This is a genomic window from Microbacterium sp. Gd 4-13 (assembly GCF_003095395.1).
Classification (GTDB): Bacteria; Actinomycetota; Actinomycetes; order Actinomycetales; family Microbacteriaceae; genus Microbacterium.
The window spans coordinates 1-56,846 of the sequence record NZ_QEIJ01000012.1 but is presented as its reverse complement, the minus strand read 5'-3'; the positions used below and the strand labels follow the sequence as shown (position 1 = coordinate 56,846).

At 69.3% G+C, this 56,846-nt stretch carries 54 protein-coding genes, 1 tRNA gene and 2 pseudogenes; 42 read left to right on the top strand and 15 right to left on the bottom strand.

Annotated elements, in window-relative coordinates:
• Positions 1–917: 917 nt before the first annotated feature.
• On the top strand, positions 918–1,538 hold the full coding sequence (locus DEA06_RS15815; protein WP_165818054.1) for a phosphatase PAP2 family protein: 621 nt from the start codon (positions 918–920) through the stop codon (positions 1,536–1,538).
• An 89-nt stretch (positions 1,539–1,627) separates the two neighbouring features.
• On the opposite strand, the gene DEA06_RS15810 is transcribed toward DEA06_RS15815, so the two are convergent.
• Positions 1,628–3,514, bottom strand: a complete 1,887-nt coding sequence (locus DEA06_RS15810) for a heavy metal translocating P-type ATPase (RefSeq protein ID WP_116648971.1) — start codon at positions 3,512–3,514, stop codon at positions 1,628–1,630.
• A 267-nt stretch (positions 3,515–3,781) separates the two neighbouring features.
• Here DEA06_RS15810 and DEA06_RS15805 point away from each other — a divergent pair, with 267 nt between their 5' ends.
• The 3 genes from DEA06_RS15805 to DEA06_RS15795 are packed head-to-tail and all read left to right on the top strand — an operon-like array spanning position 3,782 to position 6,586.
• On the top strand, positions 3,782–5,200 hold the full coding sequence (locus DEA06_RS15805) for a ferredoxin reductase family protein (protein WP_240606993.1): 1,419 nt from the start codon (positions 3,782–3,784) through the stop codon (positions 5,198–5,200).
• 10 nt (positions 5,201–5,210) lie between these two features.
• The gene (locus DEA06_RS15800) at positions 5,211–5,735 is read left to right on the top strand and encodes an FMN-binding protein (RefSeq protein ID WP_116648969.1); all 525 of its coding nucleotides are present in this window, start codon (positions 5,211–5,213) and stop codon (positions 5,733–5,735) included.
• A gap of 5 nt (positions 5,736–5,740) precedes the next feature.
• Complete coding sequence (locus DEA06_RS15795) at positions 5,741–6,586, top strand: FAD:protein FMN transferase (protein WP_240606992.1); 846 nt, start codon at positions 5,741–5,743, stop codon at positions 6,584–6,586.
• A 7-nt stretch (positions 6,587–6,593) separates the two neighbouring features.
• On the opposite strand, the gene DEA06_RS15790 is transcribed toward DEA06_RS15795, so the two are convergent.
• The 5 genes from DEA06_RS15790 to DEA06_RS15770 form a co-directional block, all read right to left on the bottom strand.
• Positions 6,594–7,577 (bottom strand): HAMP domain-containing sensor histidine kinase, encoded by a 984-nt coding sequence (locus DEA06_RS15790; protein WP_116648968.1) that lies wholly within the window; start codon positions 7,575–7,577, stop codon positions 6,594–6,596.
• The gene (locus tag DEA06_RS15785; protein WP_240606991.1) at positions 7,574–8,248 is read right to left on the bottom strand and encodes a response regulator transcription factor; all 675 of its coding nucleotides are present in this window, start codon (positions 8,246–8,248) and stop codon (positions 7,574–7,576) included. Before DEA06_RS15785 ends, DEA06_RS15790 begins: the two co-directional genes overlap by 4 nt.
• Positions 8,249–8,334: 86 nt before the next feature.
• Positions 8,335–8,496, bottom strand: coding sequence for a hypothetical protein (locus tag DEA06_RS15780; protein WP_240606990.1), 162 nt, complete (start codon positions 8,494–8,496; stop codon positions 8,335–8,337).
• A gap of 45 nt (positions 8,497–8,541) precedes the next feature.
• Positions 8,542–9,807 carry an APC family permease gene (locus DEA06_RS15775; RefSeq protein WP_116648966.1) on the bottom strand — a complete coding sequence of 422 codons (1,266 nt, stop codon included), beginning with the start codon at positions 9,805–9,807 and terminating at the stop codon, positions 8,542–8,544.
• A complete protein-coding gene (locus DEA06_RS15770; RefSeq protein ID WP_240606989.1) occupies positions 9,797–10,249 on the bottom strand; it encodes a PadR family transcriptional regulator in 453 nt (150 codons plus the stop codon). Before DEA06_RS15770 ends, DEA06_RS15775 begins: the two co-directional genes overlap by 11 nt.
• 104 nt (positions 10,250–10,353) lie before the next feature.
• Between DEA06_RS15770 and DEA06_RS15765 the strand changes: the two genes are divergently transcribed.
• From DEA06_RS15765 to DEA06_RS15685, 18 genes and pseudogenes are all read left to right on the top strand, one after another.
• Positions 10,354–11,205 (top strand): undecaprenyl-diphosphate phosphatase, encoded by an 852-nt coding sequence (locus DEA06_RS15765; RefSeq protein ID WP_116648964.1) that lies wholly within the window; start codon positions 10,354–10,356, stop codon positions 11,203–11,205.
• Positions 11,206–11,281: 76 nt separating this feature from the next.
• Positions 11,282–11,767 (top strand): DUF2231 domain-containing protein, encoded by a 486-nt coding sequence (locus DEA06_RS15760; RefSeq protein WP_133241803.1) that lies wholly within the window; start codon positions 11,282–11,284, stop codon positions 11,765–11,767.
• Between the two features lie 194 nt (positions 11,768–11,961).
• Entirely contained in the window at positions 11,962–12,129 is a 168-nt protein-coding gene (locus tag DEA06_RS16660; RefSeq protein WP_165818053.1) for a hypothetical protein, read from the top strand.
• 85 nt (positions 12,130–12,214) lie between these two features.
• The gene (locus DEA06_RS15755; protein ID WP_165818052.1) at positions 12,215–13,240 is read left to right on the top strand and encodes an AraC family transcriptional regulator; all 1,026 of its coding nucleotides are present in this window, start codon (positions 12,215–12,217) and stop codon (positions 13,238–13,240) included.
• A 172-nt stretch (positions 13,241–13,412) separates the two neighbouring features.
• Positions 13,413–14,480 (top strand): ArdC-like ssDNA-binding domain-containing protein, encoded by a 1,068-nt coding sequence (locus DEA06_RS15750; RefSeq protein WP_116648961.1) that lies wholly within the window; start codon positions 13,413–13,415, stop codon positions 14,478–14,480.
• Positions 14,480–15,385, top strand: coding sequence for a bifunctional DNA primase/polymerase (locus DEA06_RS15745; RefSeq protein WP_116648960.1), 906 nt, complete (start codon positions 14,480–14,482; stop codon positions 15,383–15,385). The genes DEA06_RS15750 and DEA06_RS15745 overlap by 1 nt, the downstream gene beginning before the upstream one ends.
• Positions 15,386–15,420: 35 nt before the next feature.
• Positions 15,421–16,032 carry a DUF2637 domain-containing protein gene (locus DEA06_RS15740; RefSeq protein WP_116648977.1) on the top strand — a complete coding sequence of 204 codons (612 nt, stop codon included), beginning with the start codon at positions 15,421–15,423 and terminating at the stop codon, positions 16,030–16,032.
• Positions 16,029–16,457 (top strand): hypothetical protein, encoded by a 429-nt coding sequence (locus tag DEA06_RS15735; RefSeq protein ID WP_116648959.1) that lies wholly within the window; start codon positions 16,029–16,031, stop codon positions 16,455–16,457. The genes DEA06_RS15740 and DEA06_RS15735 overlap by 4 nt, the downstream gene beginning before the upstream one ends.
• Positions 16,458–16,539: 82 nt before the next feature.
• Complete coding sequence (locus DEA06_RS15730; protein ID WP_116648958.1) at positions 16,540–17,385, top strand: hypothetical protein; 846 nt, start codon at positions 16,540–16,542, stop codon at positions 17,383–17,385.
• Positions 17,382–18,461, top strand: coding sequence for a ParB/RepB/Spo0J family partition protein (locus tag DEA06_RS15725; protein ID WP_116648957.1), 1,080 nt, complete (start codon positions 17,382–17,384; stop codon positions 18,459–18,461). The genes DEA06_RS15730 and DEA06_RS15725 overlap by 4 nt, the downstream gene beginning before the upstream one ends.
• Positions 18,462–18,527: 66 nt before the next feature.
• On the top strand, positions 18,528–19,217 hold the full coding sequence (locus DEA06_RS15720; protein WP_116648956.1) for a hypothetical protein: 690 nt from the start codon (positions 18,528–18,530) through the stop codon (positions 19,215–19,217).
• Positions 19,218–19,237: 20 nt separating this feature from the next.
• Positions 19,238–20,410, top strand: coding sequence for a M23 family metallopeptidase (locus DEA06_RS15715; protein WP_240606988.1), 1,173 nt, complete (start codon positions 19,238–19,240; stop codon positions 20,408–20,410).
• Positions 20,410–20,676, top strand: coding sequence for a DUF6112 family protein (locus DEA06_RS15710; RefSeq protein ID WP_116648954.1), 267 nt, complete (start codon positions 20,410–20,412; stop codon positions 20,674–20,676). Before DEA06_RS15715 ends, DEA06_RS15710 begins: the two co-directional genes overlap by 1 nt.
• Before the next feature lie 78 nt (positions 20,677–20,754).
• Entirely contained in the window at positions 20,755–21,024 is a 270-nt protein-coding gene (locus DEA06_RS15705) for a DUF6112 family protein (RefSeq protein WP_116648953.1), read from the top strand.
• Between the two features lie 40 nt (positions 21,025–21,064).
• Positions 21,065–22,471 carry a conjugal transfer protein TrbL gene (locus DEA06_RS15700; protein ID WP_116648952.1) on the top strand — a complete coding sequence of 469 codons (1,407 nt, stop codon included), beginning with the start codon at positions 21,065–21,067 and terminating at the stop codon, positions 22,469–22,471.
• Between the two features lie 3 nt (positions 22,472–22,474).
• The gene (locus tag DEA06_RS15695; RefSeq protein ID WP_116648951.1) at positions 22,475–23,935 is read left to right on the top strand and encodes an SCO6880 family protein; all 1,461 of its coding nucleotides are present in this window, start codon (positions 22,475–22,477) and stop codon (positions 23,933–23,935) included.
• A gap of 51 nt (positions 23,936–23,986) precedes the next feature.
• Positions 23,987–24,334 (top strand): annotated as a pseudogene (locus DEA06_RS15690) (hypothetical protein); the annotation flags it as partial.
• A gap of 830 nt (positions 24,335–25,164) precedes the next feature.
• On the top strand, positions 25,165–26,694 hold the full coding sequence (locus tag DEA06_RS15685) for an ATP-binding protein (protein WP_116648976.1): 1,530 nt from the start codon (positions 25,165–25,167) through the stop codon (positions 26,692–26,694).
• A gap of 21 nt (positions 26,695–26,715) precedes the next feature.
• On the opposite strand, the gene DEA06_RS16935 is transcribed toward DEA06_RS15685, so the two are convergent.
• The 3 genes from DEA06_RS16935 to DEA06_RS15675 all read right to left on the bottom strand — a co-directional run bounded on the left by DEA06_RS16935 (position 26,716) and on the right by DEA06_RS15675 (position 28,472).
• Positions 26,716–26,841 carry a hypothetical protein gene (locus tag DEA06_RS16935; protein ID WP_276308374.1) on the bottom strand — a complete coding sequence of 42 codons (126 nt, stop codon included), beginning with the start codon at positions 26,839–26,841 and terminating at the stop codon, positions 26,716–26,718.
• Positions 26,842–27,021: 180 nt separating this feature from the next.
• Positions 27,022–28,110: a cation diffusion facilitator family transporter gene (locus DEA06_RS15680; protein WP_116648950.1), complete on the bottom strand. Its 1,089-nt coding sequence runs from the start codon at positions 28,108–28,110 to the stop codon at positions 27,022–27,024.
• Positions 28,107–28,472 (bottom strand): metalloregulator ArsR/SmtB family transcription factor, encoded by a 366-nt coding sequence (locus tag DEA06_RS15675; RefSeq protein WP_205781310.1) that lies wholly within the window; start codon positions 28,470–28,472, stop codon positions 28,107–28,109. The genes DEA06_RS15680 and DEA06_RS15675 overlap by 4 nt, the downstream gene beginning before the upstream one ends.
• Positions 28,473–28,755: 283 nt before the next feature.
• Between DEA06_RS15675 and DEA06_RS15670 the strand changes: the two genes are divergently transcribed.
• From DEA06_RS15670 to DEA06_RS15650, 5 genes are all read left to right on the top strand, one after another.
• The gene (locus DEA06_RS15670) at positions 28,756–31,761 is read left to right on the top strand and encodes a hypothetical protein (RefSeq protein WP_116648948.1); all 3,006 of its coding nucleotides are present in this window, start codon (positions 28,756–28,758) and stop codon (positions 31,759–31,761) included.
• A gap of 181 nt (positions 31,762–31,942) precedes the next feature.
• Positions 31,943–32,491: a hypothetical protein gene (locus tag DEA06_RS15665; RefSeq protein WP_205781309.1), complete on the top strand. Its 549-nt coding sequence runs from the start codon at positions 31,943–31,945 to the stop codon at positions 32,489–32,491.
• Complete coding sequence (locus DEA06_RS15660) at positions 32,488–34,260, top strand: type IV secretory system conjugative DNA transfer family protein (RefSeq protein ID WP_116648947.1); 1,773 nt, start codon at positions 32,488–32,490, stop codon at positions 34,258–34,260. The genes DEA06_RS15665 and DEA06_RS15660 overlap by 4 nt, the downstream gene beginning before the upstream one ends.
• A 72-nt stretch (positions 34,261–34,332) precedes the next feature.
• On the top strand, positions 34,333–34,800 hold the full coding sequence (locus DEA06_RS15655) for a single-stranded DNA-binding protein (protein ID WP_116648946.1): 468 nt from the start codon (positions 34,333–34,335) through the stop codon (positions 34,798–34,800).
• 7 nt (positions 34,801–34,807) lie between these two features.
• Positions 34,808–35,377, top strand: a complete 570-nt coding sequence (locus DEA06_RS15650; RefSeq protein ID WP_116648945.1) for a hypothetical protein — start codon at positions 34,808–34,810, stop codon at positions 35,375–35,377.
• 256 nt (positions 35,378–35,633) lie between these two features.
• Here the strand turns inward: DEA06_RS15650 and DEA06_RS15645 are convergent, their stop codons facing one another.
• Entirely contained in the window at positions 35,634–37,142 is a 1,509-nt protein-coding gene (locus DEA06_RS15645; RefSeq protein ID WP_116648944.1) for a recombinase family protein, read from the bottom strand.
• Between the two features lie 236 nt (positions 37,143–37,378).
• Between DEA06_RS15645 and DEA06_RS15635 the strand changes: the two are divergent.
• From DEA06_RS15635 to DEA06_RS15580, 12 genes and pseudogenes are all read left to right on the top strand, one after another.
• Positions 37,379–37,882 (top strand): annotated as a pseudogene (locus DEA06_RS15635) (ATPase, T2SS/T4P/T4SS family); the annotation flags it as partial.
• Entirely contained in the window at positions 37,870–38,763 is an 894-nt protein-coding gene (locus DEA06_RS15630) for a type II secretion system F family protein (RefSeq protein WP_116648941.1), read from the top strand. The pseudogene DEA06_RS15635 and the gene DEA06_RS15630, both read left to right, overlap by 13 nt.
• 50 nt (positions 38,764–38,813) lie before the next feature.
• On the top strand, positions 38,814–39,062 hold the full coding sequence (locus DEA06_RS15625) for a DUF4244 domain-containing protein (protein WP_116648940.1): 249 nt from the start codon (positions 38,814–38,816) through the stop codon (positions 39,060–39,062).
• Positions 39,059–39,415 (top strand): TadE family type IV pilus minor pilin, encoded by a 357-nt coding sequence (locus tag DEA06_RS15620; RefSeq protein WP_205781308.1) that lies wholly within the window; start codon positions 39,059–39,061, stop codon positions 39,413–39,415. Before DEA06_RS15625 ends, DEA06_RS15620 begins: the two co-directional genes overlap by 4 nt.
• The gene (locus DEA06_RS15615; protein ID WP_116648939.1) at positions 39,415–39,744 is read left to right on the top strand and encodes an Rv3654c family TadE-like protein; all 330 of its coding nucleotides are present in this window, start codon (positions 39,415–39,417) and stop codon (positions 39,742–39,744) included. Before DEA06_RS15620 ends, DEA06_RS15615 begins: the two co-directional genes overlap by 1 nt.
• A gap of 62 nt (positions 39,745–39,806) precedes the next feature.
• Positions 39,807–42,557 (top strand): type I DNA topoisomerase, encoded by a 2,751-nt coding sequence (gene topA, locus DEA06_RS15610; protein WP_116648938.1) that lies wholly within the window; start codon positions 39,807–39,809, stop codon positions 42,555–42,557.
• Positions 42,554–43,201 carry a dTMP kinase gene (gene tmk / locus DEA06_RS15605; protein WP_116648937.1) on the top strand — a complete coding sequence of 216 codons (648 nt, stop codon included), beginning with the start codon at positions 42,554–42,556 and terminating at the stop codon, positions 43,199–43,201. Before topA ends, tmk begins: the two co-directional genes overlap by 4 nt.
• 60 nt (positions 43,202–43,261) lie before the next feature.
• Positions 43,262–44,428, top strand: a complete 1,167-nt coding sequence (locus DEA06_RS15600; protein WP_116648936.1) for a DNA polymerase III subunit delta' — start codon at positions 43,262–43,264, stop codon at positions 44,426–44,428.
• Between the two features lie 23 nt (positions 44,429–44,451).
• A complete protein-coding gene (locus DEA06_RS15595) occupies positions 44,452–45,966 on the top strand; it encodes an alpha/beta hydrolase (RefSeq protein ID WP_240606987.1) in 1,515 nt (504 codons plus the stop codon).
• Between the two features lie 68 nt (positions 45,967–46,034).
• Positions 46,035–46,107, top strand: a tRNA-Thr gene (locus tag DEA06_RS15590).
• 52 nt (positions 46,108–46,159) lie between these two features.
• Complete coding sequence (locus DEA06_RS15585) at positions 46,160–46,552, top strand: hypothetical protein (protein ID WP_240606986.1); 393 nt, start codon at positions 46,160–46,162, stop codon at positions 46,550–46,552.
• Positions 46,553–46,763: 211 nt separating this feature from the next.
• Entirely contained in the window at positions 46,764–47,345 is a 582-nt protein-coding gene (locus DEA06_RS15580; RefSeq protein ID WP_116648933.1) for an isochorismatase family protein, read from the top strand.
• Positions 47,346–47,349: 4 nt separating this feature from the next.
• On the opposite strand, the gene DEA06_RS15575 is transcribed toward DEA06_RS15580, so the two are convergent.
• Genes DEA06_RS15575 through DEA06_RS15565 form a run of 3 tightly spaced genes read right to left on the bottom strand, consistent with a single transcriptional unit; the run spans position 47,350 to position 50,098 of the window.
• Positions 47,350–47,550, bottom strand: coding sequence for a hypothetical protein (locus DEA06_RS15575; RefSeq protein WP_116648932.1), 201 nt, complete (start codon positions 47,548–47,550; stop codon positions 47,350–47,352).
• Between the two features lie 39 nt (positions 47,551–47,589).
• Positions 47,590–48,375, bottom strand: coding sequence for an MOSC domain-containing protein (locus DEA06_RS15570; RefSeq protein WP_116648931.1), 786 nt, complete (start codon positions 48,373–48,375; stop codon positions 47,590–47,592).
• Between the two features lie 19 nt (positions 48,376–48,394).
• Positions 48,395–50,098 carry a phosphate ABC transporter substrate-binding protein PstS gene (locus DEA06_RS15565; protein ID WP_116648930.1) on the bottom strand — a complete coding sequence of 568 codons (1,704 nt, stop codon included), beginning with the start codon at positions 50,096–50,098 and terminating at the stop codon, positions 48,395–48,397.
• Between the two features lie 274 nt (positions 50,099–50,372).
• On the opposite strand from DEA06_RS15565, the gene nhaA reads away from it, so the two are divergent.
• Both nhaA and DEA06_RS15555 read left to right on the top strand, forming a co-directional pair.
• Complete coding sequence (gene nhaA / locus DEA06_RS15560) at positions 50,373–51,719, top strand: Na+/H+ antiporter NhaA (RefSeq protein WP_116648929.1); 1,347 nt, start codon at positions 50,373–50,375, stop codon at positions 51,717–51,719.
• Between the two features lie 33 nt (positions 51,720–51,752).
• On the top strand, positions 51,753–53,021 hold the full coding sequence (locus DEA06_RS15555) for a DUF2254 domain-containing protein (RefSeq protein ID WP_116648928.1): 1,269 nt from the start codon (positions 51,753–51,755) through the stop codon (positions 53,019–53,021).
• On the opposite strand, the gene DEA06_RS15550 is transcribed toward DEA06_RS15555, so the two are convergent.
• Together DEA06_RS15550 and DEA06_RS15545 are read right to left on the bottom strand one after the other, a co-directional pair.
• Positions 53,018–53,551 (bottom strand): YetF domain-containing protein, encoded by a 534-nt coding sequence (locus DEA06_RS15550; protein WP_116648927.1) that lies wholly within the window; start codon positions 53,549–53,551, stop codon positions 53,018–53,020. The two genes, DEA06_RS15555 and DEA06_RS15550, sit on opposite strands and share 4 nt — an antisense overlap.
• 98 nt (positions 53,552–53,649) lie before the next feature.
• Positions 53,650–55,068 carry a potassium transporter TrkG gene (locus DEA06_RS15545; RefSeq protein WP_116648926.1) on the bottom strand — a complete coding sequence of 473 codons (1,419 nt, stop codon included), beginning with the start codon at positions 55,066–55,068 and terminating at the stop codon, positions 53,650–53,652.
• Between the two features lie 87 nt (positions 55,069–55,155).
• Between DEA06_RS15545 and DEA06_RS15540 the strand changes: the two genes are divergently transcribed.
• Complete coding sequence (locus DEA06_RS15540) at positions 55,156–56,262, top strand: YihY/virulence factor BrkB family protein (RefSeq protein ID WP_116648925.1); 1,107 nt, start codon at positions 55,156–55,158, stop codon at positions 56,260–56,262.
• The last annotated feature ends 584 nt before the right edge of the window (positions 56,263–56,846 follow it).

Sequence of the window (56,846 nt, the reverse complement as noted above, 5' to 3'; positions counted from 1 at the left end):
CTTCCATCCTGGAAGACCTCGACCCTATCCGGCCGACGGCGCGCTAACCCCGACTACACCCTCAACTGCGAAGAGCCTCTTTATCCTCGCCCATCGCACTGTTCCGCACTCCTCTCGCCTCAGATTCGGCGCGGGGCGGAGAGAGCCTGGATCACGTGAAAGCCAGGCGCGGCACGATCGCGCTGAGCCATCAAGTGATCGACCTCGTAACGAAGCACGGACGCCAGCCCTCCGGGGACGTGACGTTCGCGTTGATCGGGGACTTCTTCGACGCTGGGGACGCTACGCCCCAGCCATCGCCCGGTGGGAACGCATCAACGGTAGACCGGCTCCAGCCCCCGCAGTCCTAAACGAGGCCAAGGGGCCGAGACCGGCACCTGTCTTCGTGGAGTGGCTGATGGGGCTTCCGAAGGGTTGGGTCACCCTGCCAGAGATAGCCCTGTCCCATGCTCAGCAATTGACAGCCCTCGGCAATGGGGTGCTGCCCCTTCAGGCGCGTAGCGCGCTACTTGCGCTACTTCGCTACCAGTAAGTCAGCAATGTTGGTATTCGGTCCCGGCGGACATCAGCCGAATGGACACCGTCATAGATGGCTAAGGCACAGTCCACCCGACGGAGCAGCTGTGCACGAAACTCGTCGATAGCGGCAAGCGGCCGGTTCTTGTCACTGGAGGCTGCCTCTAGATCCCGAATGCCCTGGCCGCTCGACTCTGTCCCTGCTCGGCCGAGGGTGAGGGCGTTCGCCGAGGCAGCAGGGGGAACTGTCAGCCACTGACGGTGGTCTTAGAGGATCCTTTGGACGGTTGGGCGAAACTTCGGCGATGCACCCGGAGCCGATCGCCGCATCAAGCTCCCCAGCTCATGTGGTGGTGCGATCATCTCCGAGGAAGGAGATGACGGTCGGGGCGATTTGTCTCGTGGCTGTCGTCGTCGTGGGGGTTGCGGGCACGCTCATTCGGAACGGCACGGGCTTCACTCTTGCGGAGGAGGGTCTGCTCGTTTGGGTCAACGGCTTCCGCAATCCTGTTCTCGATGGTGTTGCTCTCTTCTTTCAGGTCGCCTTCGCTCCCTTGGGTGCGGTGATCATTACGGTGTTCGTTTCCATTGCGACTAAGATTGTCAAGGGCTCGGTGGTGGCAGGCATCAAGGCGAGCGTGCTGATCGGGGCACCCTGCCTTGTTGCATGGCTACTCAAGGTCCTGATTGCGCGACCACGCCCAGATCCCGGACTGCTGGCAGATCCGCTTTTCCACATTGGTGGCGCGACCAGCTTTCCGAGTGGTCACACCGTGTTCGTAGCGGCCCTCGCCCTGTTCGTGGTTGCAGAGGTCGCCCATAAACGACGTGCTGGTGTGGCTTGCATTCCGGCAGTTGCCTTGGCTGTGGTTGTCGGACTCTCAAGGGTCTATCTCGGTGTCCACTATCCGTCTGATGTGCTCGCCTCGCTGGTGGTCGCTCCTGCCGTGTTCGTTCTGAGCTGTGTTTTGTGGAATCTGGTCGGCTCCGCATGGCAGGGCCGGTTCCGTCCGAGTCGATGAGAAGTCCGCCGCTCACGGGCGGTTGCCGGTTCCGGGAGACACTCGGGCACCCTACGCTCAGCGACGGCCAAATCGGACGTGTCTCATCGTCAGGAGACGGTAACGGGCGGCGCCTCAACTTGCTTCACGACGGAAGGGTGGGCCTCTTTGCTGCCGGTTGAGGCACGCAGCGCCCAGAGTATCGAGATGACGTCGACGCCTTCCTGCAGCCAGGCTCCGATGAGCGCGGGCAGTACCCCGAACGCGGCGATGATCATCAGGCTCACGCTGAGGCCGATGCCGACCCAGATGCTCTGCAGGGCGACGTTCACCGTTTCGCGTCCCACGGTGAGGGCCCGTGCGACGCGGGAGATGTCGTCGCGGAGGATGACCACATCCGCGGACTCGCTGGCCGCGGTGGATCCGCGAGCGCCCATGGCGATGCCAACGTCGGCTGCGGCCAGGACGGGCGCGTCGTTGACCCCGTCGCCAACCATGACCACGGGACGTTCGGTGATGGCGGTGACGGCGTTGACTTTGTCGATGGGCAGGCAGTTCGCGCGCACGTCATCGATGTCGAGGCTCGCCGCGACATGCTCGGCGGTGGGGCGATCATCGCCGGTGAGCATCACGATCCGGCGGATTCCCTGGGTACGCAGGCTGTCGACGGTGGCGCGCGCGTTCGAGCGGACTTCATCCCGGAAGACCAGCGAGCCCGCCGAGGCGCCATCGACGGCGACGTAGACGGCCAGTTCGCCGCTGTCCAACGGTGCACCTGGGATCTCCTGTCCCACTGTCGCTGAGATGAACGAGCGCTTGCCGACCACGACGGTGTGCCCGTCGATGTTCGCCGTGACCCCGTTCGCGGTCGACTCTTCGGCGTCCGTCGAGCCTGCGAGTACGAGCCCTCGCCCGGTGGCGGCCTTGATGACGGCGGCGGCCAGGACGTGGGCGGAGAACTGTTCAGCGGATGCCGCGAGCCGCAGTAGCTCGTCGGGTTCGATGGCCCCGGTCGCTAGTACCTCGACCAGGCTCGGCTCGCCCTGGGTGAGGGTGCCGGTCTTGTCGAACGCGAAAGCCTGGGCGCGGTGGAACTTCTCCAGCGTGGCGCTGCTCTTGACGATCGCGCCTTCCCGTGCCGAGCGGCTCATCCCTGCCATGAACGCGACCGGGGCGGCGATGATCAGCGGGCACGGGGTCGCCACGACCAGGACCTCGGCGAAGCGCACCGCATCGCCCGACACCAGCCACGCCATCCCGGCGATCGCGAAGGCCACCGCGGTGAAGGGCAGGGCGATGCGGTCTGCCAGGCGCACCATCGGGGAGGTGCTGGCCGCCGCCGACTCGACCAGGCTGACGATCTGCTGGTACTGGCTGTCCTTGGCTGCTCGGGTGACGTGCAGCACGACAGCGGTCTGGCCGTTGACGCCGCCGGAGAGCACTTCCTGTCCGGCGGATCGCTCGACGGGCAGGCTCTCGCCGGTGAGGGAGGACTCGTCGAACACGCCGAGCTCGCTCACCAGGGTGCCGTCGACAGGAACGACCTCGTTGGCGCGGACCACGACCTGGTCCCCCGGGACGACGGCCTCGATCGGCACATCCTCCGTCGACCCGTCGGCCAGCAGCCGGTGCCCGAGCTGCGGGGCGCGGGAGAGCAGTGCCGTCAGGTCGCGTTTGGCGCGGTTGGCCGCGTAGTCCTCCAGCGCCTCTCCTCCGGTGAGCATCAGCACGATCACGATCGCGGCCCAATACTCACCGACCACCACCGATGCCACGATCGCCGTCACGGCCAGAATGTCGACCCCGAACGTTCCGTGGCGCAGCTCTTGCACCATCGCCCACGCCGACCTGGCGGCCATGAGCACGGCGAAGCCGGCCAGCAGCCACGGGCTGACGGTGCTCCACGGGGTTGCGGTGAGCACCCCGGCGACGGCGGCGACCAGAAGAGTGGCCACCACGAAGGGATAGCGGCGGGCAGCGGAGAACAATCGAAGCATTGTTCCGGTCTACTCGTGATATTCCGCCGTCGCCAGCGAGGGTAGGCACTCCTTATAGGGTTGAACTGTGAGCGCAGAATCCGCTCATGACCAGGGATTATCGTGCGCCCTGTTGACGGCGGCGATGCTATCGCTCTCGTCGGCCTTCCGCCTCTTCCGAGGCTCAAGCTGAACGCCATCTGAGCATTCAGTTGGTGGCATCTCTGAAAGAGCGCCCGCATCAAGTTTCTTGGTCGAGCCTTATAGCCCGCCGCGGAGCATGATGCCGTGTCCACATCTCGTCTCACCGGTTCGCGAGCGCGTTCGTCCGCGTCGCCGACCGGGGCCGCCCGGCGGCGCGCGGAGGTGTGGCACGTCATCGGGGTCTCGGCGATCTGGTTGACCAGCCTCGTGATCGTTGCGCTCTGGGTGTCGGGCGGCGGGATTCAGACCAGCCTGGCGGGCGGCCCGGGTGCACTGACCTCGTTGAGCCGGTTGACCGGGCTGGTGTCGTCCAACCTGCTGCTGTACCAAGTGTTGCTGATGGCCCGGGTGCCCCTGTTCGAGCACGCGTTCGGCCATGATGCCATCACCCGGATGCACCGGCTGACCGGGTTCTGGTCGTTCTGGCTATTCCTCGCCCACATCGTGCTCGTCGTTGTCGGGTACGCAGGAACGGCGGGTATCGATGTCATCCGGCAGGCCTGGGAGTTGATCTGGGACTACCCGGGGATGCTCCTGGCCACTGCCGGCACCCTGCTTCTTGTCGGGGTCGTCATCCTGTCGATTCGACGCGCCAGGCGGAAGATGCGCTATGAGTCCTGGCACCTGCTGCACCTGTACTCCTACCTGGGCGTGGGCCTGGCGCTGCCGCACCAGCTGTGGACCGGAGCCGACTTCCTCGCCTCACCCCTGGCCACCTTCTACTGGTGGACGGTGTGGGCCGTTGCGGCAGGATGCACCCTGATCTACCGGGTGGCACTCCCGCTGGCCCGTTCGGCCCGGTCGCGCATCCGGGTCACGCAGGTGGTCGCGGACGGATCCGACGGGGTGACGGTGGTGATGACCGGCGACCGGCTGAACCGGTTGCGCACCAAGGCCGGTCAGTTCTTCATCTGGCGTTTCCTGGACGGGCCGGGCTGGTCGCGCGGGCATCCCTTCTCGGTCTCCACCCGCCCCTATACCGACCGGCTCACCATCACCGCCAAGATCACCGGGGACGGCACCCAGAGGCTCAGCGAGCTGAAGGCGGGAACCCGGGTGCTCATTGAAGGGCCATACGGTCATCTCACCGGTGACCGGCGACGCGGCACGAAACTGCTCATGCTGGGCGCCGGTGCCGGCGTCGCTCCGCTGGTCTCGCTGCTGCAGGAGCAGCCCTACGCGCCCGGCGCGGCGACCCTGGTCACCCGGGACAGTACCCCCGACGCGGCGGTGATGTCCTGGGCGATCCGCCGCCTCGTCGAGAAACGTGGAGTGCGTCACGTGCCCCTCGACGGGCCACGCAGCCGGGTGAGCTCGCCGTGGATCCCTAAAACATACGAGCAGTGGGCCGGTGCACAGTTGATTCGCCACCTCGCCCCGGACCTGGCGAACTACGACATCTACCTGTGTGGCCCCACCCGGTGGATGGACAGCGTGCGAGCCGACCTCGACCGCCTCCGCGTCCCCGGATCGCGCATCCACTCGGAAGCATTCGACATCTAGGCAGGAACCCGTGAAGAAGATCGTGATCGCACTGTTGGCCACCATCAGCGGGGTGGTGCTCCTATTCAGCTACCGCACATCCACCGAAGCCATCCCGCCGACCTCACTCGCCGCCGGCACCGGCACCGAGCCGTCCACAAGCGCTGGACCCAGAAGCTCCGGGACCACACCCCCCGCCAGCTCCGCACCGGGGGCTGGTCAGAGCACGGCGCAACCGGCGCCGTCCGCCCCGCCACCGGTCGCATCGACGGGGCTCGCGGACGGCAGTTACCAAGGCCCGTCCACCTCGACCCGGTGGGGACCCGTGCAGGTGCAGATCACCGTGGGCGGAGGCAAGGTCACCGACGTTCAAGCCATCGATTACCCCACGGAGAGCGGCCGGGACCAGCAGATCAACAGTTACGCCATTCCCCGACTCGCCAAGGAGGCGCTGGCCGCGCAGAGCGCGAAGATCGACATGGTGTCTGGCGCCACGGTGACCAGCCGCGGATACATCACCTCGCTGCAGGGTGCTCTCGACCAGGCGAAAGGTTGACCCTCGTGGCCGCGCGTGCCACTGCGTTCCATCGGCTGGTGGACGTCGAGCAGATCATGGGTATGCCCATCAGCATCCATACCATCCTCGACGGCCCAGCCACCGCCGATTCTGCGGTTCAGGCCGCCGCACGGCGCTGCTTCGACGACCTTCGGCAGGTTGATCGTGTCTTCTCGCCCTTCGATCCCCGATCCGATGTCCGCCGGATCGCGCGCGGTGAACTACGAGACGCCGACGCGGCGCCGATGCTCGCGGAGGTCAGGGAACTGTGCGATCAAGCGCGGGACGCGACGGGCGGACTGTTCGACGCAGGCTGGAAGGGTTGGTTCGACCCCACCGGCCTGGTCAAGGGCTGGGCGGTCGAGGATGTCGCCCGCCGTCACCTGGAACCGCTCCTGACCGATCCACGAGTGGCGGCCGTCGGGATCAACGCCGGCGGCGACATGCAGCTGTTCACGCACCCGGATTCGTCCTGGATCTGGAACGTCGGCATCACCGACCCCCGCGCTTCAGGAGAAATCATCGCGACGCTTCCCGTGTCGACCGGCGCGATCGCGACGTCCGGTACGGCCGAACGCGGCCCCCACATCATCGACCCCCGCACCGGCCGACCCACCACCGGCATCCTCTCCGCCACGGTGGCGGCGGACAGCCTCACCCGTGCAGACCTGTGGGCGACGACCGCCATGATCGCCGGATTCGACGATCTGAGCTGGTTGGATGGCGCCGGCACATCCACGGGGCTTCTCGTGGCAGCAGATGGACGCACCAGGCGCTGGCTCGGACGCACCGAGATCACGGTCACCGCGCACGATCAAGACTTCCTCACTGGCGTCGTCGGCGGCGCGTGAGTCGCGGCTACCCGGTCGATCGGGCTATCGGGAATACGAGCAGCATCGTCGTGCCCGCTTCAGATGTGTCCTCCACCGACACGCTGCCGCGGTATCGCACTGCGACGTCGCGCACCAAGGCGAGCCCGAGCCCGAAGCTACGATGCGTGCCGTTCTCCCCCGCGTGGGAGAACCGCTCGAATATCCGCTCAGCGCCGATGCCCTGGATGCCCGGCCCGGCGTCGCTGATCCGGATCGTCGCCCGGTCGCCATCTACCCCCTCGGTGAGCACCACCACCGAGCCGGGTGGTGAATGGTGGATCGCGTTGTCCAGGAGCGCGACCACACACCGGATCAGCGTCACCCTCGGTACAGCCACCGCAGTGGAGGCAGCGTTTCGAACCTGGATGCGGACATCGGCCTCGTCTGCCAGAACCTCGAGGGTCGCAGCCGCCGCTCGCACCGCTTCCTCCACCGCCGCCGTCGTCGTGTCCATCGGCGGCTCGGCACCCTCGGCGCCCAGCAGTAGATCGTTCAGCACCTCCGTCATCGACACCGCATCTCGACGCAGCGCCGCAACCACATCATCGACCGGCTGTCCTCGTCCCAGCCGGCGCTCCAGCACCTGCACTCGGCTGCTCAGCACCGTCAGCGGGGTACGCAGCTCATGGCTGGCATCGGCCACGAAGTTGCGCTGCACCCGCAGCGCCTCAGCCAAAGGCGCCACCGCGCGCCGAGCTCCCAGCCAGCCGACCAGACCGATCAGCACGATCCCGATCAGCGCGAGCACGACGATCAGCAGGATGACCCGGCCACTGTCGATCACCCACGCATCGTCCCGTCCTGGCAGTGCCCCCGGATGCTCGGCCTGTTCATGGCGCGAGTTCAGGGTGATCGCCGTAATCAGCACGACAACACCGACAGTCATCAGCACGGCCGCGGTGACACCCACAAAGAGTCCGACCGAGACCGCCGCCCGGCGCACCCGCGCACGATCCGGCCCCATGCTCATGGCCGGTCCCCAAGCCGGTAGCCGTGCGCGCGCACCGTCTCGACCATGTCACGGCTGGTCTTCTTCCGCAGGTAATGCACATAGGTATCGACGGTCCCCGGCGAGTCACCCGCACCGAAGACAGCATGCAGGATCTCCTCCCGCGAGAACACCCGCTCAGGGCTGGTACTGATCAGATCGAGAAGCGCATTCTCCGCCACCGTCAGCAGGATGCGACCCCCGGTCGGCGAGTAGACGGTCTTGTTTTCTGGAGTGTAGATCCACTCGCCCAGATACCGTCGCTTGCCCTCCGCAGTGAACGCACGCCGCAACGCGCGCAGCCGCGCCAGCAGCTCATCGAACTCGAACGGCTTGACCAGATAGTCATTCGCGCCCCCGTCCAGGCCCGACACTTTGTCTTCGAGAGTGCCTAACGCCGTCAGCATCAACACCGGGGTCGTGATGTTAGCCCGACGTATCGCCCGGATCAGCGCAACACCGTCCATCCCCGGCAGCCGCCGATCGACCACGATCACATCGAAATGGCGACGCAGAGCCACCGCAAGACCCGCCTCCGCGCTGACGAAGTGATCGACCTCGTACAGATCGGCCAGCACTTCCGAGAGCATCCCCGCAATGTCCTGGTCGTCCTCAACCAGCAATATGGCTGGTCGGCGCGTCTCCGTCTCCACTTCGCACTCCTCCGACTCACGTTCCCTCATTGTCGCTCACGTCTCCAAGAAATCTCTAAGAAATGCTCCCGCGGCGGCCTCCGCGTCTACCGGGTGCCGGTGGGGGCGGGCGTCGGCTCGGGACTGCTCGCGATCCTCGGCTCGGCGGCCGGCGCGGGCAGATGGAGTCGCTTTAGGAGCAGGGCATTGGCGGCGACGATCACGCTGGAGCCGGACATCGAGATCGCGGCGATCTCGGGGCTGAGCATGATTCCCAGGGATGGGAAGAAAACGCCGGCGGCGGGAGCGGCGGACTATGCCTGGTCCGCGTTCCTTCGCACCCGCAGCCGGATCAACCGGTATCCGATACCGGCAGCGAGGACGATCAGCCCGATGACGATCGAGATGAGGGGCAGGGTGACGACTAGGACCAGGCAGCCGATCGCGCCGAGGATCTGGATGGTCTTGGGGTAGCGGCGTTGCTCCTTGGTCTGGGTGAACGCGGAGATGTTGGCGATGAAGTAGTAGAGCAGCACCCCGAAGGAGGAGAACCCGATCGCCCCGCGGAGGTCGGTCGTCAGGACCAGGATGCTGACGACGACCGCGAGGGCGATCTCCGCGTGGTGCGGGACCTTGTACTTCGGGTGCACCGCAGCCAGCCAGGCGGGCAGGTCACGGTTGCGGGCCATCGCCAGAGTGGTCCGCCCGACACCGGCGACAAGGGCCAGCAGCGCGCCGAGTGCTGCGGCGGCCGCACCCACTCGGACGATCGGGGCCGCCCACCCTGCGTTCGCGGTGGTGGCCACGTCGACCAGGGGCGCGGTCGAGGTGGCCAGCTTCTCTGGCCCGACGACCAGCAGCACGGTCACGGCGATGAGGGCGTAGACGACTAGAACGATGACCAGGGCGGTGATGATCGCTCGCGGGATGGTTCGCTGCGGGTTCTTGACCTCCTCGCCCATCGTCGCGATCCGGGCGTAGCCGGCAAACGCGAAGAACAACAGACCCGCCGACTGAAGAATCCCGTAGGGCCCATCGGCGAACAGGTCCTCGCCGAGGTCGTTTCCGGCCGGGTTGCCTGCCGAGAGGCCGACGACAACGACGAGGGCGAGCACCAGCAGCACGACGGCGACGATGATCCGGGTCAGTCCCGCGGTGCGGGTGACCCCGAAGTAGTTGACCGCTGCCAGGGCCAGGATCGCCGCGACGGCGACCGGTTTCTCCCATCCGGCCGGGGCGGCATAGGCGGCGAATGTGAGGGCCATGGCCGCGCAGCTCGCGGTCTTGCCGATCACGAAGCTCCACCCGGCCAGAAACCCCGGCCATTCGCCGAGCCGTTCCCGGCCGTAGACGTAGGTACCGCCCGAGGTCGGATATTGCGCCGCGAGTTGCGCGGACGCCGTCGCATTGCAATAGGCGACGATCGCAGCGACCGCCAGACCGACCAGCAATCCGGCACCCGCAGCAGCAGCGGCCGGCGCGAAAGAGGCGAAGATGCCCGCACCGATCATCGAACCCAAACCGATCACCACCGCGTCGGTGGTGCCGAGCTTGCGAGCCAGGGCGGGGCTAGCGGTCATGGTCGCCCTCCGTTCGGGTGTCGGGCTCGTTCGGAAGCACTTCGGCGGCGAGCTCACGCACCGCACGACGACCTTCGGCGAGAGCCTCGACGCCGGCCGGAGTCGCCCGGTAGACGCGCAGGACCCGGCCGTCGACCGTTTCCTTCGTGGAGACGAGCAGGCCGTCCGCTTCCATCCGATGCAGCGTCGGATACAGAGTCCCGGCGGAGATGTCGTAGCCGTGGTTGGACAGCTCCGCGCTCATCCACGCACCATGAATCGGCTCTTCGGCCGCGTGGTGCAGGATGTGCAGGAACACCGCCCCCCGAAACAACTCCCTCATCAGTCCTCCACCCCAAATCGTAGCCCGATATCGGATATCGATAACGGCGGCGGAAATGACGTGTGGGTGAACGGATCGGGCCAGCTCCGGCGTGCAGTCCCCAGCGTGCGACCAGCTCATCTAGGGATTCGTGGGGTGCGCACTTCTTCGTGCTTTCTTAGCCGGTTCTTGGCGGCTTCCTGTCACAGTGGGCGCGCACGCTCGCCGCCGGACTCAAGGACACCGTGGATTTTCTCAACGCAATTCTGCTGGGCTTCGTCCAGGGGCTCACCGAGTTTCTGCCTATCTCCAGCAGCGCGCACATCCGCATTGTTGGTGAGCTCATTGGCACGGGCGCTGACCCGGGCGCCGCGTTCACGGCGATCACCCAACTGGGTACCGAGACTGCCGTGATCCTGTATTTCTGGCGGGACATCGTCCGCATCGTCTCCGCATGGTTCAAGTCGCTCGTCGGCCGACTACCTCGCAGCGATGAGGATGCCAAGCTCGGGTGGTACATCATTCTCGGCAGCCTGCCGATCGTGGTGCTCGGCATCCTGTTCCAAACCCAGATCGAGACGACCCTGCGATCGTTGTGGATCGTGGCCGGCACCATGATCGTGTTCGGCCTCCTGCTCGGCATCGCCGACCGCGTCGGTGCGAAAAGGCGCCGACTCGGCCAGCTGACCACACCCCACGCTGTCGTCTACGGGCTCGCCCAAGCACTCGCGTTGGTGCCCGGCGTATCCCGCTCCGGAGGCACGATCACGGCCGGACTGTTCATGGGCTACGAGCGCGCTGCGGCCGCCCGATACGCGTTCCTGCTCGCGATTCCCGCGGTCTTCGGCAGTGGACTCTATGAGCTCTACAAGACCGTCACCCGCACATGCACCGAGGCAACGCCCTGCACTCCCGAGGTGTTCACCGGCCTCGAAACCGCCATCGCGACCGTAGTGGCCTTCGGCGTCGGCCTCGCAGTGATCGCGTTCTTCATGCGCTACATCGGGCACCGCAGCTTCCTGCCGTTCGTGATCTATCGCCTGGCCGTCGGCGTTGTACTGATCGTCCTGCTGTCGACCGGTGCGCTGGCGGCCTAGTTTCTCGCCACCGTTCGGATTGCGTCGCGCTCCGATTCATCCCCCAACCCCCTGAAACTGAAAGAAGGAGTGTCCCTTGTCTTGGATGTTCGATGGTCTTCCGCTACATCCTCTCTTCGTCCACGCTGTAGTTGTTGCGGTGCCGGTTGTCGCGGTTCTGGCCATCGCTGCCGCATGGATCCCCAAGGTGCGCGACTGGCTCGGCATCGTCTTCCCGATCCTCGCCACCGCCGCCTTCATCGCAGCGCTCCTCACCAAGCAGTCCGGTGAGGCTCTTGCAACCCAGGTCGGTCAGACAGCAGCAGTGACCGCGCACGCGGAGATTGCGGACATCGCGACTGCTGGCGCCTTCTTGCTGTTCGCTGGAGCCTGGGCGCAATGGGGATGGCTCCGCTTCTTCGTTCGTCCGCGCCCAGGTCACTCCGAAGCGCGAGTGACCCGTCCGCGCGTCGCGCGCGCGATTTCAATCGGCGTTTCGGTCCTGCTCTCGTTGGTCGGGGTGTTCGCAATCGTCGCGATCGTGATTGTTGGCGACAGCGGGGCTCGCGCCGTATGGGAGTGATCACGTCCCCCAGTGTCCGGCGGTGGCTGCAGGTCAGCGCCATCAAGCCCCGGAGGCACCGGTCATGGAACTCCCCGGTCTTGGAACGTCGCCGGGAATCGGATTGCATCGAGCCCTTGCTTCTACTCGCGTCCACATCCGTCAGCAGTTCCTCATCGAAGCTGTTTTCCTCGCCACCCTTAGAGGTATGGCCGGTGCGCTTTCTCGGCGTGGCCGTGACTGCGGTGTTCACGCTCGTCAACGGCTGGATTCTCTCGACTCCGTCGCTTGTCGTTGCCGCGGTCATCATCGACGGGGTCTCCGGCCTTTGCCCTTTGGTCCGCGCCGCCTGCACCCCGCCAACCGCGGCACTGAATGCGTGATCGCGGGAGTCGGCAGCGACCCGCGCGCAAGACGTCCTCGGGCGCGCAGCGCTGGGACGGGGGATACGCGACGACAAGCCGAACCTTGGAGTTGATCGCCATGCGATCGTGCGGCCTCCCCCTGTTCGCGGTCGAGAGCGCAAGGACGGCTCCGGTTCGTCGGGCGGTGTTTGCGCACGCGAAGATCGTGTACGTCTTGGAAGGGCGTGCTCGCGTGGATACGGCAACGGGATCGCACGAGCTGGTCGCCGGAACCGTGCTGGCGCTCGGCGCAGGCCAGTGGTGCTCGATGCGCCCGATGCCATCGGTCCGCGTGTGGACGCTCTACGTGGACGAAGCATTTTTGCGTGCGCAGATGAGCTGGGTTCTGCTCGACGCGAGACGAGTGGTTCGGGGCGCCCACCCGGATGAGTGGGATGGGAGCGCTCTAGTCCTGACGCCCGGGATCGAGGCCCTGCAATGCTGCGAACCACTGTGGCGGCAGATCAGCCTTATGGATCAGACCTCGACGCCAGAACTGACCGCGACGCGCATGATCCGGCTGTTCTCTCGTATGATCGAGTACACGCTGCCTGCCCTTCTCATCGAATCGGGCGGCGAGACGATGCCGGCGTATCCGCGAGGCTCCTTCCCCATCAAGGGCACGCTTGCTCAGCCGCCGCTCGCGCCGCAAGTGTGTCGATCCACCGACCTTCTACGCGTGAGAATGGCGGAGCCGTGGACAATGCATCGGCTCGCGACCGAGGTTGCGATATCGAGAACGCACTTGACTCGCCTGTTCAGCGTGCAGGTCGGCGTGGCTCCCATGCGCTTCCTCACGGAGGTGCGTCTCACCGAGTTCACTCGGTTGATCGAGGAGACCGGGATGTCGGTGTCCTCGGCGGCAGAGTCTGTCGGGTGGTCAGACTCACGGGTGGCTGCCGGGTGGTTCCGCCGCCGTTTCGGGATTGGGCCGTCTGAGTACCGGCGGAACCCCCATCCGACTTGCATTGGCGAGACGTCTTGCGACTGGTGTCGTGGCGACTGCCCGGAACCGGGACCAAAGGTGCGGCCAATGCGTCCTATGACACCGGTCTTGCGGCGCGACGCCCAGATACGCCCCAACTCCTAGACCGGGCCTGGCCGAGTCCCGTAGGCAAGTTCAGACACGTTGGGTTCATCGGAGAACCTGACGGTCGCAGCCTCATTTCGCCGTCCGTCCCGTCTCCTGATCCTCCCGGCGCACCTCATGGTCGCAAGGGCCACCGACACATGCTGTCGGTTCCGCCGGGAGGAGGTCAGCGATGGCGACAGGCGAAGAGGTACGAGCGGCGCGCGACGCGAAGCTTGACGAGTTGCACGAACGGCTGGCGAGCGCAGTCGAGCGATTGGTGTCCAGGGATGACTGGCATCGTGCGCTCGAGTTCGCGGCCCGGTTCAGGGCGCGTTCGTTCGGGAACACGCTGCTGATCTGGGTCCAGCACTTGGAGGCGTTCGAGCAGGGCCGGGTGCCGGACCCAGAGCCGTCGTATGTCGCCGGGTACAAGCAATGGCAGACGCTTGGCCGGCAGGTCGCGAAGGGGCAGCCGGGATACATGATCTTCGCCCCGGTTACGGGCAGGTTCGCGTCCTCGACCCCGCAGGATGTCGCGTCGTGGCGGCGGCTCGGCAGGTTCGAGAAGCCCAAAGCCGGCGAGGCGGTGCGCTCCCGGATGATCGCCGCCCGCCCGGCCTACGTCTGGGATGTCTCGCAGACCACGGGCGATCCGATCCCCGAGCGGCCCGCCCCGCGTCTGCTGGAAGGCGAGGCGCCAGCCGGGCTGTGGGAGGGCCTTGCCGCGCTGGTGGAGGCGGACGGCTATCGGGTGCTGAGTGTGGATCACGAGGGCGTGATCGGCGGCGCGAACGGCCTGACCGACTTCCAGGCGCGCACCGTCGCGGTCAGGACGAACATGGACCCGGCCGCCCAGGTGAAGACCCTCGCGCACGAGCTCGGTCACGTTCGCCTGCACGGCCCCGACAACCCTGATTGGGCCGGGCACCGCGGGATCGGTGAGGTCGAGGCCGAGTCGGTCGCGTTGATGATCGGTGCCGCGCACGGCATGGACACCAGCTCCTACTCCGTCTCCTACGTCTCCGGCTGGGCCGGCACCGTGAAGGACAAGGACCCCGCCGAGGTCGTGCAGGCCACCGGGGAACGGGTGCGGAAGACCGCCAGCGCGCTCCTCGACGCCCTCGACACAATGCAGCTCGGGGCGGGCGACCCGCCCGGCCTGATCCGCGACGCCACCCCGTCGCGCGCCGAGCGGACGCCACCGGCGACCATCGAGCAGGCCCGCCCGGCGGCAGATGCCGCAGTGAGGAGCCTGTGATGGACCCCGCGCACCTGTTCGCCGCCGTCGAGCGGATGCCGCTGCCTGACGCCGCGGCCTGGCTCGCCGCCGCCGGGGTGCCGATGTTCCCATGCGTGCCGGGCGGCAAGCGGCCTCTGGTGGAGCATGGCTTCCACGAGGCGAGCACCGACGCCCGGCAGGTCGCCTCCTGGTGGCGGCGCTGGCCGACCGCGAACATCGGTGTGCCAACCGGCGCCACGTCGGGCGTGGACGTGGTCGACGTGGACCGCAAGGCCACCGGGTCAGGGTTCGCGGCGTTCGACCGCGCCCGACAGGCCGGGCTCGTGACTGGGTGGGCGGCGCTGGTGCGCACGCCTTCGGGTGGGATGCACGCCTACTACCCAGCAGACCCGGAACGGCCTCAGCCGTCGTGGCAGGCAGCCCGCGCGCATGTGGACTTCCGCGGCACCGGCGGCTACGTGGTTGTGCCGCCCTCCGTGGTGGCGGTGCCAGGCGATCTGCGCGGCCGTTATGAGCTGATCGGCCGGGCGCAGTCCGATCCCGGGTCGGTGGATGCGCTGGCGCTGCGGGACTTCCTCGACCCCCGCCCCGTGGCGTCGTTCCGACCGGGCGGGGCGTTGCGGACGCCGGATGCGGAGCGGCTGGCGGGCTGGGTCGCCGCGCTTGGGGAGGGCGAGCGCAACCGCGGCCTCTTCTGGGCAGCCTGCCGGATGGCGGAGGCCGGTACGTCGCCGGCGTCGGCGCTGGATGCGCTGGGACCGGCGGCCGAGCATGCCGGCCTGCCGCCGCGCGAGGTGTTCACCACGATCCGCTCCGCCTACCGCGCGGCCGGCATGGCGGCGACCAGAAGCAGCAGCGACGCTCCCGTTCAGGACGACGCGCCGCGCCGGGTGGTTCCGTCCAGAAGCCGGGTTCTCTCGTGATCCCGGAGACCCGGACGCGGCGTGGGCGGCTGGCGGTGGTGACCGCGGTCGCGGGGACGGTGCTGATCGCGGCTGGCGCGTTCTGGCTCTCGTTCACCGCCTTGGCGGACCTGGCCCGCCGGTCGGGGGTAGATGTGGGGCAGGCGTGGGCGTGGCCGGTGATCGTGGACGGGTTGATCGTCGTCGCCACCGTCGCCGTCGTCGCATTGGCCGGTCAGCGTGCGGCCTGGTATCCGTGGGCGTTGCTGGCCGGGGGCGCGCTCATCTCCGTCACCGCGAATGCCCTGCACGCGGTGGTCGCCGCCGACGCGGACGTGCCCGGTGTTCTGGCGGCGTGCGTGGCCGCGGTGCCGCCGCTCGTGCTGCTCGCCTCGACGCATCTGACGGTCGTGCTCGTGCGCTCCCGACCCTCCGAGCCCATCGAGGAGGTCGTGCCCGAGCCCGCCGCGGACATCCCTCCGAGGTTCAGGGCTGAGCCGGAGTCGGCAGGGCGGCGGCTGGTCGCCGCCAGGTTGCGGGCGGAGGGGTGGTCGAACAAGGCGATCGCCCGACACTTCCAGGTTGCTCCGTCGACCGTGGGCCGCTGGTTCGCGGCGCGGGGCGACGCACCTGATGAGCAGGAGAGCCCGAAGGAGCTGACCGCATGAACGAGCCCACCATGTCACCGCGCTCCGTCGTCCACGACGACGACGCCCGCGAGATGCGCAACACGGCTACCGATGGCGGCGACGCCTCGGCCCTCGCCCGCCACAAGGACCCGTCCCTGACCGGCGCGACTGCCGCCGGGGAAGCGAAGACGAAGGTTCCGGGCGTGGAGTGGGTGCGCCCGACCGAACTGCTGGCCTCCCGGTCGGGTCGCATCGCAGGCCGCGGGATCGACTTCCAGGCCGAGCTTGCCCGCCGTGCCCGCCGCGTGCCGGGGCAGACCGTCCGGGCGACCCGCCGCGGAGCCACAAGCACGGCGGCGAAGGTCAGCGAGCGTGCCCGCCGGCTTCCGCCGGCCTCGGCGTTCGGGCGCGGCGGCGACGAGCGGTTCTCGTGGGTGTCGCGTTCCGGGATCGGGCTGGGCTGAGGCAGCCATGCACGCCCCCAGCGCAACGGTGAGCCCCGTGGCTGGAAGACGTGCGCGCACCTGCTGTTCAGGAGGTGCCGGAATGCCACAAGTGAACGCCCGCGAACGTCGGGCTCGTTTCGAGGACTCGGAGGCGCTGCGCGCCCTGCTCACCCGCCTGCACGACGCAGGCCGAGGCGCATGGCGGGATGACCCGGAGGCCGCCTTACTGATGCGGCACGCGGCCGACAAGTATGCGGCCCTGGCCCGCAAGCACGGGCTTGACCCGTGGGAGGCCGCATCGGCGGCGTTCGAGGCGATGCGGGGCGCCGCGACCCGCCGGGCGGAGGACCCGTGGGCGGTCGTGACCCGCGCGGTGCAGGTGACCTGCATCGGCGAGGAACGCGGCAACGGGCTGCTCTGCTCCGTGCACCAGGCTCGCCGGCCCCGCTACTCCGTGTTCCACGACGCGGAGCGGTTCAGCGACCGCGAGAACCCCTTGACCGACTACCACCCGGCGTTCCACGTCGACCCGTTCGCCGACGCCGAGAACGCCGAGGAGCCGCAGGCGGAGTTGGTGACGACCGTGGGCTCAGCGGTGGAGGACACGATCACGTTCTTCTGCCTACTCGGCTGGGAACCCGACACCGCCCGCGCCGCGGTCGAGTACGTCACCGCCCGGCTTGCCGAGGCGGCCTCCCGTTCCTCCGCGTTCGAGGGACTGCGCCGCGACCGTCAGGCCCGCGCGCTGCTCGACCTGCCCGGCGCGTCGTGGTCGGCGCTGCTGCGGATCGTCCTCGGCACCCCCGACCCCGCCCTCGCGCACACCAACGCGGGCCGCGGCGTGCTGCTGCGGCTGCTGATCGGCGAACCGCTGCGCGCCTTGCTGACGGACGACGACCTCGTGCTCGCCGCGGGCCTCGCGGCCCCAGGGATCGAGCGGCCATGAGCACGGCACCGGCGGGCCATATCGAGCTGGAGCGGACCGTGGACTCCATCACGGTCGGACGCCGGCACCGTCACGACCTCGGAGACCTCGCGCCGCTGGTCGAGTCGATCCGCCGGGGTGGCCTCTTGCAGCCCATCACCATCACCCTCGACGGGCATCTGATCTGCGGCGCCCGCCGCCTCGCGGCGATCAGGCAGCTTGGCTGGAAGAGCGTCAACGTCTGGGTGCGTGCCGGGGTCTCGGACCGGCTCGGGCAGCTCCTCGCCGAGCAGGACGACAACCTCCTGCACAAGCCCCTGACCCAGCTCGAAGCCGCCGCCCTCTACCGCGAGCTGAAGACCCTGCTGGCCGAGGACGCCGCGGGTCGCCAGGAGGCGACCCGGTTCCATGCGTCCGGCGAAGCCGGAGAAAGCGGTGCCGCCAACTTGGCGGCACCGTTCCTCACTCCGACCGGCGAGGCCCGCGCGCAGGCTGCCCGGATGGTCACCGGCCGCGCCTCGTATACGACCTTGGAGCGCATCGGCCGCCTCGAAGACCTCGCCGCCGACGAGAGCCAACCCGAGGCCGTGCGCCAGCGCGCAGCCGAGGAGGTCGAGCGGATCAAGGCGGGTGGCAAGGTCTACCCCTCGCACCTGCGGATCAACACGGAGCTTTCCCTTGCCGAGCTCGACGAGCTCGCCGCCGACGTCGCTCAGCCGGCGGAGCTGCGCGACCTGGCCCGCGTCGAGGCCGCCGCGGTGCGCGACGCCGAGCAGGAGGCGAAGACCGCCGAGATGGAGGCGCTAGCGCAGGCCGCGCTCGCCCGTGTCAAGGCGGCGAAGGCCGCCGGTCGCAAGGCCAAGCGGCCCGCGCTGACGGCGGTGGAGACGGGCGAGCCGGTGCCGTTCCCGCTGACCGTGTTCACCGCGACCTGGGACGACATGACCGATTGGTGGGCGCACTACGACCCCGCCGAAGTGGCGTCTGCGCTCACAGAGGAGCAATGGGCGAGGTTCGAGCACGCCGTCACGGGCACTGTCGCGTTCGCGGACGCCGCCCGTTCCGCGCGGCACTCCCGTACCGAGCACATCGCCTGATCCCGTCCGGGTGCGAAGCGGCGCACCTGCCTGGCGACATCACATATCGCCTGGGAGGACCCGCGCATGGACCCCGCCGCCGACCGCCGCCGTCGTCGCCTGCTGATCGCCGCCGCCGCGTTCGGCCTTGCCCTGCTGATCCTCGTCGGCGTCGGCATCTACGGGCTGTTGCGCGGCCCCGCGCGAGACGATCCCCGCCCCTCGGACGCGCCGACCCCTGCCGCGACCATCGCGCCCGCGCCGACCGCGGGTGCGAGCCCGGCGGCGGTGCCGAGGACTGGAGGCCCCGAGGCGTTCGCCCGCAACGTGGCGGAGGCGCTGTTCGCCTGGGACACCGCATCTGGGTTCGGCCCCTCCGACTACGCGCAGATGCTCGCGGACGTGGCTGCCGATCAGGAGGCGGATGCGTTGGTGGGTGATGTGCGCGCCTACCTGCCGACCTCGGAGGCATGGGCTCAGCTCCGGCAATACGCGACCAGCCAGTGGCTCACCGTCGAGGAGACGTTCGTGCCCGATGCCTGGGCCACCGCCGTCGAGCAGGCCGCACCTGGCCAGATACCGGACGGCGCTCTCGCATACACGATCACCGGCACCCGGCACCGTGACGGCATCTCGGGTACCGAGCCGGTGGCGGCATCCCGGCCTGTGTCTTTCACGGTGTTCATCGTCTGCACACCCCCGATTCCCGGCCGCGGAGCCGGTTGGGGACTGTGCGAGGTGCTGCGGCTGTCCGAGCTCGACAGCCCGCTGCGCTGACGGGCGGGTGATCTGCCGTGATGAGGAAGCTCGTTGTCATCGCCGTCGCGCTGCTGTTCTTCGCCCCCTCCACCGTCCTGCTCGGTGTCGCAACGCTGGTCAACCCTGCCGCGTCGGCGGCGTGCCTTCCCGGCTCGCTGGTCGTCGGCCCGATCCCGGACTCGCTCACCGCGGCGACCAAGAACGGCCAGACCGTCACGCTGAACCGAGCGCAGCTCACCCACGCGGCGACGATCATCACCGCGGGCTCGCAGACCGCAGGCGTCGGCGGGCCCGGCGTGGTCATCGCGCTGATGGCTGCGCTCACCGAGTCCTCGCTGCGGATGCTCGCCAACACGGATGCCTACCCCGAGTCGGCGGACTACCCTAACGACGGCAACGGCTCAGATCACGACAGCCTCGGGCTGTTCCAGATGCGACCGCAGTCGGGGTGGGGCACGGTCGCGGAGCTCATGGGCGCGGGCTACCAGGCCCGCGCGTTCTACGGCGGGCCGACCGGCCCGAACTACCCGTCGCCGCGCGGCCTGCTCGACATCCCCGGCTGGCAGAGCATGGACCCCGGCGAGGCGGCCCAGGCGGTGGAGGTCTCCGCGTACCCGGACAGGTATCAGAACTACCAGCCCGTCGCCGAGGCGATCCTGACCGCCCTCACCCGGCCCGCGGGCTCGGGCGGTGGCAGCGGCGCGGCGCCGGTCGTGCCGGAGACCACCCGCATCGTGTTCCCGCTCCCCGAAGGGACGTGGGTGGACACCGACAGTTTCGGGTGGCGCACCGACCCGTTCACCGGGGAGCGCGCCTTCCACGCAGGCTCCGACCTCGCCGCCGCGGACGGGACCCCGATCCTCGCCGTCGCGGACGGGGTGGTCGTGCACGCCGGGTTCAGCGGCGGCTTCGGCGGGCTCGTCATTATCGAGCACACCGTCGCCGGTGAGCGGGTCGCGTCGTACTACGCGCATATGTGGGAGACCGGCATCCACGTCACCGAAGGCCAGACCGTGACTGCCGGGCAGCACATCGGGGATGTGGGCTCGTCCGGCCGTTCCACCGGACCACACCTGCACCTGGAAATCCACCCCGGCGGGCAAGGACAACCCGCCGTCGACGGCACCGCCTGGCTCGCCGAGCACGGCGCCGAAGGCGTCAACGGCGGGGACATGACCCTCGCGACCTGCACCTCTGGGAGGGGGGCCTGATGGACGTGTTCCCCGACTTCGGGGGCGTCGGCGGTGCCGCCGAGCTGCGCTCCATCGTGGGCGCCCTGCTGACCTTCGTGCTCATCATCGCCGTCCTCATGCTCATCGTCTGCGCGATCGTCTGGGCGATCGGCGCATCGTCCGGCAACTACCAGGCGGCCACCAAGGCCCGCACCGGCCTGTGGGTGTCGGTCGGCGCCGCCGCGCTCGCCGGCGCCGGGGTCGCGTGGATGAACTTCCTCCTCGCCCTCGGCACCCAGCTCTGACCGGCCCGCCGCCTGAGCGGGACAGACAAGGCGCACCTGACCGTCGAGAACTCGTCTCGTCACCGTCAAGGAGCAATCGTGATCGACATCGACCCCAACTCGTCCGGCCTTCCCGGCATCGAGCAACTGCGCATCATCGTCGGGGCCGTCATGACGGTCGGACTCATTCTCAGCGTCCTGGCGCTGATCATCAGCGCGATCATCTGGGGCTTCGGCGCGAACAGCTCCAACCCCCACCTCGCCTCGCGCGGCAAGGTCGGCGTGCTGGTGAGCTGCGGGGCGGCGATCATCTGCGGCGCCGCGGTCACGCTCATCAACTTCTTCTGGGGCGTGGGGCAAGCGGTATGACAGCGCGGAGCGAGCACCCGACCGAGCGGAGGGCGGGCCGATGAGTGTCTGCGATGTCCCGGTCATCTCCTCCGTTTGCGACGCGGTGGGCGAGGGGGTGGCCTCCCTGGTCGCCGCCCCGTTCGACTGGCTCGGGCAGGCGATGGCCGGCGCTGCCGCGTGGTTGTTCGAGGCCGTGTGGACTGTGTTCGACACCACCACCCTGGTCGACGTGACCAGCCCGGAGTACGTCGGCGTCTACAACGTCCTGTTCGGTGTCGCGATCTTCGTGATGCTGATCTTCTTCTGCCTCCAGCTCATCACCGGCCTCATCCACCGCGACCCCACCGCGCTGTCCCGAGCCGCTCTCGGGCTCGCCAAGAGCGTCCTCGGGTCGTTCCTCGTCATCACCCTGACGGCGCTGCTGCTGGAAGTCACCGACCAGCTCGCGGTCGGGATCGTGCAGGCCACCGGGAACTCGATGGAGACGATGGGCACCCAGATCGCTCTCCTCGCGACGGGCCTCGCGGGTATCAACATCGCTGCTCCCGGCGTCGGGGCCATTCTCACGATCTTCCTCGCCGGTCTCGCTATCAGCGCGGCGGCGATCGTGTGGTTCTCCCTGCTGATCCGCAAAGCCCTATTGCTGGTCGCGATCGTCTTCGGACCCATCGCCCTGGCCGGGGCGACCTGGGATGCGACTAAGGGGTGGTTCGCCAAGTGGGCAGCGTTCGTGATCGCGCTGATCTTCTCCAAGCTGGTCCTGGTTGTGATCTTCCTCGTCGCGATCGGCCAGGTCTCCGCCCCCATCGAGGCCGACCTCGCCTCCATCAGCGACCCCATCGCCGGCGTGGTTCTGATGTTCATCGCCGCGTTCGCGCCGTACATCACCTACAAGTTCCTGTCGTTCGTCGGCTTCGATATGTACCACGCGATGAGCTCGGAGCAGGAGGCCAAGTCGGCGCTCAACCGGCCCATCCCGATCCCTTCCGCGCCCTCCGCGGATACGGCCAAGAAGGTGCTCGACGGTGGAGCCGCCCCCGGCGGCGGCGGATCGGGCGGCTCCGGTGCAACCCCCGCGTCAGCCTCGGCCGGCGCAGGCTCGAGCGCGGCCACGGCTGGGGGCGGGGCCGCCGCAGGCTCGACAGGAGCGAGCGCGGGTGCTGGCGCCGCGGGTGCCGGCGCGGCGGCGGGGCCGGTCGGCGCGGCCGTGGTCGCCGGCGCCGCAGTCGTCAAGGGCGCTGCGACCGCCGGGCCGAAGCTCGGCGGCGGGGTCGGTGGGGCCGCCGAGAGCCACGCGGGCGCGGCAGCCGAGCAGACATCGCCGCCGCCCGTCCCGCCGGCGCAGGCCAACCCGCCGGGACGGCCCGCGCCGTCATCCGCCCCGTCGCAGGCTCCCGCGTCGTCGGCGCCGCGTCGGTCGGCCCCGCCGCCTGCTCCGTCGTCCAAGCCGTCAGGGAAGGAGTGACCGATGGCGACGAACGCGAACAGCGACTACCCGCTCGCCCCGGTGCAGTTCTCCCGCCTCACCAAGCGTGGCATCATGCTCGGCCTGTCCTTGCCGCAGCTCGTCGTCCTCGGCGTCGCGATCCTCACCGTCGTCGCCTCCCTCTACACGGGCGGCGGGATGGGACTGGCGTGGACTTCGCCCCTGTGGGGCTCGGCGGCGCTTGTTGCGGTGATCCCCGCCGGCGGGCGCAAGGTCATCGAGTGGGTGCCGATCCTCGCCCGCTGGGTCGCGCGCACCTACCTCGGGCAGCTCATCTACCGGCGCCGGATCATCAAGCCCCGCCCCGCCGGAACCCTCGCTCTGCCCGGTGATGCGGCGGCGTTGCGGGAGTGGGAGGACCCGGAGACCGGGGCGGCGATGATCCACGACCCGCACGCCCAGACCCTCACTGCGATCCTCGGCGTCTCGCATCCGGCGTTCGTGCTCCTCGATCCGGGCGAACAGCAACGTCGCGTCTCCGGCTGGGGCCGTGTGCTGGCCGCCGCCTGCCGTTCGGGCAGGATCGCCCGGATTCAGGTCTCTGAGCGGACCCTTCCGGACTCCGGCTCGGGCCTGGCCGAGTGGTGGCGCACCCACGGCACCAATGACGGTTCCTGGGCCGCGACCACCTACGCCGAGCTGATCGAACGTGCTGGCCCCGCCGGGGAACGGCATGCGACGACCATCAGCCTCGCCCTGGACATGAAGGCCGCCGCGCGGCAGATCAGGACGAGCGGCGGCGGGATGGGAGGAGCTGCCGCGGTGCTCCGTCAGGAGATGACGACCATGACCACCGCGCTGCGCGCGGCGGAGCTGACCTCGACCGGGTGGCTGACCCCCGGCGAGGTCGCCGTGATCTTGCGTTCCGCCTACGACCCGGCGGCCGCGCCCGCCTTGGAGCGTCACGGTGCGCTCGGTCGCGACCTCGCGACCGCCGGCCCGGTCGCGGTCACCGAGACCTGGGACAGGTTGCGGTCGGACTCCGCGTTCCACGCGGTGCTGTGGATCAACGAATGGCCCCGCTCGCAGGTGTTCCCCGGATTCCTCGCCCCGCTGGTGCTGTCCAACGGCATCCTCCGCACGCTGGCCTTGCACTACACACCCGTCCGGGCGGACCAGGCGGCCAGGGACCTGCGGAAGAAGAAGACCGAGCTCATCTCCGACGCGTCCCAACGCAGGAAGATCGGGCAGGTCGAGGACGCCTCCGCGTCGGCCGAGCTCGATGACGTGCTCCAGCAGGAGGCCGACCTGACCGCCGGGCACGGCGTCCTGCGCGTGTCCGGCCTCATCTCCGTGTCCGCGCCGACTGCCGATGAGCTCGACGCCGCCGTGGCCGCCGTCGAGCAGGCTGCGATCCAAGCCTCCTGCGAGACGCGGAGGCTCGTGGGTCAGCAGGCGGTCGCGTTCACTGTCGCCGCGCTGCCGCTGTGCCGGTCGGTCTGACCGGGTGCACCTGACAGGCAGCAGAAACCCCGCGACTGTGAGGAGCCGATCATGCCGACCTTCGATGACCCGAGGAAGGACGCGACAGGGGCGTATGAGGCGCTGCGGGGCCTCGCCCACGCCTCCCGCGCCTTCACCGACGACCCGGCCGACACCTATGCGGTGATCGGCGATCTGCTCGGCGGGGTGCGGTCGCTGCGGCAGGTTCTCGACCAGCTCGCCGCCGCGCACATCAGCCACCGCACGCGGGCGCACGACGACGGGGGCGACCAGGCCGCCGGGGCGACCGCTGCACTCGCCGCCGCCGCTGAGTTGCACCAGGCTGGCATGCTCCTGGATGGGGTGCATGATCGGCTGGATGGGGCCATGTCGCACTCGGGCCGGATCGCCTGGCACCCCGCCGCCGAGGCCGCTGGCGTGGACTCGACCGACGCGGTTCGGACGACGGCCCACGCCGGGACGCTCACGCTCACGGTGTGGCCCGACGCGCCGCTGGGCGAGCACCAGCGCTACGCCTACCGGATCGAGGACGCCACGACCGGGGAGACGATCGAGGGCCGCGACCTGTTCACCGGCGCCGGCACCCCGGTCGAGCCAGGCCGGGCGCTGCGGGAGCTGGCCGGCTACCTCAGCGCAGCCGGCGAGGCCCGTCAGTTCGCGCTCGACAATCCCGGAGTGCGCGCCGAGAACGAGGGACTGTTCCCGGCATGGACGGCCGAGGCCGCCCGCTGGAACTACAGCGACCTGGCCTTGCTGGCCGAGTTCCAGCCGGAACCCCCGGCCGCGGAGCAGGTCGGCCGGCGGGAGGCTGCGCCGCGGTGGATCAGCGTCGTGTTCCTCGACGGCGCCGATGCGGACAAGGTGCTCGACCTCATCCACGCCTCCGGCCCGGACGCCGCGATCGAGCACCTGGCCGGGTACGACTACGGTGAGGACACCGTGCGCGACGCGCTTGTCAACGGGTACGTCTACGACAACCCGCCGCGCGGGGCGCTGGACCGGATGGCGGCCAAGGACGTCTACACGCTAACCTACAGCCCGTTCCTCGGGCACGTCTCGCTGCTGCGCGAGTACGACGCCGTGCCCGACCCGGCGCTCCTCAGCATCGACACCCCCGAGCCCACCTCTCGCAGTTCGGAGCGGCAACCGGCTCGCGCCGACCGTGCGGAGGCGACGGATTGGTTCGCTCGCGCCCCGCGCGCGGCATCGCCCGGCCGGGGCCTGGCGTTGTGACCGGGCCGGAGGAGGGCCGGCTGCACACCAGCGTCCTGGTCGGCCCGCAGGGCGAACGGCGCCGGCACCGCAAGGCACGCCAGAAAGCCGCCGCCCAGGTAGAGGCCGAAGCCCGGCAGGTGCGCAAGGACGATGCGAAGGCGAAGTGGGATGCGGAGCAGGCCGAGCGCCGTGCGACGACCTACCTGCCCGCCAGCGGCGAGCCGGGGCCCGCGGGACTGCGCACGCCGGGCCGGTTCCGTCTTCCCAAGCACCAGGACACCTCCGCGACCCTCGCCGGGCAGTACCCGTTCCTGGCCGAAGGCGGCCTCGGCTCGGACGGGGTGTTCGTCGGGCAGGACCTCTACTCGGGCGGCAGCTTCGTCTACGACCCGTGGACCTTGTACCAGCGCGGCCTCATCACCGCCCCGAACGTCGTGCTCGCCGGGATCGTCGGCAGCGGCAAGTCGAGCCTGGCGAAATCCCTCTACACGAGGTCGCTGCCGTTCGGTCGCCGGGTCTACGTCCCCGGCGACCCCAAGGGAGAGCACACGGCGGTCGCGGAGGCGGTCGGCGGGCGGGCGATCATCCTGGGCCACGGGCTCCGCAACCGCCTCAACCCCCTCGATGAAGGACACCGCGCCTCTGCGGTGTCGGACGCCGAATGGGCTATCCAGGTCGCCTCGCGTCGCCGTGACCTGATCGGCGCGCTCGCGGAGACCGTGCTGGACCGGGTGCTGTCGCCGCTGGAGCACACCGCGATCGACCTCGCATTGCGGGACGCGGTGCGCAGCGCGGAGGTGCCGATCCTGCCGATGGTCGTGGACCGCATCCTGGCTCCGAGCCCGGCAGACGACGGGGACGGGCGGCTCGCGGAGGACGGGCGCCTCGTCGGCCACGCCCTGCGGCGCCTAGTGGCGGGTGACTTGCAGGGCTTGTTCGACGGGCCGAGCACGGTGCGCTTCGATCCGTCGCTGCCGATGGTGTCCTTGGACCTGTCTCGCGTGGCGGAGAACTCGACGCTCATTTCCGTGCTGATGACCTGCTCCTCGGCGTGGATGGAATCGGCCTTGTCCGATCCCGCTGGCGGGCAGCGGTGGGTGATCTACGACGAGGCATGGCGCTTGATGGCCTACCCGTCGCTGCTCAAGCGGATGGATGCTCAGTGGAGGCTCGCCCGCCACTTCGGGATCGCCAACATGCTGATCTTCCACAAGCTCTCCGACCTCGACAACGTGGGCGATCAGGGTTCCGCCATGCGCGCGCTCGCCTCGTCGCTGCTGGCGAACGCGGAGACCAGGATCGTCTACCGCCAGGAAGCCGATCAGCTCGGCTCCACCGCGCTCGCGCTCGGGCTGACCGGGACCGAGCAGCGGCTTCTGCCGTCGCTCGGCACGGGACAGGGGCTCTGGCGCATCAAGGACCGCTCCTTCGTCGTCCAGCACCAGCTCCACCCCGCCGAGCTCGCCGCCTTCGACACGACCGGACGCATGACCGGGGAGAGTAACGGGTTCCGCGCTTCTCGTTCGGAAATCTCGGGAACCTGAGTGCTGACGGCCGCTTTCAGGCTAGTCGAGGGTGCGGGTTCGCGGAACTGGGTCGATCAGCTCCTGCTCGAAGTCCTCCAGCGCCTGCGGCGAGGTCAGCGCGGCGACCTGCGACCCCGACACGCTCCGCAGCGGACTCACCGCCATGAGCGTGCCACTTCAGGATTCCCGGTCATGCTTCGAGATTACAGTGAAACCTTCGAGAATCTCGAAGAACCGTCATCCGATTCGCGTGATCCCGGACCCCCTCAACCAGGTGCAGAGCACGCCAAGGCAGGTGAGCGCGCGCGGAGAACCTAAAGCCGAACGCTCGGCGCCGGCCTGGTGTCAGCGGGCGAGGGTGCGGATGGTGATGTCGTCGACGTTGGGCAGATGCGACTTGACCGATGCCTGGGCTGCGGCCGTGACGCGGTTCGCGTCGGCGAGCGAGGTGTCGTGGATGTAGATCGCGGCATCGCCGTGGAGGCGGTGGCCGACCCAGCGCAGGCGGACCTGTTCGATGCCAGTGACTTCGGGGACGTGCTCGAGGGCGTGCTCGACGCGGTCCAGGAGATCCGGCTCGATGCCGTCCATGAGGCGGCGGCCGATGGAGCGGACGGTCCCGATGAGCAGGACGAAGATCAGCGCGGCGATGAGCACCCCGACGATGGGGTCGGCAAGCGGGAAGCCCAGCAGCACGCCGACGCCACCGGCCACCACGGCCAGCGAGGTGAACCCGTCGGTGCGGGCGTGGACGCCATCGGCGACCAAGGCCGCCGAGCCGATCTTCTGGCCCACGCGGATGCGGTAGATCGCGACGGCCTCGTTGCCGAGGAAGCCGACGATGCCCGCGCCGATGACCCAGCCGAGATTGCTGATCGGCTGCGGGTGGATGATGCGGTCGATCGCCTGCCATGCGGCGATGATCGCGGACAGCGCGATCATGACCACGATGAACAGGCCCGCGAGGTCTTCGGCGCGGTTGTAGCCGTAGGTGTAGCGGCGGGTCGCCGCCCGGCGCGAGAGGGCGAACGCGATCCACAGCGGCACCGCGGTCAGCGCGTCAGAGAAGTTATGGATCGTGTCGGCCAGCAGCGCGACCGAGCCGGACAGCGCCACGATGACGCCCTGCAGGACCGCGGTGACCAGCAGCACGACGAGGCTGATCTTCAGCGCACGGATGCCCTCCGCGTTCGCCTCCAGCGCGTCGTCGATCGCGTCCGAGGCATCATGGGAGTGCGGCACGAAGATCCCGTAGAAGAACCCCCTGATCCCGGTCGGGTGCTCGTGGCTGTGCTCGCCGTGACCGTGGCCGCCGTGGGAGTGAGGGCGACCGGCTGGATCATGTGGATGCCCGCCTCCGGCGCCGTGCTCGTGCTCGTGCTCGTGGCCAGCATCACCGTGGTCGTGGTGGTGGTCGTGCGGTGCGGCGGTCATGCGCGATCCTGCTCGCCGTGGTGGTGGCGGGGTGTGCCGCCGAGGGAGTGCTCGGCCTGGAAGATCGCGTCCGAGACGAGCTGGGAAGCGTGCTCATTCTCCAGCCGGTAGAACACCCGCTGCCCCTCCTGCCGGGTCGCCACGATCCGCGCCAGACGCAGCTTCGCCAGATGCTGCGACACCGCCGCCGGGGACTTCTCCACCGTCTCGGCGAGCTGGTTCACCGACAGCTCCCCAGCGGCTCGCAGGGCGAGGATGATGCGCACGCGGGTCGCATCGGCGAGCATCCCGAACACTTCCACGGCGAGCTCGACGAACTGACTGTCCGGGTCCATCCCGCATACCCGCTTATCTGCATCCATACGCAGATTATTTCACAAGCCGCGCGAACTCGCATTCACGACCTCGCGAGCACCATCATCCGATCGTCGCGGCGCAACGAAACCCCATCAGCGGACGGCAGAGCGCACCTAACGGACGTGAGCGCACAGAACGAACCCGTAGCAGTAGAGACACAAGTCCCGCAGGTTCACGAATCCTGAACCCCTGCGCGCTCAGGACTCGCTCGGGTGGGTGAGGCTGGGCGCACCTGCTGGCTGGACGGCTCTCTCGCCGTCCGTTCGCTAAGAGCCAGGAGGACAGCCCATGTCTGTGTCGACCGATTCCCCGTCCCTGAGCCGGAAGCACCCGCCGGGCGGCGTGTGGCGCCGCATGGCCTCGCTGCTGGTCGTCCTCCTCGTCGCCGCCGGCTCGGTCGTCCTCGGCACCTCGCCGGCGTACGCCGCCAGCCACGGCGCCGGCTACGACGAGGGGCTGGGTTTCCTCGGCGCGTACAGCACCGACGTCGACGGCAGGCAGGCGTACTGCATCGACCTCGGCGCCGCCGCCCCGTTCGACCAGACCTCGGGGCCGCAGACGGTGGGTTCGCTGGACTCGCTTTCGCGGCAGCAGCTCGCGGAGCTGAACTACGTCCTGGACAGGTGGGGGCAGTCATCCGATCCGAACATCACTGCGGCGGTCGCCCTGTATGTGTGGTCGGTCGCCGATCCCGGCGTCTACAACAGCCACGGCATGTCGGGGGATGACTACTACGTCGCCCGTGCGCCGTCCGGGGTTCGGGGCACGATCCTGGGCAACCTCGCGGTGATGCGGCAGGAGGCCAGCGTGAACGCGGTCACCGACCCGTCGCTGACCCTGGGCCTGTCGATGTCGGATCAGTACGCGGGGACGCTGACCGTCGCCGCGCACCCCGCGTCGCTGCAGGGCACCGCGACGCTCACCGACGCGGTGTTCGCCGGCGGCGGTTCTTCCCGCACGGTCGGGGTAGGCCAGTTCGGCATCACCGGCACCCCGGCGGACGGTGCCGCCTCCTACCGGATCGAAGCGTCGATGAGCGTGGCCGCGGCAGGCTACGGCGCTCAGCTGGACCTCTACACGACACCAGGTTCCCAGCGGCTCATCGCTGCGGTTGCCGGTTCCTCCACGGACCTGTCCGCGCAGGCGCAGACGCCGGTGATCGAGCTGGACTTCCAGCCCGAGGTCGGCACGCAGGTCGCGTCCCGGTTCGTGGCCGAGGGCGACGCCTTCGTGGACGAGCTGGCCGTCACGGTGACCAAGGGCACCTGGATCAGAGTCGACGGTCAGCCGGTCGAGGTGACCGCGACCGGCATCCTCTATGGGCCGTTCGATGAGCAGCCCGCCGAATCCGACTCCCCGCCGACCGGCGCCCCTATCGCCGGCGCCGAGGATGTCGCGCTGACCGGGCCAGGCTCCTACACCTCGCCGGGCACGATCACCGCACCCGAGTCCGGGTTCTACACTTGGGTTTGGGCGATCGACAAGACGGCGCAGGGTGAGACGGGCAAGTATCTGACGGATTCGTTCACCGACAGGTTCGGGAAGGTTGCGGAGACCAGCGTCGTGCCGTTCCAGCCGCACGCGGTCTCCGAAGCCGACCAGCACCTTGCCGTGCCCGGCGACGCGCTGACCGACACGATCGACGTGTCCAGCTCCAACGGGGCATGGCTCAAGCGCGACGGGGCGTTCATCCCCGTCGTGTTCGAGGGCACCGCGTATCAGGTGCCCGGCACCCTGCCCCCGGCCCGCGACGGCACCGTGCCCGCCGGCGCGGTGCCGCTGGGCACCGTAACGGTCACGGCGGACGGTCCCGGCGTCTATACGTCGCCTGCGGTTGTCGCACCGCAAGGCGGGTTCGTGACCTGGGTCTGGGAAGTGCGAAAGGGCACGCAGCCCGAGTGGGTGCGCGACTATCTCGCCGCCGACTGGACCGATGACTACGGCATCACGGTCGAGACGACCTCCGTGCGGTGGCCGATCACGACAACCTCGCTGATGCGCGAGTACAACGTCCACCCCGGCGGGCGGGCGTTCGACACCGTGACCGTCACCGGGTTCCCCGCGAACCACGGCGACTTCGCCGGCGACGGCTACTGGCAGGCCGACGTGGATCAGCTCGTCCACACCGTCTACGGGCCGTTCGACACCGATGCGGTGCTCACCGACGACCTCGACCTGATCGACGCGCCCGTGCTCACGAGCATCACGACGCCCGCCCGGAACGGTGTCTGGCGGCTGGGCTACACCGACGCCGACCGGATCACCCCGACCGAGCCCGGCTACTACGTCCTGGTTACCACCTTCACAGGCGATGACCGCGTGCAGCCCCACCAGTCGAGCCCGGCGGACGTGCTGGAACGCTTCTACGTCCCGCCGACGCCGGAGGTCGAGCTGCCGGTCACGGTCATCACTCAGGCGACCCCGGCCGCGCTGGTCGGGCAGCCGTTCGGAGACACCGCGCTCGTGCAGGGCAGCATCCCCGAAGGCGCCTCGCTTGTGTTCCGCGCCTACGGCCCCCAGCCCGCCGATGCGGACCCGGTATGCGAGACGGCGTTCTACGAGTCCGACCCGATCCCGGTCACCCAGACCGGCGTTTACGCCTCGCCCACCACGAGCATCGACGAGCCGGGGAACGTCTTCTGGATCGAGACCCTGTATGACGCCGAAGGTGCCGTGCTCGTGGAGGGCACCTGCGGCGCCCCCGGCGAGACAACGGTCGTCACCGAGCAGCCCGAGGGGCTGGCCGTGACCACGATGGCCGTCGCGGAGGTCGCCCTGGGCGAACCCGCCCACGACACCGCCAAGGTCATCGGCACCGTGCCCGAGGGCGTGACGCTGGTGTTCGAGGCGTACCGGCAGGACGGCGATACCGTCACCTGCACCCCCGAGGAGCTGGTGTTCACCTCCGAGACCGTGCCCGTTGACGGTGCCGGCGAGTACGCCTCCGGTGAGGTCGTGTTCGAGCAGGTCGGCACCTACTACTGGATCGAGACCCTGCACGGCCAGGGAGGCGAGGTGATCCACCGTGGCCTGTGCGGGGCGCCGAACGAGACCACGAGCGTCACCCCGGTCTCCACACCGACACCGACTCCGACGCCCGAGCTGCCGCCGGGCCTGGCGCTGACCGGCGCAGGCGACTGGCTGCTGCCGTTCGGCATCGGCGGGGGTGTCCTCGCCCTCGCCGGGGCGCTCACTCTCTGGTTCGGGCGGCGCCTGGCGCTCTACCGGGAGCGCAACGGATACGTCCGAGAGGAGGACCAGGCGTTCCACGACCTGCTGAACGGCGACGACTGAGCCACACCGGCCCGGTCAAGGGAGGGCGCGCACCGCAGGGTGCGTGCCCTCTCCGTCTCTCCGAGCCCGAGCCCAATCCGGGATGGCGGATGCCGCGCACCTGTCCTGTGCACGCACAGAAGGAGCAGCGACCGATGACCGAGCAGACCAGGCCCGCCCAGCGACCCAGCGGTGCGGCCCGATGACCCGCCCCCGCTACCGGCGCAGCGGCGACGACGAGCCGGCCCACAAGGGCCCGGAGGTGCCGGTCGTGCTCCCGCACGTCGTCATGACCGTCGCCGCAGACGGCACCATGACCGTCACGATCAACGGCGCGCCGCACGAGCCGCCGCCGTTTGCGCCGCCGTGGCGCCGCGACGCCTTCGCCTCGATCCTCGACCAGCTCACCGGCCAGCGCCGCTCCCCGGTACGGGTCGAGGTCCGTGAGGCAGACGGCTCGCTGTTCACCGACATCGTCACTCCCGGCAGACGCCGCCGCCTCGAACCCGACCCGACGCCCGTCCCGCCGAGCCCGACGCCCCGCGTTCCCGACCTCGTCGTGCTGCACGGCGAAGGATTCGTGGCCGGCGAGGACGTGGCGGTCGCCGTGGTCATCGCTCACGGCGATGCCGCCCACGACGGCACGATGCGCAGCCTGCTCACCGCCGATCAGGTCGCGGCGAGCCCGACACGCGAGGTCGTCCTGCTCGGCCGCGTCTCCGGCACCGTGACGGTCGGGCATCCCGAATGAGCACCCCGCGCCCGGCCGGATCACTCGGGGACGAGCTGACAAACCTCGGCATCGGCCTCCTGATCGGCGCCGCGATCCTCGCCGCCATCCTGCGCGGCGCGGGCTCCGTCGCCGCCTGGATCACCGGCGCCGGGCAACCAACCGGCGGCGTCGAAGCAGGGCTGGGTGTGCTGCTGGAACCCGGCGACCCCGCGGCGCCGCTCGGTGCGCCGGGGCTCAGCGCGCTGGCCTACTGGATCACCGCCAGCGTGCTGATCCTCGCTGCCGGGGCCGCTGGCTGGTGGGTGTGGTACCTCATCCGGGAGCACGGGCGGCAGGTGAAGACCGACCCCTATCGGATCGCGGGGATCGCCACCGGCGCCGAGGTCGCCCGCGCCGCTTCCGAGACCGCCCTGCTGCGCCGTGCCGAGCACCTGCGGCCCTCGCTCGACAGACCCACGCCGGAGGATGTCGGCTACCGGATCGGCACCTCACGCGGCAAGTCAGTGTGGGCGAGCGTGGAGGACTCGATACTCCTCATCGGCCCGCCCCGCAGCGGCAAGGGGGCGCACATCGTCATCAACGCCATCCTCGATGCCCCCGGAGCGGTCGTCACCACGAGCACGCGGCCCGACAACCTCACCGCGACGCTCCGCGCCCGGCAGAAGATCGGCCCGGTCGCGGTCTTCGACCCGCAACACCTGGCCGAAGGCGTGCCCGCGGGGCTGAGGTGGTCGCCCATCAGGGGGTGTGAGGACCCGTTGACGGCCATGATCCGGGCGACCGGCCTGGCGGCCGGCACAGGTCTGTCCGCGGGCGGGGTCGAGGGCGGCGGGTTCTGGGAGGGCAAGACCCGCACCGCCCTCCAAGCTCTGCTCCACGCCGCAGCGTTGGATCGCCGGCCCGCGCGCGAGCTGTTCCGGTGGACCCTCGATCCCTCAGCAGCCGCCGATGCGGTGGCGATCCTCACCGCCAACCCGAAGGCTGCGACCGGGTGGGCCGAGTCCCTGCAGGCGATGATCGACTCCGACCCCCGCACCCGCGACTCCATCTGGCAAGGCGTCTCCCTCGCTCTCGCCGCCCTCGCTGACCCTCCCGTGCTCGATGCTGTCTCACCGCAGGACGGTGAGGACTTCGACCCCGAAGCGTTCCTCCGCGCCAAGGGAACGCTCTACATGCTGGCGACCGGGGCCGGAGCGAACAACTCCGCCGCCCTGGTCGCGGCGCTCGTGGAAGACGTCGTGGAAGCCGCCCGACGCATCGCCGCAGCCAGCCCCGGCGCCAGGCTCGATCCGCCCGCGCTGCTCGCGCTCGATGAGGTCGGCAATCTCGCACCACTGCCCTCCCTTCCCACCCTGATGGCCGAAGGCGGCGGCACCGGGATCACGACGATGCCCGTCTTGCAGTCCCTCGCCCAGGCTCGGGAGAAGTGGTCGGAGAACGCGGCCGGCGCGATCTGGGACGCCTCCATCGTCAAGATCATCCTCGGCGGTGCCTCCAACAGCCGCGACCTGCACGACCTCACCACGCTGATCGGCGAGCGCGACGAGGTGACGGACTCCACCACGGTCGGGGACCACGGCTCCCGCTCCGCGCAACGCTCGATCCGGCGGGTGCCGATCATGCCGCCCGACACGATCCGCACGCTCCCGTTCGGGACCGCGCTCGTGCTGCTGCGGGCTGCGCCGCCCATCGTCACGAGGATGCGCGTCTGGACGAGCCGGCCGGACGCCGCCGAGCTTCGCGCCGACCGGGCGGGCATCGAGGCGATGCTGCAACGCCGCCCATAGGAGAGCGTGGGCGCACCTGCTTGGCAGAGCGGCCCCAGCTCGGGTCGCCGTTGATGTCAGGAGGACAGGCCGATGGCTATCCGCACCTACCAATCCTTCTCGGGTTACGTCTCGACCGAGCCGGTCACGGAGCCGACGCGCGATGGCACGCCGAGGTTCTACGCGCGGGCCGGGCAGAAGCAGTCCCGCAAGGAGCCGGACGGGAGCTTCACGAAGCTCCCCACCCAGTACATGCCCATCGTGGCCTACGGGGACGCCGCCGAGGAGGCCGCCGCGCTCCTGAGCAAGGGCGACAACTTCACCGCCGAGGGCCGCTTCCGTCCGGTCAAGTACGTCAAGGAAGGCAAGACGGTCGAGAGCGAAGAGTTCGAGGTGTGGAAGATCGGGCGCCGTCGCAACGACGCCGAACGATCCGCGCAGGCCGAGCAGACGATCGCCGCCGACGTGCCGGCCGAGACGGCCAGGCGTCGGCTCGACGTGCCACCCGAGTTCACCGCGCCGAGCTCGTCCCGGCCGGCCGCAGCGACCTTGGCGATGTGAGGCGACGATGGCCGACATCGAGAACCCGTCCGAGCCCGAACTACCCGAAGACGACCCCGCCGACGAGTTCGACGCACCGCTGCTGCCGGAACCGCCCCACCCCATCAACTGGAACCTCCTCACCGGCGACGAGGCCGAGGCTGAGTGGCTGGAGCTCAACAAGTGGGTCAACTGGCTGCGCCACACCTACGGGCTTCCCGCCAGCGTGCTCCCTCCGTTCTGGCACCGGCACCCTGAACTTCTGTGGGAGCTGTCCGCCCTGCACCTGCACTGGCTCGCGGCGTACGACGCCGAGCAGAACGCCAGCGCGCCATTGGGCTGGCACCGCGACTTCGCCGACGCCCGCCAGCGGCTTCGCGATTGGGTCGCGGCCTCAGGTACCCGTCTGGACCGCGACCGTCCGACCCGGCAGACCGCCTGGCCCGGAGAGGACCCCGCCGAGCCCGTCGAGGACACGATCATCGCCCACCGTGACCAGGACTTCGTGCAGTTCGTCCTCGATGACGTCGCGGCCCGCCGCCAAGCCGAGGACGACTTCTTTGCCGGCCTCGAGCCCGAGACGGGGGAACTGCCGTGAATGAGGCTGCGATGGCCGTTGCGGAACCGAGCCCGACAGGTGCCGCGTCCGGAGCGTCTGCACTCTCGGCCGACTTCGACGTGACGAGCTGGACCCGTGCAGCGTGCGAGGCGTCCGGGGTTCCGTTCGCTGTGGAGGACCCAGTGACGCTCGCTAAGCTCCGCGACCTCGCTGAGCATCCTGCATGACCCGCCAGCGACAAGACGGGAGCCCGCCGCACCCTCGGGAAGGTGCGGCGGGCTCCCTTTCGTTGTGGCTACGCCTTGAAGGTGAGTTCGACCCGCTGAGGGCGGAACCGGGAACCGCAGTACGGGTCGGGGTTCACGACGAGCGTGTCGATCAATGCGGTCAGGATCGCTCGCTTCTGCGGGATGCTCCACTCCGCGGTCCAGGCGTGCCTGAGTGCGGCTTCGTCACCGATCGGAAGCCCTTTCAGGGCGCTCGTGCGGTTTACCTTGCCGAGGGCGAGCTCGGCCTCGTGAATGGCATTCTGCGCTGCGACACGGGCGGCGTGGAACTCGCCCCGGCTCAGGACTCCGGCCCCGTAGTCACGGGCGAGGTCTTCGAGCCGTGCGCGGGCACCGACGATCCGACCCATCGCGTCGCCGACCACCCCGGACGTATCGGGCGAGACGGCGGGCAACTCCGTCACCGCGAGACGAGCGATGATCGCTTCGCCGACCAGCTCTTCCAGGCCAGGCCCGGAGACGGTCAGCCCGCCGCGTTCGGGATATGCCGGGACAGGCATGCAGCGGTAGTAGAACCGCTTGGCTGGTCCCGTGCCGCCCGATCCGCGGCCGTGTCGCCCCGACACGAGCCCGGCCCCGCAGTTCCCGCACGTCGCGATCGTCGACAGCAGGGTGACCGAGGACGCACCGACCCTGCGGTCGGGACTGCCGAGCATCGCCCGGATGCGCGTCGTCTCCTCCGGGGTGATGATCGCCTCCCATTTGCCCGGCCCCAGAATCTCACGACCGTTCGGGGCATCGCCCTGCTTCCGAGAGGGTTCGTAGGCTCGCTGCCCGGAGATACGCGCGGAGACCAGGATCGACTTCACCGTGGTCGCGTGCCACACTCCGAGCGTTCCCTTGTCAGCGCGCGGAGAAGGCACGCCCGACTCCTCGTTCAGCCACTTCGTGATCGACCTCAGCGACTGGCCGGCCAGGAACCTGTCAGCCATCTCGCGGATCACCACGGCCTGCTCAGGGATGAGGACACCGCCGAGCCCGTAACCGAACTTCGGAGCGCCATGCCAGTCGCCGCGCTCGGCCTTCTGCCGATTCGCGCGGCGGATGCGGTCGGCCTTGTGACCGGACTCGTATGCCGCCATAGCGACGAGCTGGCGGGCCATCAGCCTGCCCTCGTGGGTGTTCAGGTCGAACGCCCCACCCATCACGGCCTCAATGCGAATCGGGTGCGACTCGACCAGGTCGATCAGGTCTTCCAGCTCGCGCGGCCTGCGGTAGAGCCGGTCGACGTGCCACACGACAACCCGAGACGGGCCGGTCTTGATGCGGGCGAGCATCTTGTCGAAGCCAGGCCGCTTCTTGTTCAGGTACGCGGACGTGTCGTTGTCCATGAACACGTCCTCGTCGGCCACGGGCAAGCCGAGACGAGCGCACAGAGCCAGGCAGTCTGCACGCTGACGATCGACTCCCGCTTCCTCGCCTGTGCGGTCTTCGCTGATCCGCAGGTAGGTCAAGACCTGCTCGACAACCTCGATCCGCGTCTGAGGCCGGCGCTGTTCCAGCACGCTCGGGCTCATCGGAACCCACCTGCCTCGACCACCACGAACCCGTTGCGCTCGCGCCACTCCCGGCACTCGTCCCGCTGCCGTGAGCCGGTTGTCTCGGCTCGCTCTTGATCCGCTTCGGCACCGACGCGGACGTATAGCATCGCCCGCGTGTTCTTGCCAGCCATCGCGGGCTGAGCCATCACAAAATCCCTGTTCATCAGGGCATCACCTCCATCGAATAGGTGCGTCAGAAGCACCAAGTGGAGAAGACCACGCTCCTGTCGGCGCTGCTCTCGCGCGCGCCCGAGACCGACCGCATCGTCACGATCGAAGACGTCGCCGAGCTGCGACTGCGGCATCCCCACCACGTCGCCCTCGAGGCGCGTCAGCCCAATCTCGAAGGAGCCGGCGGCGTCGATCTGGCGCGACTCGTGCGCGAAGCTCTGCGCATGCGCCCCGACCGGCTGGTGGTCGGGGAGTGCCGGGGCGCCGAGGTGCGCGACCTCCTCGGAGCCCTCAACACCGGGCACGAGGGCGGCGCCGGAACGCTGCACGCCAACGGGCTGAACGACGTGCCCGCCCGGCTCGAGGCCCTCGGCGCGCTCGCCGGTCTCGACGACCGCTCGCTCGCTCGACAGGTCGTGAGCGCGATCGGCTGCATCGTGCATCTCGCCCGCGACCCCGACGGGGCACGCCGGGTCGTGGGCGCTGCGCGGCCGGTGCTGCGCGACGATCGGCTCGCCGTGGAAGGGCTGCCGTGGGCCTCCTGACGCGGCGGGCGAAAGACGGCGGGCCGGATGCGGCGGCCACCGCCGACGCGGTGCTGCGGCTCTCGGTGCTCCTGGCTGCCGGGGTGGCTCCCGCCCGGGCGTGGACGCTCCTCGCCGACGCGGGAGACACGATGGCCGTGAGCGTCTGCGCTGCCGTCGCCGCGGGCGGCGACGCCCCCAGCGCCCTGGCGTCGGCCGGTGGCCCATGGCGCGATGTGGGGGCGGCCTGGGGCGTCGCGACCACCGTCGGAGCGCCGCTGGCGCAGAGCCTCCGCGACGTCGCCGCCGCGCTTCGCGACGGCCAGCAGGCGGCCGACGAGGTGCGCGTCGCCCTCGCGGAACCTGCCGCGACCGCTCGCCTCATGAGTTGGCTGCCGCTCGTCGCCATCGCCCTCGGTCTCGTACTCGGATTCGACACCGTCACCGTGCTGGCCGCGAACCCGTTGGGCGTCGCGTGCCTCCTCACCGGCATCGCGCTCATCGTCGCCGCGCGCCGGTGGAGCGCCTCACTCGTGCGCCGCGCCCACCCCGCGGGCGGTGTTCCGGGGATCGACGCCGAGCTCACGGCGATCGCCCTGAGCGGCGGCGCGTCGGTCGAGCGGGCGCGGGCCCTCGTCCGCGGCACGACCGCGAGCCCCGACGACGAGGTCGACGAGATCCTCGCGCTCTCGACGACGGCGGGCGTGCCGGCCGTCGAGCTGCTCCGCTCGTCGGCCTGGCTCGCACGTCATCGGGCTCGCACCGACGGACGGCTGCGGGCGGCCGAACTGTCGTCGAAGCTGCTGCTCCCGCTCGGAGTCTGCACGCTCCCCGCATTCCTGCTGCTCGGCGTCGCCCCGATGCTGCTCAGCATCCTGTCCTCCGGTGTGCTCGTCGTCTGACACGCCGTCGTCCGTGCCCACCCCGTCCCACCACACATGAAGGAGTACGCATGACCGACACCCCGACCACCGGCACCGACGCCACCGCCCCCGTCTCGACGGGCGACGACATCCCCACCCTCACGAGGCGCCGGGCCGCTCAGCTCTTCCACGACGACGCGGGGGCCGCCACAGCCGAGTATGCGATCGCCACGATGGCGGCGGTCGCCTTCGCCGGCCTGCTCGTCGTGATCATGCGCTCCGACGAGGTGCGCGGCATCTTGACCGACCTCGTGCGACGGGCGCTGACCTTCGAATGAGCGCGGGCCCCGCGGCGCACCGGCATCCGTGCCTCGGCGACCGCGGCTCGGTCACCGCGGAGTTTGCCGTCGTCTTGCCCGCGATCGTGCTCGTCGTGACTCTCGGGGTGGGTGCGTTGGCCGCCGGTGCGCGGCAGGTTCGCCTTCAAGACGCAGCGGCCGACGCCGCGAGGCTCGTCGCCCGCGGCGACGACCCGGGGCGTGCGCACGCGATCGTCGGTTCGGCGGGAGGCGCAGCCGACATCCAGCACCGCGGCGATCTGATGTGCGTCGTGGCGACGGCCTCCGCGCCACTCGCCCTCCCGCTCCCCGACCTCACCGCGACGTCCTGCGCGCTGGCGGGCGGCATCTGATGGCGGGCACGGTCGCCGGCGTCGGCGTCATGGCCGGCGTGATCGTCGTGACGGCGGCGCTCGCCGTCGTAGGAGCCGCCTCGGTGCACGCGCAGCGGCTGTCGGGGGCGGCGGATGCTGCGGCCCTCGCCGCGGCCGACGCCGCGAGCGGTGCGGTCGCGGGTGTCCCCTGCGACCGTGCCGCCGAGGTCGCCGCCACCGCCGGGGCCACCGTGACGACGTGCGATCTCGACGGCGTGGTCGCCACGGTGACGGTCTCGGCGCCGTTCGGAGGGGTCGCCGCATCCGTCTCGGCCCGCGCCGGGCCACCGCCCGACGCCGCGCCCTGACAGCGACGAACGGCCTCTGCTCACAACTCGTGTGTATGGTGTGCAACGACGAAAGGACCCCAGTGGCACACGGCAAGAAGCTCGTCATCGTCGAGTCCCCCACGAAGATGAAGTCGATCCAGGGGTACCTCGGTGACGACTACGAGGTGTTGAGCTCGGTCGGTCACATCCGCGACCTCGCGAGCAAGAAAGACATCCCCGTCGAGAAGAAGGCGGCGTACGGCAAGTACTCGATCGACGTCGACAACGACTTCGACCCCTTCTACGTGGTCAACGACCGCAAGACGAAGACCGTCGCCGAACTCAAGCGCGCCCTCAAGACCGCCGACGAAGTCCTGCTCGCCACTGATGAGGATCGCGAGGGCGAAGCCATCGCGTGGCACCTGCTCGAGGTGCTCAAGCCCAAGGTGCCCGTCAAGCGCATGGTCTTCCACGAGATCACGAAGGACGCCATCCGCGCCGCCGCCGAGAACACCCGCGAGCTCGACCTCGCGCTGGTCGACGCTCAGGAGACCCGCCGCGTGCTCGACCGTCTGTACGGCTGGGACGTCTCGCCGGTGCTCTGGCGCAAGGTCGGCTCCGGCCGCGAGGGCGCCGCGCTGAGCGCCGGTCGCGTGCAGTCCGCCGCCACCCGCATGGTCGTCGAGCGCGAGCGCGAGCGCATGGCGTTCGTCTCGGCCTCCTACTGGGACGTCGAGGCGCTCGCCGCCAAGGGCGCATCCTCGTTCACGACCCGTCTGGCCCGCCTCGATGGCGCGCCCCTCGCCCGCGGCGGCGACTTCGACGACCGCGGAACGCTCAAGAAGGCCGTCGTCGTCCTCGACGAGGCCGGAGCCCGCGAGCTCGCCGCGGCGATCGAAGCGGCGGGCGTGGCCTCCGTCTCCAGCGTCGAGGCCAAGCCCGGCACGCGCAGCCCGAAGCCCCCCTTCACGACCTCCACCCTTCAGCAGGAGGCCGGACGCAAGCTCTCGATGAGCGCGAAGCACGCGATGAGCGTCGCCCAGCGTCTCTACGAGAAGGGGTACATCACCTATATGCGCACCGACTCGACGGCGCTGTCGGCGCAGGCGATCAGCGCTGCCCGCGAGCAGGCCGTCACGCTGTACGGCGACAAGGCCGTGCCGGCGAACCCCCGCACCTACCGCAACAACGCCAAGAACGCACAGGAGGCCCACGAGGCCATTCGTCCGTCGGGCGAGCACTTCCGTACGCCGTCCTCGGTGTCGGGCGGTCTCGACCGCGACGAGCAGAAGATGTACGACCTCATCTGGAAGCGCACCGTCGCCAGCCAGATGTCCGACGCCAAGTACGAGACGACCACCGTCACCCTCGTCGTGCAGGCGGGGGAGAAGGCCGCGGAGTTCACCGCATCCGGAACCGTCTACACCTTCAAGGGCTTCCTCGAGGCCTACGAAGAGGGCAGCGACGAGAAGCGTCACGCCTCCGATTCGAGCGACGACCAGTCGCTGCCGGCTGTCGCCGTGGGCGACACGGTCGACGTTCGCGACGTCGAGCCCAAGGGCCACGCGACCTCGCCGAAGCCGCGCTACACCGAGGCGAGCCTCGTCAAGGCGCTCGAAGAGAAGGGCATCGGACGCCCGTCGACCTTCGCGAGCATCATCGACGTGATCCTCGACCGCGGCTACGTCAGCAAGCGCGGGCAGGCCCTCGTGCCGAGCTGGCTCGCGTTCAGTGTCGTGCGTCTGCTCGAAGAGCACTTCGCCGACCTCGTCGACTACGACTTCACGGCGGCGCTCGAAGACGACCTCGACCGCATCGCCCGTGGCGAGCAGGGCCGGGGTGCGTGGCTCAAGTCGTTCTACTTCGGCTCCGAAGACCAGGTGGGTCTGCGCAACATCGTCGACAACCTCGGCGAGATCGATGCGCGCGAGCTCAACTCCACGCGCATCACGGATGCTGCGGTGCTGCGCTTCGGCAAGTACGGGCCCTACCTCGAGATCGCCGAGTCGGCCGACCCCGAGGCCAAACCCCGCATCGTCAACGTGCCCGAAGACCTGGCGCCCGACGAGCTCACCGCCGAGAAGGCGCAGGAGCTCATCGACGCTCCGGTCGCCGGCGATCGCGTGCTCGGCGAGAACCCCGAGAACGGCAAGCTCATCGTCGTGAAGGACGGCCGCTACGGGCCGTACGTGCAGGAGCTCGAGCCCGAAGAGCCCGAGAACGTCGACGCGGCGACGGGCGAGGTCGTCGAGGCCCCGAAGAAGCGGGGCGCCAAGAAGGTCGAAGCACCCAAGCCCCGCACGGCGTCTCTGTTCAAGTCGATGTCGGTCGACACGCTCGATCTCGAGACCGCCCTGCGGCTGCTCACGCTTCCGCGCGTGGTCGGCGCCGACCCCGAGTCGGGCGAGGAGATCACGGCGCAGAACGGACGCTTCGGGCCCTACCTCAAGAAGGGCACCGACTCGCGCTCCCTCGACAACGAACAGCAGATCTTCGACGTGACGCTCGAGGAGGCGCTCGCGAAGTACGCCGAGCCGAAGTACGGCGCGCGCCGTGCCTCGAGCGCGCTGAAGGAGTTCGACAACGATCCGGTCAGCGGCAAGCCGATCCGCCTGAAGGACGGCCGGTTCGGGGCGTACGTCACCGACGGTGAGACGAACGCGACGATCCCGCGCGGCGAGGTCGCCCTCGACATCACCTTCGAGCGCGCCGTCGAGCTGATCGCCGACAAGCGCGCCAAGGGGCCGGCCCCGAAGCGCACGACCACGCGCAAGGCGCCCGCGAAGAAGGCGGCAGCCGCCCCGAAGAAGGCGGCCGCGCCCAAGAAGGCGGCGCCGAAGAAGACCTCGTGACCGAGGTCACGTCGGCCGGAGAGTCTCCGTCCGGTCTGTTCGTCACGCTCGAGGGCGGTGACGGCGTCGGCAAGACGACGCAGGCACGCCTGCTCGAGGAGTGGTTGGCGGGCCAGGGGCGCACGGTCGTCCGCACCCGCGAGCCGGGCGGCACCGAGGTCGGGGTGCTCATCCGCGACATCGTGCTGCACCACCGCGGCGACGTGGCGCCGCGCGCCGAAGCGCTGCTGTACGCCGCCGACCGCGCGCACCACGTCGAGACGGTGGTGCGGCCGGCGATCGCGCGCGGCGAGGTCGTGATCCAAGACCGCTACCTCGACTCGTCGGTCGCCTACCAGGGCGCCGGGCGCGTGCTCGACGCGGGCGAGGTGCGCGACCTGTCGCTGTGGGCAGCGAACAGTCTGCTGCCGCAGGTCACGGTGCTGCTCGATCTCGATCCGACCGCCGCCCGTGCGCGCCTCGACGCCGACGACAAGCCGTTCGACCGCCTCGAGTCCGAGAAGCACGATTTCCACGCCCGGGTGCGGTCGGCCTTCCTCGCGCTCGCCGCGTCGGAACCGGAGCGCTTCCTCGTCCTCGACGCGTCCCGTCCCGTCGACGAGATCGCCGCCGCGATCCGCGAACGCGTCGCCGCCGTCCTGTGACGAGGGTGGATGCTGCGGGGCCGCGCGGCGCTGTCGTGACCCGCGTCTAGGGTGGTAGCCATGTCTGGTGCCGTGATCGACTCCGTCGGAGTCGGCGCGCCGTGGGACGCCGTGTGGGGCCAGGACGAGGCCGTGAACGCGCTGCGCACCGCAGCATCCGATCCTTCCGCCCTCGCGCACGCGTGGCTCATCACGGGCCCACCGGGGTCCGGACGCTCGACACTGGCCCGCGCCTTCGGGGCGGCTCTGATCGCCGAGCCCGGCGATACGGCGGCGATGAATCAGGTGCTCGCGGGAACGCACCCCGACATGACCGCGCTTCGCACCGAGGGCGTCATCATCTCGATCAAAGAGGCGCGCGCCCTCGTCGAGCGCTCGTACTTCTCGCCGTCGCTCGGCCGTTACCGCGTCATCGTGATGGAAGACGCCGACCGCATGGCCGAGCGCACCTCCAACGTGCTGCTCAAGGCCCTCGAGGAGCCCCCGGAGCGCACCGTGTGGGTGCTGTGCGCCCCCAGCGACGCCGACCTGCTGCCCACGATCCGATCGCGCGTGCGGGTGCTGCGGTTGCGCGAACCCGAGGTCGACGACGTCGCCGATCTGCTCGTACAGCGCACCGGTGTCGACCGCGCGGTCGCGGTGGAGTCGGCCCGGCACGCCCAGCGGCACATCGGCATGGCACAGCGGCTCGCGACCGACGCCGACGCGCGTGCGCGGAGGGCCGAGACGCTCGCCGCCGTCCTGCGGGTGCGCGGGGTCGGCGACGCCGTCGAGGTCGCGGGCCAGATCGTGCGCGTCGCCACCGACGACGCTAAGGCCCTCACGGCGGTCCGCGACGAGCAGGAGCGCGCCGCCCTGCTGCGCACGATGGGCGTCGCCGAGGGCGCCGCGGTTCCGCCCGCGGTGCGGGGGCAGGTCAACCAGCTCGAAGACGATCAGAAGCGGCGGGCGACCCGCAGTCTGCGCGACGGCATCGACCGCGTTCTGACCGACCTGCAGGCGCTCTACCGCGATGTTGTGCTGCTGCAGTTCGGGCGCGACCACGATCTGATCAACCCGGAGCTCGCCGCCGAGCTGCGCGCGGTCGCCGCCGATTGGTCGGCGACGCGCACCCTCGCGGTGCTCGACCGGATCGCGGTGACCCGCCGCAACCTCGAGCAGAACGTCGCGCCGCTCCTGGCTCTGGAGAGCATGCTGATCACCGTCGCGAACGGAAGCGAACCGTGACGCGGGTGCGGAGCCGGATCGCTGTGGCCGTCGCAGTTCTGACCACGGTCGTCCTCGTCGCGAGCGGGTGCTCGGTGTTCACGTCGGATTCCTGGGCTCCGCCGCCGTCGGTGACCCCCGACGTCTCGGGTGTCTCGGCCGATCTGCTTCCCTTCTACGATCAGGACGTCGCGTGGGAGTCCTGCGCGGCCGAGCAGCAGTTCGACTGCGCGAACGTGCGCGTGCCGCGCGACTGGAGTGCTCCCGCATCCGGTGAGATCGAGATCGCCGTCATCCGACACCGGGCCGACAGCGGTGCGCCGATCGGCTCGCTGTTCACGAATCCGGGCGGGCCGGGGGTCAGCGGGGTCGACACCCTGAAGCAGGCCCTCGACGTCGTCGCCGGCTCTCCGCTCCGCGAGAACTACGACGTGATCGGCTTCGACCCGCGGGGCGTCGGCGCCTCGACGGCGATCGATTGCTACGACACGGCCGACCTCGACCAGTACCTGTACGACATCCCCGACGCCCCGCGCGGCAGCGATGAATGGACGGCCGAGATCGAGGCGCGCGACGCCGCGTTCGCAGCGGCGTGCGATGCGAACAGCGACGGACTCCTGCCGTTCGTCTCGACCGAGAACGCCGCGCGCGATCTCGACGTGCTTCGCGCCGTCATGGGCGAGACGACGCTCGACTACCTCGGTTACTCCTGGGGCACGGCCCTGGGTGCCGCGTACGCCGAGCTGCACCCCGACCGGGTCGGGCGCATGGTGCTCGACGGCGCGCTCGACCCCTCCATCCCCGGCGCCGAGGTCGGCGTCGGTCAGATGGAGGGGTTCCAGAGGTCGCTCGATGCTTTCCTCACGGCATGCCTCTCGTTCGACGATTGCCCGTTCCGCGGCACTCCCGCCGAAGCGTCGGCCGATCTCGACGCCCTGTTCGCGTCGGTCGACGCTCGCCCGATCGTCGCCGCCGACGGGCGCGAGCTCGGCGCCGACACGCTGATGCTCGCCCTGCTGAACGCGCTCTACTCACCCGCGAGCTGGCCGTACCTGCGCGTCACGCTCTCCGGAGTGCAGAACGCAGATCCGGCGCCGGCGTTCACGCTGGCCGACGCCTACAACGCGCGCCAGGGCGGCGACTACGTGGGCAACTCCGAAGAGGCGTTCCCGGCCTACAACTGCATGGACTACCCCGCGGTAGGCGAGGCGCAGACGCAGGCTGCTCAGGCCGAGCTCGAGCGGGTGGCACCGCTCGCCGCCGAGTACTTCAGCGGTCCCGACGTCTGCGAGCAATGGCCCTACCCGCCGACCGGCACGCGAGGCCCCGTCTCGGCCGACGGGGCGGCGCCCATTCTCGTGATCGGCACCACCAGCGACCCCGCCACCCCTTACCAGTGGGCGGTCTCGCTGGCCGAGCAGCTGACGTCGGGCGTGCTGGTGACCCGCGTCGGCGAGGGGCACACCGGCTACAACAAGGGCAACACCTGTGTCGATGACGCGGTGGTCGCGTATCTCGTCGACGGAGTGGTTCCCGACGCCGACATCCGCTGCGAGTGAGGGTCGTGGTTCGCGCATCGCCCGTGAGCAGGTAATATCGGTGATCGTGCATCGCGCGAGCGACGCGCGCCACCTTAGCTCAGACGGCAGAGCGATTCACTCGTAATGAATAGGTCAAGGGTTCGATTCCCTTAGGTGGCTCTGGAAGAACGGGCCGCTCCGGCGGCCCGTTTCCCGTATCCCGGGGAGGATCATGTCGGCCGTCGATGCGATCGTCGAGATCTTCACGTGGATCGGTTTCGGTGCCGGCGCTCTCTTCGCCGGTGTGGCGTTCGTGCTGTACATCGCCGACGGCACCTGGGTTCCCGTCCGCGCGATGATCGACGATCTGGGCGACCGCCGGGTCGCACGGTGGTTCGACGAAGACGGTGGGGTGGGCGAGGCCACGCTGACACCCGCCGACGACGAGGCGATCGGCAGCGCCGATGCCGCCGACGTCTTCGTGCGCGTCGGATCGCTCGACCGGATGCGGATGCACCGACGGTCCCCGTCGGTACGCGCGTTCGTGCTCCTGGCTCTCGGGCTCATCGGTCTCGGTGTTGCGGGACTCGTGATCTCGATCGTCTCCCTCTTCGCGGCGGGCTGAGATCGAGGCAGGCCGGATGCGGCGCCCCCGCCTCCGATCCGCCCCGCGCACCCCGCCCCCGCACCAATCCCCGCGCCCCCGCTCGCCCCTCATCCGACCGAATTCAGGATCGATGGTGGTCGACCCCGCGACACGCCGGGCGCGGAGGGGGCAGCCCCGCGATCAGCCTGAGTACGTGCCAGGCGACGCCGGGGCGTCGTACGCTCGGAGGATGACTCGGGCCCTCTTCATCGTCGACGTCCAGAACGACTTCACCGAGCACGGAGCGCTCGGCGTCGCGGGCGGTGACGCCGTCGCGCAGCGCATCTCGGCGTTTCTCGACGAGCATGCCGGAGAGTATGCGCTCGTGGTCGCCTCGCGCGACTGGCACGACGGCGATAACGACAACGGCGGACACTTCGCCCAGGGGCAGCCCGACTTCGTCGACACCTGGCCGGTGCACTGCGTCGGCGGCACCTTCGGGGCCGAGTACGACGAGGGCTTCGACACCTCGGCCGTGACGCACCATCTGAAGAAGGGGCAGGGGAAGCCTGCCTACTCGCTCTTCGAGGGCGTCGGAGATGACGGCACGACGGCCGCGCAGCTGCTCGACGACCACAGCATCCGCGACATCGACGTGGTCGGACTCGCCACCGACTACTGCGTTCGCGCGTCGGCGCTCGACGCGCTCTCAGCCGGTCGCGGTGTGCGCGTGTTCACCGACCTCGTCGCCGGGGTTCACCCCGACTCGAGCGCGGCGGCTCTGACCGAGATCGCCGCGGCCGGCGCGCGGGTCGCCGACTCGCGCAGCTGACGGGTCAGAAGCCGCTCGGCCGCATCCACGCGGCTTTGCCCTCGGCGCGGCGCGATGCCGCCTCGGGGGACTGATCGGGCTCGGCTCCTGCGCGCAGCAGATCGTCGCGTGGCGCCTCGGCGGCGTCACGGTCTCGTCGCCGACGCCACACGACACCCGCGGTCACGAGGCCGCCGAGGAAGAGGAACGGGATGAGCGGGAACATACCGCGAGCCTAGGCACGCTCCGGCGCACCGGGAAGGGGCTAGACCGGAGCGATCTCGTCGCCGACGCGTACGGTGCCGCCGCCGTCGACGGGGAGGAGCAGGATGCCGAGCGTGGCCTCGTTCTGATCGAACTCGGTCGTGAGCACACGCAGCAGGCGAGCGTCGCGAACGCCCGTGTCGGGGTTCGCCATGATCGCTGCGCATCGTCCGATCGGTCGCTGCACCTCGAACTCGATCGCGCCGATGCGTACGCGGCCGGTCCACGCCAGTTCGTCCCAGGGGGCGGCGCCGGTGACCACGACGTTCGAACGGAAGCGTCGATCGTCGACGGGGGCGTCGACGGCGACGTCGACCGCGGCGACCGATGCCGAGCCGTGCAGCGACACATAACCGCGGGGGCGGTCCTGGAATCGCGAGGTGCGCCCATCGCCCACCAGGCGCACGCCGTCGGCGGGGAGGCGACGTGCGTCACTGGAGGCGGCGACGAATGCCGATACGGCCCGCTCGAGCTCGGCGCGGCCGGCGTCATCGAGCCCGGCTTCGACGAGCTCGGCGTCTCCGTCATGGATGCTGATCCGCAACGTCTCATCGTCGAGTCGCAGTCGCAGTCGTGCGAGCGACGGGAAGTCCATGAGCGCGAGGCCCTGGCTCTTCGGCCAGTAGTCGAGGCCGTCCTGCTCGCGCGGCTCGACGTCACCGGTGAAGCGGAACGCGAGCACGCGGTCGCCCATGATGCGTCCGTCGGCCTGAACAGTGAGCTCGCGGCGAGGCTCGGGAGTGAAGCCCTTGACGGGGTAGCGGTAGAGGGCGGTGACGTGAGGCACGCCCCATCTTTTCACTGGGTCAGCGCGAGACGATCGTGAGGGTCATCCTGGCGCGATAGGTGCCGGGCTCCGCGTCGAGCGGAGCGGTGAGTCGGAAGCCGCCCGTGAGGACGGCCGTGCCGATTCCGCCCCCGGGTGCCGCGTCGGCGAAGAGGGCGCCCGTTGACGAGCCTGTGAAGGCGGGCGCTGCCGCGACCCCCGATGCGGTGCTGCCCGCGTCGACTGCGGGGGTCACCGTCAGAGCCGAGGCCGGGATGTTCTGCGATCCCGAGATGAAGTCGGTGACCGAGCTGTGGACGGTGTAACCCGGACGCGACACGTGACGCTCGTCGACGACCGAGAAGCGGGGGAGCGACCCGGTCGTGACGGAGCGCCCGTCGACGATGGCGGGCTCGTCGAAGACCACCGTTGCGCCAGTGGGAACGCTGAGCGACAGTTTGCCGTCTGTCGCCGGGAGCACGGATGCTTCGAGCCAGAGCGAACCGTCGGTCGTGACGCAGTCCGCGCCGAGGCGGTCGCACGCGGGCGGATACGGTGCAGTCTGTGTCAGCGTGTTGTCGGACGTGCTGGTCTCGCCGGAGCGGAACGTGGGATTGCGGCATCCGTCGATGTCGAGGTTCGCAGCATCCGCCCCTGGCACCCGCGCCGCCTGCGTGAGACCCGCTCGGACGAGGTTGACCGGGAGGGGGGCGTTGCCGAGCGAGTCGGCTAGTTGCTGGTTCTCGCACAGGAGGTGGCGAGCGAATTCGGCGAGCGAGCGGCCCTTGTCTGACGTGAAGATCCCGCCGGTCTCGGTGGGAGCGATGAGGTAGGCGTACGACGAGAGCGGGTATGTCCGCGGATCGGGGTTGTGGTAGACGGCGTCGAGGATCTGCGTCTGGTCGGCACCGATCTCTGCTCCGAGAAGCGCGACCGAGACGTTCGCCGCCGTCGGCGCGACGTAGTATCCCGCGGCGTTGAGGATCTTCGCGGTCGGAAGTCCGGCGCGCATGGCGTAGGACTTCTCGACGTAGGTGATCGCACCCTCGCCGTAGTTCTGGGCCACGTAGCCGGATGCGCCGAGCGAGCCCAACTGCGCCACGCCGTTGCTCGGCACGGGGAAGATCGAGCTGGTGCCGGCTGTCCAGACGTCGCCGACTTCGCTGGAAAGCCAGTGTGAGAACGACGCGCTGGAGCCAGAGCTGTCCGCGCGGACGATGGGGGTGATCGCGCTGTCGGGCAGGTTGACGCGGGGGTTATCGGCCAGGATTGCTCGGTCGTTCCATCGAGCGATAGTGCCCGAGAAGATCCCGGCGATCGTGCGTCCGGAGAGGCGGAGGTCGGTGAACCTCCGGCCGTCGACGCGCAGGTTGTAGGCGAGGGCCGTACCGCCGGCCGCGGCGGGGATGTAGGTGTACCCACCTCTCGGGCGCTCCGGAGGGCCGCCGTACTCGGGAGACGTCTGGAAGGGCAGCTCGCTGACGGCGAAGTCGACGGTGCCGTTGACGAAGTCTGCGCGGCCCGCGGTGGAGCCGATTCCGCGGTAGTCGACGGACATTCCGGCGGCGCCCATGATGTCGCGTCGTGCCCGATCGAGGGTGTTCTGCGCCCAGGTCGATCCAGACCCCGAGATGTGCGCCCAGTCCGCCGCCTGTGCGGCCGGTGCGAGACCGGCGATCACCCCGGTGACGGCGATGAGTGCCGCCGCCGAGAACAGACGGGCGCGCCGCATTCCACCGAACATCGTGAACTCTCTTCCCCCGTGAGGAAGAGGCGACTTCCCCGAGCGCGAAGGTATCGGTCGGTCAGCCGCCGATCTCGCGGAATCTCAGTCCGTACGCTCCCCGTTCACCATCCGTATCCGCGGCGCGCCGATCTCGACGTAGCCCAACGCCGCCGCCCGGGGTTGCCGAGGCGGTCGCGGCTCGGTAGGTGGCCCGCGGACGGTAGAATGGGGGAGGCGCGTCGGGAAGTCTGGTCGACATTCTTCTCATCGACCCCAGCGAGGTTTCTCTCCTATGCCCGATACGTCTGCGTCCACTTCTCGATTTCCCCGCTGGCCGGGGCGCTCTGAAGCCACCCGCATCACCGGCCTTCTCCGCAAGGAGGCCGTCGGTGGAATCCTGCTCGTCGTGGCGGCTGCCATCGCGATCGTGTGGGCCAACTCACCCGCGTCCGAGGCGTACTTCGGGCTGCGCGATTTCCGCATCGGCTACGAGCCGTGGCATCTCGACCTCACGCTCGGAACGTGGGCGGCCGACGGGCTGCTGGCGGTGTTCTTCTTCCTCGTCGGTCTGGAACTCAAACGCGAGGTCGTCGCGGGAGACCTGCGCAAATTCAGTACGGCCATCGTGCCGATCACGGCAGCCGTCGGCGGCGTGGCCGTTCCGGCCCTGATCTACACCGCCATCGTCTGGAGCGAGCCGTCGCTGCGCACCGGCTGGGCCATCCCCACGGCCACCGACATCGCCTTCGCGGTCGCCGTCCTCGCGCTCGTCGGATCCCACCTGCCCACCCCCTTGCGGGTGTTCCTCCTGACGCTCGCCGTCGTCGACGATCTGATCGCGATCCTCATCATCGCCGTGTTCTACACGGCCGAGATCGCCATCCTGCCCCTCGTCATCTCCGTCGCGGTGATCGCCGTCTACGGCTTCCTGGCGCAGCGGTACCGCACCCTGTTCCGCGAGAAGGCTTTCGCCGCGTGGCTCATCCTCCTGCCGCTCGGCTTCGTCGCGTGGGCGTTCCTGCACGCATCCGGCATCCACGCCACCATCGCCGGCGTCGCGCTGGCCTTCACCATCCCGGTGCGGCCCGGCAGATCCGAGCCGTCCGCGACCGCGGGCCTCGCCGAGGAGTTCGAGCACCGCTTCCGGCCGCTGTCGGCGGGCTTCGCCGTTCCCGTCTTCGCGTTCTTCGCCGCGGGAGTCGCCGTCGGAGGGATGGACGGGATCATCCGCGCGGCGACCGACCCGGTCACCATCGGCATCGTCGTCGGTCTCGTGCTGGGTAAGCCGATCGGCATCGTGCTCTCGGTGCGCCTGCTGACGTGGGTGACACGCGTGCGGCTGGACCCGGCACTGAAGTGGATCGACCTCATCGGGGTGGGTCTTCTCGCCGGTATCGGGTTCACGGTGTCGTTGCTCATCGCGGAGCTCAGCTTCGGTGCCGAGAGCCTCCACGGCGACGACGCGAAGATCGCGATCATGATCGCATCGTTGCTCGCCTCGATCCTCGCCTCGTGCGTGTTGGTTGCCCGCAATCGCCAGTACCGGCGCATCGCTCTCGCCGAGACCGTGGACGAGGATGGCGACGGAACCCCCGACGTGTACCAGAGTCCGTCGCGGTCTTCCCAGCCCGACGCGTGATCGCTGGCCGCCGGTCACCCGTACAGTGATTCGATGGCTTCCGGTACGCACGGCTCGGTGAGATCCTTCCTGCTTCGGCTGGGTAAGAAGGTATGGGTGCGTGCCGCGCTGTTCGCGCTCATCGCCGTGGCCTTCGCCCTGGCGGCGGGGTTCATCGGTGCCGCCGTGCCGTTCCGTGTCGTCATCGAGCTCGGACAGAACTCGGTCGATTCGCTTCTGCAGATCATCGCGACGGCGATGCTGACGGCCACGACGTTCTCGGTCACGGCGATGGTCACCGCGTATTCGTCCGCGACGACGACCGCGACGCCCCGAGCAACGCAGCTGCTCGTGGCAGATCCCACCTCGCAGAACTCGTTGTCGACCTTCGTGGGTGCGTTCGTCTTCTCGATGGTGGGCATCATCGCCCTGTCGACGGGGTACTACACCGACCAAGGCCGCACCATCCTCTTCCTCGGGACGCTCATCGTCATCGCGATCGTCGTCGTCACCCTGCTGCGATGGATCGCTCACCTCGCCGACTTCGGGCGCATGGCCGATGTGATCGATCGCGTCGAGCAGGCAGCATCCGACTCGATGTCTGCCTACGCCGCGTCGCCGACGCTCGGGGCTCAGCGTCTCGAGCGGGTCCCCGCATCCGCCCGGCCGGTGTGGGCTGAGGACGTCGGCTACGTCGTACACATCGACGTGGCCGCGCTCAACCGCACGGCCGCCAAACACGACGCGCAGGTGTACGTCGCGTCGAGCCCCGGCCGTTCGGCCGACGCCCTCCATCCGCTCCTCTACGTTTCAGGACGGCTGGATGACGACGCGGTGTCGGCGCTCCGCGGCGCGTTCCGGATCGCACCGCACCGCGACTACGAGCAGGACCCCCGGCTGGGCATCATCGCCCTTTCCGAGATCGGGAGCCGGGCGCTGTCGCCGGCGACGAACGACCCGGGCACGGCGATCGAGATCATCGCCGCGTTCCACCGTGTCTTCGCGCTCGCGCTGCGCGCCGACCCCAGCGGTGACGTCTCGTACGAGCGGGTCTGGCTGACCCCTCCCGAACTCGAAACCCTGGTCATCGACGCGTTCCGTCCCCTCGCCCGTGACGGGGCATCGATCCTCGAGGTGCACCTGAGGATTCAGAAGTGCCTCGCCGCGCTCGCAGCCATCGATCGCTCGCAATCGGCGGTGTTCTCCCGCGCCGCCGACGACGCGCGCGGTCGCGCGAAGGCAGCGATGTCCCGGGCGGACTACCGGGAGCTTCGCAGCGCTGCCCGCGGGGCTTGGGAGTCGGTCGGACTTCGGCGGGATTAGTTTCCCCGCGGGCGTTCACCGTGCGTCGAGGTGACGTCGGACAGCGCGGAGCCGTCGCCCACCTTGTCTGCGCCGATCACGCTGAAGGTTCCGTTCGGCTCCAGCACCACGGCTGCCACCCGATCGGTTCCGCCGAACCCCGAGCTGCGGATGGCCTGGCGGACCTCGGAAGCGGTGAGTCTGCTACGGCGCAGTTCTTCATCGAGCATGACACCGCTCACCATCAGCAACGCGGGTGAGGCAGTGACAGCGCGACGCGTGGCGGGCCAATGCGCAGACGTCCACGCGATGGCGAACTGCAGCGCCGAGATCAGCGCGAAGGCCACCGCTCCCTCCGCCCACGACACGTCGCTGCTGAGCAGCGCGGTGGCCAGGGTCGACCCGAGCGCGACGGTGACGACGAAATCGAACATGTTCAGCTGCGAGAGCGTGCGCTTGCCGGAAAGGCGCAGCAGAACGATGAGAGTGACGTAGGCCGCAGTGCCGACGAGCAGGATGCGGAGAAGATCTGACCAGGAGTCGAACCACACGGCGGTGCCGCCTTTCGCAGGAGGGAGTGCGTCGAGTGTCGTCCACGCCTCCGGTTCTGGCGAATCCGGCGGGTAGTAAAGAGGGTGATGGGCGAGCGTCAGCCCACGATCGGACGCTCGGTCGGAAACGTGAAGAGGGTCTTGCGTTGCGTGACCGCGAGGGCTGCGGCGAGTCCGATGGGGCCGATACGACCGGCCAGCATGAGGGCCGAGAGAACGTATTTTCCGAACGGATCGAGCTCGGCCGACAGGCCGACCGAGAGCCCGCAGGTCGCGAAGGCCGAGATCACTTCGAACAGGATGCGGTCCAGGGGCGCATCCGTCGTGGCGCGGAGAAGGATCGTGGCCGCGAGGACGAGCGATGCGCCGAGGAACGTCACGCTGATCGCGACCCGGAGGAGCCCGTTGGGGATGGTTCGTCTCGCCGCGGTGACGTCGGGGAGGCCGCGGGACTCCGCCACGATGGCGAGGATGAGAACGGCCAGGGTCGTGACCTTGATGCCACCCGCGGTCGACGCAGACCCGCCGCCGACGAACATGAACGCGTCGGTGATGAGGAGCGTCGTGGGCGTGGAGTCGTTCGGGTTGGTGAGCGAGAACCCTCCGGATCGCATCATCGTGGAGGCGAACAGCCCGCGGAACATCTTCTCGGCGGGGGAGAGGTCGCCCGTCGAGGCGTGGTTGTCCCACTCCAGAACCGACCAGGCGACCGCACCGAGAACGAGGAGAGCCGATGTGGTGATCAGCGTGATCTTGGTGTGGAGGTTCCAGTGCTTCGGCCGCCACTTCTCCTTCAGGAGATTGAGGAACACGGGGAATCCGAAGCTGCCGACGAAGACGCCGACAGCGAGCGGGACGAGTACCCACAGATTCGAGCTGAACTCCGAGAGTCCTCTTTCATGGACGGAGAAGCCGGCGTTGTTGAACGCGGACACGGCATAGAACAACGCGTGCCAGAGTCCTGCGCCCACACCGTCGGCGACAATGAACGGCGGCGCGAGCGCCACGAAGAGCACCGCCTGGATCGACAAGGTCGTGAGGATCACGATGCGCAGCAGCGCGCCCACGTCGCCGAGCTCGGGCGACCCGATGTTCTGCTGCGCGAACAGCTTGCCGCCGAGGCCGAGTTGGCGGGTCACCGCTCGCGCCAGCAGAAGAGCGAGCGTGACGATGCCGAGACCGCCGATCTCGATGGCGACGAGGATGACGATCAGGCCGAACGGCGACCAGTGCGTCGCTGTGTCAACGGTGGTGAGACCGGTGACGGTGATCGCGGAGACCGCGGTGAAGACAGCATCCGGCAGGAAGGTGGGGCGTCCGTCGGCCGACGCGAGCGGCAGAGCCAGCAGCGCGGAGAACAACGCGGCTGCGCTCAAGAACGCGACGACGGATGCTTGGGCAGGGGAGCGGCGGATGAAGCCGCTGCCGAGCCTCACGACAGGAACGCCCCGGAACCGCTCGGTTGTTCGAGCGCCATCTCGCACCGCGCGGGCGCGGTGACCGGAACCGCGCGACATGCCCCCATTGTCACCCCGGCGCTGCGGTTCGCGGCATCCGGCGCCCGCGCGGCGGGTTTCCCGCCGTGGCGGGTTAGCGTGGCGTGCATGTCTCGAGCATCGATCGCGAAGGGTACGTCGACGCCGAAGCATCCTTTCCAGCTGCGAGGCGAGACCTGGCGGTACGTGGTTCGACGCACCGTCAGAGAGTTCGCGGCGGACGGGTGCGCGGATACGGCGGCGGGGCTGACGTTCTTCTCCGTTCTGTCGATCTTTCCCGCCGGCCTCGCCGTGGTTGCGTCGCTCGGCCTCATCGGGGGCGGTGAATCGGTCGTGCGCCGGCTCTTCGGGATTCTGGAGCAGGTCGCTCCGGGAAGCGCGGTCGACACTTTGCGCGACCCGATCACCGGGTTTGCGGAATCGGATCTCGCCGGCCTGACATTCTTCGTTGCGCTGGCGACCGCGATCTGGTCGGCGTCGATCTATGTCGGTGCATTCGGTCGGGCGCTCAACCGCATTTACGGCGTCGCCGAGGGGAGACCCTATTGGAAGCGGAAACCGGCGCAGGTCGCTCTGACGGTGCTTCTGCTGCTGCTCGTCGGGGTCGTTGCTGCGATCGTCGTCTTGTCGGGTCCCGTCGCGCGGGCAGTGGGAGAGGCACTCTCCATCGGAGAGGTCGCCCTCGACGCGTGGAACGTGGTGCGGTGGCCCGTGCTGTTCCTGGCGGTCGTCGCGATGGTCTCGGTTCTTTTCAAGGGCACGTCGAACGTTCGACAACCCCCCTTTGCGTGGGTCGTCCTCGGGGCGTTGTCGGCGATCGTCGTGTTCGCGCTCGCCTCGGCGGGCTTTGCGTTCTACGTCTCGAACTTCGCGTCGTACGACCGAACATTCGGAACCCTCGCGGGAACGGTGATCTTTCTTCTCTGGTTGTTCCTCATCAACCTCGCCCTTCTCCTCGGCGCGGAGTTCAACGCGGAGACGTTACGTGGCCAGCAGCTCCAGGGCGGGATGCCCTCGGAGGAACGGACAAAGCTCGTCCTTCGCGACACCGCCGTCATCGAGCGAACCGAGCGGGCGGAACAGGTCACGAAGCAGCGAGGCGCCCTCCTGCGGCGGGGAGTGCCCCTTCCTCCTCGGGACGACACCCCGTTCCGGCGAGCGGTGCGCAGTGTGCAGAGGGCCTGGCTGCGCGTCCGCAGACGTTCGTCTCGCTGAGCGGTTCGGGGTCTGGGGCGGAGGATGGCCGGGATCCGGGCCGGGCTCTCCGCGGCGGGAGCGTGCCTTCAGCGGGACGGCGTACTCCGCGAGTACCTACGAGCGAGCTATCTCGCAGGCAAGTCTTTTGTGCCCAAGGCGTTGATTTCAGGAGTTCGGCGATGATGGATCTAACCAGCGCTTCCCACGCGATACGAGAACTTGCCGACTGTCTTACGGGCCGGGTGAGTAATTGGCAAAGATATCATTCAGCTCTCCGGCGGAGCACCCGGCGGCGAAGTGGAAATGCTTCTCGGAGCGATTGGGTTTGATGCCCCGGGGCTGTCTGCCGCATGGTGAAAAGGCCTCCGCTTCTTGGATAGCGAAGGATATCTCGACGTCGACTACGTCGCGTTCGACAATCTGGCCGCCAAGATGAACCCTCCGGTGCCATGGTGGTTCGAATTGCTTTATGATTCGCGCAGCCAGACGGTTGTGCTTCCGCTATCCTGAGGTCCTCGACGCATGGGGGGTGAAATGACGGACCACGTCTGGTTGTCCCTACGGCGGAACAGGGGTTGGCCGTGGCCCGAGGAATCGTGGGG

Excerpts from the sequence above, each read along its gene's own strand:
- DEA06_RS15810 (WP_116648971.1), bottom strand. The coding sequence starts at position 3,514 with ATGCTTCGATTGTTCTCCGCTGCCCGCCGCTATCCCTTCGTGGTGGCC.
- DEA06_RS15790 (WP_116648968.1), bottom strand. The coding sequence starts at position 7,577 with ATGAGCATGGGGCCGGATCGTGCGCGGGTGCGCCGGGCGGCGGTCTCG.
- DEA06_RS15780 (WP_240606990.1), bottom strand. The coding sequence starts at position 8,496 with ATGCTCAGCCCCGAGATCGCCGCGATCTCGATGTCCGGCTCCAGCGTG.
- DEA06_RS15775 (WP_116648966.1), bottom strand. The coding sequence starts at position 9,807 with ATGACCGCTAGCCCCGCCCTGGCTCGCAAGCTCGGCACCACCGACGCG.
- DEA06_RS15770 (WP_240606989.1), bottom strand. The coding sequence starts at position 10,249 with ATGAGCTGGTCGCACGCTGGGGACTGCACGCCGGAGCTGGCCCGATCC.
- DEA06_RS15750 (WP_116648961.1), top strand. The coding sequence starts at position 13,413 with ATGGCGACAGGCGAAGAGGTACGAGCGGCGCGCGACGCGAAGCTTGAC.
- DEA06_RS15745 (WP_116648960.1), top strand. The coding sequence starts at position 14,480 with ATGGACCCCGCGCACCTGTTCGCCGCCGTCGAGCGGATGCCGCTGCCT.
- DEA06_RS15735 (WP_116648959.1), top strand. The coding sequence starts at position 16,029 with ATGAACGAGCCCACCATGTCACCGCGCTCCGTCGTCCACGACGACGAC.
- DEA06_RS15730 (WP_116648958.1), top strand. The coding sequence starts at position 16,540 with ATGCCACAAGTGAACGCCCGCGAACGTCGGGCTCGTTTCGAGGACTCG.
- DEA06_RS15725 (WP_116648957.1), top strand. The coding sequence starts at position 17,382 with ATGAGCACGGCACCGGCGGGCCATATCGAGCTGGAGCGGACCGTGGAC.
- DEA06_RS15720 (WP_116648956.1), top strand. The coding sequence starts at position 18,528 with ATGGACCCCGCCGCCGACCGCCGCCGTCGTCGCCTGCTGATCGCCGCC.
- DEA06_RS15715 (WP_240606988.1), top strand. The coding sequence starts at position 19,238 with ATGAGGAAGCTCGTTGTCATCGCCGTCGCGCTGCTGTTCTTCGCCCCC.
- DEA06_RS15710 (WP_116648954.1), top strand. The coding sequence starts at position 20,410 with ATGGACGTGTTCCCCGACTTCGGGGGCGTCGGCGGTGCCGCCGAGCTG.
- DEA06_RS15700 (WP_116648952.1), top strand. The coding sequence starts at position 21,065 with ATGAGTGTCTGCGATGTCCCGGTCATCTCCTCCGTTTGCGACGCGGTG.
- DEA06_RS15695 (WP_116648951.1), top strand. The coding sequence starts at position 22,475 with ATGGCGACGAACGCGAACAGCGACTACCCGCTCGCCCCGGTGCAGTTC.
- DEA06_RS16935 (WP_276308374.1), bottom strand. The coding sequence starts at position 26,841 with ATGGCGGTGAGTCCGCTGCGGAGCGTGTCGGGGTCGCAGGTCGCCGCG.
- DEA06_RS15680 (WP_116648950.1), bottom strand. The coding sequence starts at position 28,110 with ATGACCGCCGCACCGCACGACCACCACCACGACCACGGTGATGCTGGC.
- DEA06_RS15675 (WP_205781310.1), bottom strand. The coding sequence starts at position 28,472 with ATGGATGCAGATAAGCGGGTATGCGGGATGGACCCGGACAGTCAGTTC.
- DEA06_RS15670 (WP_116648948.1), top strand. The coding sequence starts at position 28,756 with ATGTCTGTGTCGACCGATTCCCCGTCCCTGAGCCGGAAGCACCCGCCG.
- DEA06_RS15665 (WP_205781309.1), top strand. The coding sequence starts at position 31,943 with ATGACCCGCCCCCGCTACCGGCGCAGCGGCGACGACGAGCCGGCCCAC.
- DEA06_RS15660 (WP_116648947.1), top strand. The coding sequence starts at position 32,488 with ATGAGCACCCCGCGCCCGGCCGGATCACTCGGGGACGAGCTGACAAAC.
- DEA06_RS15655 (WP_116648946.1), top strand. The coding sequence starts at position 34,333 with ATGGCTATCCGCACCTACCAATCCTTCTCGGGTTACGTCTCGACCGAG.
- DEA06_RS15650 (WP_116648945.1), top strand. The coding sequence starts at position 34,808 with ATGGCCGACATCGAGAACCCGTCCGAGCCCGAACTACCCGAAGACGAC.
- DEA06_RS15645 (WP_116648944.1), bottom strand. The coding sequence starts at position 37,142 with ATGAGCCCGAGCGTGCTGGAACAGCGCCGGCCTCAGACGCGGATCGAG.
- DEA06_RS15625 (WP_116648940.1), top strand. The coding sequence starts at position 38,814 with ATGACCGACACCCCGACCACCGGCACCGACGCCACCGCCCCCGTCTCG.
- DEA06_RS15620 (WP_205781308.1), top strand. The coding sequence starts at position 39,059 with ATGAGCGCGGGCCCCGCGGCGCACCGGCATCCGTGCCTCGGCGACCGC.
- DEA06_RS15615 (WP_116648939.1), top strand. The coding sequence starts at position 39,415 with ATGGCGGGCACGGTCGCCGGCGTCGGCGTCATGGCCGGCGTGATCGTC.
- DEA06_RS15600 (WP_116648936.1), top strand. The coding sequence starts at position 43,262 with ATGTCTGGTGCCGTGATCGACTCCGTCGGAGTCGGCGCGCCGTGGGAC.
- DEA06_RS15585 (WP_240606986.1), top strand. The coding sequence starts at position 46,160 with ATGTCGGCCGTCGATGCGATCGTCGAGATCTTCACGTGGATCGGTTTC.
- DEA06_RS15580 (WP_116648933.1), top strand. The coding sequence starts at position 46,764 with ATGACTCGGGCCCTCTTCATCGTCGACGTCCAGAACGACTTCACCGAG.
- DEA06_RS15575 (WP_116648932.1), bottom strand. The coding sequence starts at position 47,550 with ATGTTCCCGCTCATCCCGTTCCTCTTCCTCGGCGGCCTCGTGACCGCG.
- DEA06_RS15565 (WP_116648930.1), bottom strand. The coding sequence starts at position 50,098 with ATGTTCGGTGGAATGCGGCGCGCCCGTCTGTTCTCGGCGGCGGCACTC.
- nhaA (WP_116648929.1), top strand. The coding sequence starts at position 50,373 with ATGCCCGATACGTCTGCGTCCACTTCTCGATTTCCCCGCTGGCCGGGG.
- DEA06_RS15555 (WP_116648928.1), top strand. The coding sequence starts at position 51,753 with ATGGCTTCCGGTACGCACGGCTCGGTGAGATCCTTCCTGCTTCGGCTG.
- DEA06_RS15545 (WP_116648926.1), bottom strand. The coding sequence starts at position 55,068 with ATGTCGCGCGGTTCCGGTCACCGCGCCCGCGCGGTGCGAGATGGCGCT.
- DEA06_RS15540 (WP_116648925.1), top strand. The coding sequence starts at position 55,156 with ATGTCTCGAGCATCGATCGCGAAGGGTACGTCGACGCCGAAGCATCCT.